At 71.0% G+C, this 42151-nt stretch carries 41 protein-coding genes, 1 pseudogene and 1 riboswitch; of the genes and pseudogenes, 23 read left to right on the top strand and 19 right to left on the bottom strand.

Translation table 11 applies throughout. The features are described 5' to 3' along the window. Window positions 1–88 precede the first annotated feature (88 nt). Both FXF51_RS57625 and FXF51_RS57620 read left to right on the top strand, forming a co-directional pair. Complete coding sequence (locus FXF51_RS57625) at window positions 89–1729, top strand: PucR family transcriptional regulator (protein ID WP_148443358.1); 1641 nt, start codon at window positions 89–91, stop codon at window positions 1727–1729. A gap of 136 nt (window positions 1730–1865) precedes the next feature. Beyond that, window positions 1866–3110: an NAD(P)/FAD-dependent oxidoreductase gene (locus FXF51_RS57620; RefSeq protein ID WP_148443357.1), complete on the top strand. Its 1245-nt coding sequence runs from the start codon at window positions 1866–1868 to the stop codon at window positions 3108–3110. Window positions 3111–3271: 161 nt separating this feature from the next. Here FXF51_RS57620 and FXF51_RS57615 read toward each other — a convergent pair whose 3' ends face one another. Next, on the bottom strand, window positions 3272–4207 hold the full coding sequence (locus tag FXF51_RS57615) for an endonuclease/exonuclease/phosphatase family protein (RefSeq protein WP_148443356.1): 936 nt from the start codon (window positions 4205–4207) through the stop codon (window positions 3272–3274). Between the two features lie 172 nt (window positions 4208–4379). Here FXF51_RS57615 and FXF51_RS57610 point away from each other — a divergent pair, with 172 nt between their 5' ends. Next, a complete protein-coding gene (locus FXF51_RS57610) occupies window positions 4380–5081 on the top strand; it encodes a helix-turn-helix domain-containing protein (protein ID WP_148443355.1) in 702 nt (233 codons plus the stop codon). Window positions 5082–5566: 485 nt separating this feature from the next. Here FXF51_RS57610 and FXF51_RS57605 read toward each other — a convergent pair whose 3' ends face one another. Then, window positions 5567–5983, bottom strand: a complete 417-nt coding sequence (locus FXF51_RS57605) for a hypothetical protein (protein WP_148443354.1) — start codon at window positions 5981–5983, stop codon at window positions 5567–5569. A 106-nt stretch (window positions 5984–6089) separates the two neighbouring features. Then, window positions 6090–6296 (bottom strand): hypothetical protein, encoded by a 207-nt coding sequence (locus tag FXF51_RS57600; protein ID WP_148443353.1) that lies wholly within the window; start codon window positions 6294–6296, stop codon window positions 6090–6092. Between the two features lie 89 nt (window positions 6297–6385). On the opposite strand from FXF51_RS57600, the gene FXF51_RS57595 reads away from it, so the two are divergent. Beyond that, window positions 6386–6877 (top strand): SRPBCC family protein, encoded by a 492-nt coding sequence (locus tag FXF51_RS57595; RefSeq protein WP_148443352.1) that lies wholly within the window; start codon window positions 6386–6388, stop codon window positions 6875–6877. Between the two features lie 83 nt (window positions 6878–6960). Here FXF51_RS57595 and FXF51_RS57590 read toward each other — a convergent pair whose 3' ends face one another. From FXF51_RS57590 to folE, 6 genes are all read right to left on the bottom strand, one after another. Beyond that, a complete protein-coding gene (locus FXF51_RS57590; RefSeq protein ID WP_222871958.1) occupies window positions 6961–7761 on the bottom strand; it encodes an ABC transporter ATP-binding protein in 801 nt (266 codons plus the stop codon). Beyond that, window positions 7758–8756: a FecCD family ABC transporter permease gene (locus FXF51_RS57585; protein WP_148443363.1), complete on the bottom strand. Its 999-nt coding sequence runs from the start codon at window positions 8754–8756 to the stop codon at window positions 7758–7760. The genes FXF51_RS57590 and FXF51_RS57585 overlap by 4 nt, the downstream gene beginning before the upstream one ends. 35 nt (window positions 8757–8791) lie before the next feature. Continuing rightward, a complete protein-coding gene (locus tag FXF51_RS57580) occupies window positions 8792–9832 on the bottom strand; it encodes a FecCD family ABC transporter permease (protein WP_262380582.1) in 1041 nt (346 codons plus the stop codon). Window positions 9833–9834: 2 nt separating this feature from the next. Further along, window positions 9835–10890 carry an iron-siderophore ABC transporter substrate-binding protein gene (locus FXF51_RS57575; RefSeq protein ID WP_148443350.1) on the bottom strand — a complete coding sequence of 352 codons (1056 nt, stop codon included), beginning with the start codon at window positions 10888–10890 and terminating at the stop codon, window positions 9835–9837. A 193-nt stretch (window positions 10891–11083) separates the two neighbouring features. Then, window positions 11084–12325 carry an NAD(P)/FAD-dependent oxidoreductase gene (locus tag FXF51_RS57570; protein ID WP_262380581.1) on the bottom strand — a complete coding sequence of 414 codons (1242 nt, stop codon included), beginning with the start codon at window positions 12323–12325 and terminating at the stop codon, window positions 11084–11086. Window positions 12326–12388: 63 nt separating this feature from the next. Further along, a complete protein-coding gene (gene folE / locus FXF51_RS57565) occupies window positions 12389–13015 on the bottom strand; it encodes a GTP cyclohydrolase I FolE (protein WP_148443349.1) in 627 nt (208 codons plus the stop codon). A 117-nt stretch (window positions 13016–13132) separates the two neighbouring features. On the opposite strand from folE, the gene FXF51_RS57560 reads away from it, so the two are divergent. Both FXF51_RS57560 and FXF51_RS57555 read left to right on the top strand, forming a co-directional pair. Then, on the top strand, window positions 13133–13819 hold the full coding sequence (locus FXF51_RS57560) for a helix-turn-helix transcriptional regulator (RefSeq protein ID WP_148443348.1): 687 nt from the start codon (window positions 13133–13135) through the stop codon (window positions 13817–13819). Between the two features lie 168 nt (window positions 13820–13987). After that, window positions 13988–14494: a DinB family protein gene (locus tag FXF51_RS57555; protein ID WP_148443347.1), complete on the top strand. Its 507-nt coding sequence runs from the start codon at window positions 13988–13990 to the stop codon at window positions 14492–14494. A gap of 54 nt (window positions 14495–14548) precedes the next feature. Here the strand turns inward: FXF51_RS57555 and FXF51_RS57550 are convergent, their stop codons facing one another. Continuing rightward, window positions 14549–15121 carry a TetR/AcrR family transcriptional regulator gene (locus tag FXF51_RS57550; RefSeq protein ID WP_148443346.1) on the bottom strand — a complete coding sequence of 191 codons (573 nt, stop codon included), beginning with the start codon at window positions 15119–15121 and terminating at the stop codon, window positions 14549–14551. Window positions 15122–15192: 71 nt separating this feature from the next. Here FXF51_RS57550 and FXF51_RS57545 point away from each other — a divergent pair, with 71 nt between their 5' ends. The 4 genes from FXF51_RS57545 to FXF51_RS57535 all read left to right on the top strand — a co-directional run bounded on the left by FXF51_RS57545 (window position 15193) and on the right by FXF51_RS57535 (window position 18857). Further along, complete coding sequence (locus FXF51_RS57545; RefSeq protein WP_148443345.1) at window positions 15193–15762, top strand: dihydrofolate reductase family protein; 570 nt, start codon at window positions 15193–15195, stop codon at window positions 15760–15762. A 20-nt stretch (window positions 15763–15782) separates the two neighbouring features. Continuing rightward, window positions 15783–15941, top strand: a complete 159-nt coding sequence (locus tag FXF51_RS61615) for a hypothetical protein (protein WP_187415154.1) — start codon at window positions 15783–15785, stop codon at window positions 15939–15941. Between the two features lie 262 nt (window positions 15942–16203). Continuing rightward, window positions 16204–16962 (top strand): ABC transporter ATP-binding protein, encoded by a 759-nt coding sequence (locus FXF51_RS57540; protein ID WP_148443344.1) that lies wholly within the window; start codon window positions 16204–16206, stop codon window positions 16960–16962. Further along, complete coding sequence (locus FXF51_RS57535) at window positions 16947–18857, top strand: hypothetical protein (protein ID WP_148443343.1); 1911 nt, start codon at window positions 16947–16949, stop codon at window positions 18855–18857. Before FXF51_RS57540 ends, FXF51_RS57535 begins: the two co-directional genes overlap by 16 nt. 1132 nt (window positions 18858–19989) lie before the next feature. On the opposite strand, the gene FXF51_RS57525 is transcribed toward FXF51_RS57535, so the two are convergent. From FXF51_RS57525 to FXF51_RS63615, 3 genes and pseudogenes are all read right to left on the bottom strand, one after another. Continuing rightward, on the bottom strand, window positions 19990–21192 hold the full coding sequence (locus tag FXF51_RS57525; RefSeq protein WP_222871957.1) for an ABC transporter substrate-binding protein: 1203 nt from the start codon (window positions 21190–21192) through the stop codon (window positions 19990–19992). Between the two features lie 402 nt (window positions 21193–21594). Further along, window positions 21595–21864 carry an MOSC domain-containing protein gene (locus tag FXF51_RS63620; RefSeq protein WP_316247683.1) on the bottom strand — a complete coding sequence of 90 codons (270 nt, stop codon included), beginning with the start codon at window positions 21862–21864 and terminating at the stop codon, window positions 21595–21597. 154 nt (window positions 21865–22018) lie between these two features. Beyond that, window positions 22019–22333: pseudogene (locus FXF51_RS63615) on the bottom strand (MOSC N-terminal beta barrel domain-containing protein); the annotation flags it as partial. Window positions 22334–23152: 819 nt separating this feature from the next. Then, window positions 23153–23249, top strand: a riboswitch (SAM riboswitch). 6 nt (window positions 23250–23255) lie between these two features. Between FXF51_RS63615 and FXF51_RS57505 the strand changes: the two are divergent. Further along, entirely contained in the window at window positions 23256–23873 is a 618-nt protein-coding gene (locus FXF51_RS57505) for a GNAT family N-acetyltransferase (RefSeq protein WP_148443341.1), read from the top strand. A gap of 6 nt (window positions 23874–23879) precedes the next feature. Then, a complete protein-coding gene (locus FXF51_RS57500; protein ID WP_148443340.1) occupies window positions 23880–24548 on the top strand; it encodes a 50S ribosomal protein L11 methyltransferase in 669 nt (222 codons plus the stop codon). Between the two features lie 117 nt (window positions 24549–24665). Here FXF51_RS57500 and FXF51_RS57495 read toward each other — a convergent pair whose 3' ends face one another. From FXF51_RS57495 to FXF51_RS57485, 3 genes are all read right to left on the bottom strand, one after another. Then, window positions 24666–25199 carry a nucleotide triphosphate diphosphatase NUDT15 gene (locus tag FXF51_RS57495; protein ID WP_187415153.1) on the bottom strand — a complete coding sequence of 178 codons (534 nt, stop codon included), beginning with the start codon at window positions 25197–25199 and terminating at the stop codon, window positions 24666–24668. 214 nt (window positions 25200–25413) lie between these two features. After that, a complete protein-coding gene (locus FXF51_RS57490) occupies window positions 25414–26355 on the bottom strand; it encodes an aminoglycoside phosphotransferase family protein (protein WP_148443338.1) in 942 nt (313 codons plus the stop codon). A gap of 33 nt (window positions 26356–26388) precedes the next feature. Beyond that, window positions 26389–27612, bottom strand: a complete 1224-nt coding sequence (locus FXF51_RS57485; protein WP_148443337.1) for a GNAT family N-acetyltransferase — start codon at window positions 27610–27612, stop codon at window positions 26389–26391. A 67-nt stretch (window positions 27613–27679) separates the two neighbouring features. Here FXF51_RS57485 and FXF51_RS57480 point away from each other — a divergent pair, with 67 nt between their 5' ends. The 8 genes from FXF51_RS57480 to FXF51_RS57445 all read left to right on the top strand — a co-directional run bounded on the left by FXF51_RS57480 (window position 27680) and on the right by FXF51_RS57445 (window position 37656). Then, complete coding sequence (locus tag FXF51_RS57480; protein ID WP_148443336.1) at window positions 27680–30433, top strand: ATP-binding protein; 2754 nt, start codon at window positions 27680–27682, stop codon at window positions 30431–30433. A 96-nt stretch (window positions 30434–30529) separates the two neighbouring features. Beyond that, window positions 30530–31039 carry a recombinase family protein gene (locus tag FXF51_RS57475; RefSeq protein ID WP_222871956.1) on the top strand — a complete coding sequence of 170 codons (510 nt, stop codon included), beginning with the start codon at window positions 30530–30532 and terminating at the stop codon, window positions 31037–31039. Window positions 31040–31220: 181 nt separating this feature from the next. Beyond that, window positions 31221–32486: an extracellular solute-binding protein gene (locus FXF51_RS57470; RefSeq protein ID WP_148443335.1), complete on the top strand. Its 1266-nt coding sequence runs from the start codon at window positions 31221–31223 to the stop codon at window positions 32484–32486. Next, entirely contained in the window at window positions 32483–33358 is an 876-nt protein-coding gene (locus FXF51_RS57465; protein ID WP_222871955.1) for a carbohydrate ABC transporter permease, read from the top strand. The genes FXF51_RS57470 and FXF51_RS57465 overlap by 4 nt, the downstream gene beginning before the upstream one ends. Further along, the gene (locus tag FXF51_RS57460; protein WP_148443334.1) at window positions 33355–34173 is read left to right on the top strand and encodes a carbohydrate ABC transporter permease; all 819 of its coding nucleotides are present in this window, start codon (window positions 33355–33357) and stop codon (window positions 34171–34173) included. Before FXF51_RS57465 ends, FXF51_RS57460 begins: the two co-directional genes overlap by 4 nt. 48 nt (window positions 34174–34221) lie before the next feature. Beyond that, window positions 34222–35406: an ROK family transcriptional regulator gene (locus FXF51_RS57455; RefSeq protein WP_148443333.1), complete on the top strand. Its 1185-nt coding sequence runs from the start codon at window positions 34222–34224 to the stop codon at window positions 35404–35406. 10 nt (window positions 35407–35416) lie between these two features. Beyond that, the gene (locus FXF51_RS57450) at window positions 35417–36658 is read left to right on the top strand and encodes a Gfo/Idh/MocA family protein (RefSeq protein ID WP_148443332.1); all 1242 of its coding nucleotides are present in this window, start codon (window positions 35417–35419) and stop codon (window positions 36656–36658) included. Window positions 36659–36684: 26 nt separating this feature from the next. Then, window positions 36685–37656 carry an endonuclease/exonuclease/phosphatase family protein gene (locus FXF51_RS57445; protein WP_148443331.1) on the top strand — a complete coding sequence of 324 codons (972 nt, stop codon included), beginning with the start codon at window positions 36685–36687 and terminating at the stop codon, window positions 37654–37656. Between the two features lie 82 nt (window positions 37657–37738). Here the strand turns inward: FXF51_RS57445 and FXF51_RS57440 are convergent, their stop codons facing one another. Continuing rightward, window positions 37739–38437 (bottom strand): SDR family oxidoreductase, encoded by a 699-nt coding sequence (locus FXF51_RS57440; protein WP_262380580.1) that lies wholly within the window; start codon window positions 38435–38437, stop codon window positions 37739–37741. A gap of 150 nt (window positions 38438–38587) precedes the next feature. On the opposite strand from FXF51_RS57440, the gene FXF51_RS57435 reads away from it, so the two are divergent. Next, window positions 38588–39475 (top strand): helix-turn-helix domain-containing protein, encoded by an 888-nt coding sequence (locus tag FXF51_RS57435; protein WP_148443329.1) that lies wholly within the window; start codon window positions 38588–38590, stop codon window positions 39473–39475. 187 nt (window positions 39476–39662) lie between these two features. On the opposite strand, the gene FXF51_RS57430 is transcribed toward FXF51_RS57435, so the two are convergent. After that, window positions 39663–40295 (bottom strand): CGNR zinc finger domain-containing protein, encoded by a 633-nt coding sequence (locus tag FXF51_RS57430; RefSeq protein ID WP_262380583.1) that lies wholly within the window; start codon window positions 40293–40295, stop codon window positions 39663–39665. Between the two features lie 88 nt (window positions 40296–40383). Between FXF51_RS57430 and FXF51_RS57425 the strand changes: the two genes are divergently transcribed. Next, complete coding sequence (locus FXF51_RS57425) at window positions 40384–40719, top strand: VOC family protein (protein WP_148443328.1); 336 nt, start codon at window positions 40384–40386, stop codon at window positions 40717–40719. 52 nt (window positions 40720–40771) lie between these two features. Next, window positions 40772–41191 carry an SRPBCC family protein gene (locus tag FXF51_RS57420; protein ID WP_148443327.1) on the top strand — a complete coding sequence of 140 codons (420 nt, stop codon included), beginning with the start codon at window positions 40772–40774 and terminating at the stop codon, window positions 41189–41191. A gap of 119 nt (window positions 41192–41310) precedes the next feature. Here the strand turns inward: FXF51_RS57420 and FXF51_RS57415 are convergent. Beyond that, the coding region (locus tag FXF51_RS57415; RefSeq protein ID WP_148443326.1) for a helix-turn-helix transcriptional regulator at window positions 41311–42151 on the bottom strand (841 nt) is incomplete at its 5' end.

Here is a 42151-nt window from a genome sequence, read left to right as displayed (position 1 = left end):
TCACCCCTGCGGGCAAGGCCATGCTCGCCCATCTGCAGCAGCAGGCACAACGGCTCGACGCGACCGGTTCGCCGGACAGGGGCTGACCGTGATCACACTGGACCGTCTGGTGAACGTGCTCGGCGGGTACGGCGTGCGGCTGTGCAACCGGCCCCAGGCACGCACCGCGTGGCTGCGCAGCGTGGCCGTCGCCGATGCCGCCGACCGCCACGTCTCCGGCGACCTGCTCCTGGCCGTCGGGGCCTCATCGCTCGCCGAGGCGATGGAGTGGGCGACCGCCGCCAAGGCCACAGCCGTCCTGGTCAAGGCACCCACGACCGGCCCCGGCGACCAGGGCGGCGCCGACGCGACCGGTCCCGGCGGCGGCGCGGACGCGGACGTGGAGGCCGCCGCCCTGAGCGACCGGGGCGGCGCGGGCGTGGAGCGGCAGGCCGCCGCCTTGGGCGACCGGCACCACCTGGCGGTGCTGCTGGCCGAGCCCGCCGTGTCGTGGAGCCAGCTGGCCGGCGTGGTGTACGGGCTGGTGCTGGAGAGCCGCGAGACCGCCTCCGGGCGCGGCCCGACCGACCTGTTCGCGCTGGCCGACAGCCTGGCCGACGTCATCGGCGGCGCGGTGACCATCGAGGACCGGCACTGGCGGGTGCTGGCCTACTCCCGTTCGCAGGAGGCGGGCGATCCGGCCCGGCTGGAGACCATCCTGGCCCGCCGCGTCCCCGACCGGCTGCGTGAGCTGTTCCAGCAGCAGGGCGTGCTCACCCGGCTGGCGGCGGACGAGCCGGTGTTCGTCCCGGCCGACCCCGGCAACGGGCTGACCGGGCGGATGGCGGTCGCGGTGCGGGCCGGCCGCGAGCTGCTCGGCTCGGTGTGGGTGACCTGCGAACGTCCGCTGACGGGCGCACACCGGCACGCGCTGGCCGACGGCGCCCGTACGGTGGCGCTGCACCTGCTGCGCTCGCGGGCCAGCGCCGACCTGGAGCGGCAGGTGGAGTCGGACCTGGTCATCCGGCTGCTGGACGGCAGCGCCGACGCGGTCACGGCGATCAGCCGGCTGGGCCTGGCGGCGCGGCCGTGGCGGGTGGTCGCGGTGCGCGCCCATACCGGCGGCGAGCGCCAAGCCGCGCTGCTGCTGGCCTTCGAGCAGGCCACCACCGGTTTCGGCTGGTCACGCCCCGGGCGCAGCGCGCTGCTCGGCGACACGCTCTACACGATCCTGCCCGCGGAGCAGGCGGAGTCGGCCCGCCGATGGATCACCGCGCTGCGCGCCGAGCTGCCCGGCCAGGTCCACGTCGCGGCCGGGATCGGCGCCCCCGCCGAGGTGGCGGAGCTGCCCGCGAGCCGCCAGGAGGCCGACGAGTGCCTGGCGCTGCACGAGGACGGCCCGCCCGGCGCGGTCCCGCCCGCCTACGACGAGTCGTGGGGCGACATCCTGCTGCGACGGTTGCGCGCGGCCGCGCGCACCGGCCGGGTCCCGGCCCGCGGACCGGTCTCCACGCTGCTGCGGCACGACAGCCGCCACGGCACCCACTTCGCCGCCACGCTGCGCGCCTGGCTGGAGAGCCAGGGCGACCTCGCCTCGGCCGCCGAGCGGCTCGGCGTCCACCCCAACACCGTCCGCAACCGGCTGCGCAAGATGGGCGAGCTGGCCCCGCTGGACCTGGACGACGCCCGCCAGCGCCTCGCCATGACCATCATGCTGGCGGCCTCCTCGGACGAGGTGGAACAGCTCTAGCAGCGACCCCGGGCTGGAGCGTTGTGCATGATCCACAACCGCGCCGCCTCGATTGTCGCCCGCCCACAACGCCCCATGTGACCGCCCGGGCCATGCTGGCTGCGACATCGGCATTCGTACCTCTGGGAGGTTGCACATGGCAGGCAACTGGCCGCGCTCGGTGGTCGTGGTGGGCGCGGGCGTCGTGGGCCTGTCGACCGCGTGGTACCTGCAGGAACGCGGCGTCCAGGTGGACGTGGTCGACCGTGGCGGCGTGGCGGCGGGCGCGTCCTGGGGCAACGCCGGCTGGGTCGCGCCGGGCCTGGCCATCCCGCTGAACGAGCCCTCCGTGCTGCGCCACGGCCTGCGCTCGCTGCTGGACCCGGCCGCGCCGCTGCACGTGCCCGCCAGTCTCGACCCCGGGCTGTGGGGGTTCCTGCTGCGCTTCGCCGCCAACAGCCGCTGGCGGTCCTGGGCCCGCGCCGCGCGCGCCAACCTGCCGCTCAACGACGAGTGCGTCGAGGCGTACGAGGTGCTGGCGGCCAACGGCGTGTCCGCCCCGGTCGTCGCCGCGCCGATCACCGCCGCGTTCCGCACCCGCCGCCAGGCCGAAGGCCTGCTGCGCGAGCTGCGCAGACTCCAGGCGGTCGGGCAGCACATCGAGCACACCGTGCTGGATCGCGAGCGGCTCGCCGAGCAGGTCCCGCTCGCCGGCGGTGAGCTGGGCGCGGGGGTACGCATCGACGGGCAGCGCTACGTCGACCCGGGCGGCTTCGTGCACGCCCTCGGCAGGGCCGTCATGAGCCGGGGCGCGACCGTCTACGCCTTCGACGTCGACAGCGTGCGCACCGACGGCCGGAAGGCGATCGTGTCCTCGGCCAAGGGCACCGTCCTGTCGGCCGACGCGGTGGTGCTGGCCACCGGCGCCTGGCTGCCCCGGCTGGCCCGGCAGTGGGGCGTGCGCGTCCCGGTACGCGCGGGCCGCGGCTACTCCTTCACCGTGCCGGTCGAGCATCCCGTGCCCGGCCCCGTCTACCTGCCGGACGTGCGGGTCGCCTGCACCCCCTACCAGGGCGGGCTGCGGGTGGCGGGCACCATGGAGTTCCGCGACCCGGACGCCCCGCAGGCGCCCGCCCGGGTGAAGGCCATCATCGACTCCGCCCGTCCCCTGCTACGGGGGGTGCGGTGGGACGAGCGCACCGACGTCTGGGTGGGGCCGCGCCCGGTCACCTCGGACGGACGGCCGCTCATCGGCGCGACCACGTCGCCGACCGTCTACGTGGCGGGCGGCCACGGCATGTGGGGCCTGGCCCACGGCCCGATCACCGGGCGGCTGCTGGCCGAGTGGGTCACCACCGGCAAGCGGCCCGAGGCCCTGGCCGACTTCGACCCCCTGCGCTGAACGCCGGCAGGCTCTGCGCGCGGTTCGTGTCAGGGTGGCGGCATGTCGTCGAAGGGCAGCGGCCGTGCCGGAAGGCTCATGACCGAGCGCGTCGAGGCTCGGATCGAGCGCAGGGGTTCGCCCCACCCCTGCAGGGATGGGGCGAACGTTTCCGGCGAGAGCTAGATGTACCCGCCGAGGAGTGCGTGGTCGCTCCAGTCGAGAACCCAGCCGACGGTAGCATCGCGGCCGCACTCGACGGGTTTCGTCCTGAAGACGTAGTCGACCTTCCGTTCGAGACCGTCATCGCGCCTGTGTGTCGCTCGGTGCGCGCCGAAACAGATATCCCCCTCAGGGTTGTCGGCGAAGAAGCCGGCGCCGAAGTTGTTGGTGATGCCCGATGGCGTCAAGTAGAAGTCGCCGCCCCAGTAGACCGAATCTCCGGTTGCGGCATGTATCCACGCGACAACGTCCCGCATCTCTTGGAACTGCTTCTTCTGGTACACCCCTCCCCTGCCGTCCAGTTGCTGCCACGGCGTCATGTGCGCGGAACATGCCTGGTATTTGTAGACGGATCGAATGCAGGCGAATCCGCGCTGCTCGTCCCCGGGAAACTGATTCGCCTTGGCGAAGGCCCCGTGGGCCTCGCTGAGCTTTCCGATCGCGAAGACGGCCACGCCGAAGTCCTGCCCGTTGGCGCATCCACCCGGGTTCTGATTGTGGAAGGAGACCTGGTAGTTCGGGTTCTTGGCCTCTCTGAGCCAGGCGGTCATGAGCAGAACCTGGCCGAGGCAGGCTTCCTGCATCCCGATGGAGAGCGGGAGGTTGGGCTGTGAGGCGATCGCCCACTTGAGCGGATCCAGGGCCTTCGCATCCCCTCCGTGTTTGATGCTGCCGGAGATGTTGTGGGTCCATGTGGTGGGTCCAGGCGCGGCTGAGACCCATAAATTCGCCCGTTCGAGGGGTACGCCCGCCGAGAATTGGCGGAAGTTGTGCGCCATGGCCTGCTGCCACGAGACGCCGTGCTGCGCCTGAGGCCGCACCGCCCCCGCGGGCGTGGCGCCGACCGCGCACAGCAGCATCACTACGGTCACCAGAATCACCGATCTTGTGGTCAACTCCCTCTCCTTTCGTGGGGGGTGATCCGCACTGCAAGCTGGCCACATTCGGTGGGCCTTGTCACCGCTTCTGGACTGCGAATCAATAGCAGCAACAAAGGCAACAACCGGGAGCGGGGCCATGGCGCGAGGCGGACGCAAGGACCAGCCCATCGACCGGGGGTCGGGGCCTGTGGCGGAGTTCGTCGACGATCTACGGCAGTTGCGGGGTGAACTGTCGTTACAGGAGATCGGGCGGCGAATGCGCTATCACCCCAGCACGCTCTCCCGTCGCCTCAATCCTGGAGAGATGCCACCGCTGGACTTCGTGCGATCGTACGTTGCGGCTTGTGGCGGGAACCCCGCCGGCTGGGAGATACGGTGGCGCCAGATTGCGGGCGAACCGCCTGTCGAGGAGCCGACGCGGCGTACGCCCTGGAGGCTTCTGGTGGCCATCGGGCTCGCCGTCGTGGTCGTCGTCGGGGGCGCCGGTTATCTCTGGCTCTCAGGCGGGCGACCGGGCCCCGCGACCGCGGCGCGCGCCTCGGCTTCGCCCCCGGTCTCCCCCGACAGCGGCTTCGCCTGGCATGTCAAGAACATGTACAAGCAGGTGACCTCCCGCGAGTGGACTCAGCAGACCGATGGAGACCTTGAGGTCTGGGCGAAGTTGTCGTGTCCCAGCGGGATGACCGAGTACTGGATCGCGTTACGTCCGGGCGGCACGTCCGCCCGGTTCGAGTGCAACGCCTGGCAGGTCCATACCTGGTCCGGACTGGCCGCTGGCCGCTACAACTTCGAGCTTTGGAAGGAGAACGATGGGCGGGCCGTGTCCGGCGTCGGCGTCGTCCGGTCCACCTCCCCCATCGTCCAGCACACCAAAGCCCCGCCCCTTTGAGCCTCGCGCTCCCGCGCGACGCGCGCTGACGCGTTCTCTCGCGCGCGCAGTCCCGGGATGGCTCACCCCCCGCCACTGCTTCGCGATGCGGTTCAGGACGATCACGCCGATCGCCGGCAGGGTGGGCGGCAGAGCCAGCCCGGTGACCACGGTCGCGGCGAGGCCCACGCGCGGGTCGACGAACTCGATCAGCGCCATGCGGACAGCCAGGGTCACGCCGACTGGATGACGGCGGCGGCGGCGGGCGCACGATCCTCAACGCGGGCCTGCCTCAGCAGGAGACGGACCGGCACACTGACGATTCCGGGCATCGACGCGCAGACGCGAGCTGATGCAGACCGTCGGCACCCGCCTGGTGCTTACTCCCCTTCGGCGCCGCAGGGGTTCTCCAGGGACGCCGAGCGGCCAGCACGAGCAGACGGCCTCGCTGCCGCCATCTCGCACAAGCCGCCCGCCCTCACAGGCGTGTGGATGGCCTCAACGAGTCAGTAGACCCACGCGAGCTCGGGGCCCGTGCACAGCTGCGCGTCGATCTTGGCGATGCACACCTTGTACCTCACGCCGTCCTTGGCCTCGAACGCCGTGGTGTAGCTGGTGCCGCTGATGTTCTTGTGGAGGTACGTCCCCTGGGCGGCGACTGTGATCTCGTACTTGTCGTTGGCCAGCTTCGTCGGGTTCTCGATGCGGGCCCAGATCCACGTCTTGTTCTTGTACTTGCCGTAGCGCATCTGCAGCGTTCCCAGACCGCTCCTGTTGCTGTGCGCCTTGGTCTTGACGTTGCTGGCGTTGGTCGGCGCACTCGACGAGGTGGCCAGCGCTGCGGCTGCGGTAGCCGGGGCTGCCCCGGTGGCGACGATCGCAGCGGTGGCAGCGATCCCGGCCAAGGTCCAGATCTTGCGCATTTCAGGTCCTCTCCATGGGTGTCGAACGAGGAGCAACGCTAGAACGAACCCGGTATAGGGGCGGTATGTCGGCCCGTGCCGATCCAGCACCACCTCGACCCCCGTCTCACAGCCCGACCATCCGGCTGGCCGGGCGATGATTCGCGGGCCGTGCGGCGCTGATGCCGTACCTCGACCTGGACACCGCGACGGCCGCCCCCGCCGCCCAGGCTCGGCGCGACCGCCAGGCGCCCCGTGCCCTGCGATACCAGTGCGGGTGGGTGCGGACGAAGGTCACGATGAGCAGGAGCCGGAGGCCGGCGTCCAGCGCCATGAGGAAGCACCGCCCGCGCCCGCGGAACGAGGCTGGGATGAGGCGAGGCTGTTAGCGTAGACCCGTTCAGGAACCTGGAGCGCTTCGCCATGAAGTACACCGTTTCAATGGAAATCGCCCTGCCGCGGGAGAAGGCGGTCCAGTTGCTCGCCGACCCGGCACACATGCCGAAGTGGCTGCGGGGTCTGGTCCGGCACGAGCCGCTGAACGGGGTGCATGGGCAGGTCGGCACCAAGTCGCGGGTCGTGTTGCGGATGGGGCAGCAGGAGTTCGAGGCCATCGAGACCATCACGCGCCGGGAACCGGCAGACCTGCACGGCATCCCGAAGGAGAGCGTCGTTCACTTCGACCGCGAGATCGTCGGCGGGGGCATGTGGAACGCCGTGCGTGAGCGACTGACCGAAGCCGGTCCTGAGACGACGCTCTGGGTGAGCGAGAGCGAATACCGGTTCAGCGGCTTGCTGATGCGGCTGGTGGGGCTGTTGATGCCCGGCACCTTCCGCAAGCAGTCGCGACAGCACATGCTGGACTTCAAGGCGTTCGCCGAGGAGGGAAAGGACGTCCGCGAGGCGAAGGACTGATGCGCTCGCGGGAACGTCACGACCGGCAGCAGCGCGAGGAGGCCGAGACCGCGGCCGAGGTGGCGCCGGCCGCTGACGTCGCCTCAACGAGCTCCGTGCGTGAGCGAGGCGTGCGGGATGACCATGGGCGTGGCCGTACGCGGGTCCGGCATGACGTCGCAGGCCAGGCCGAACACCTCGCCGACCAGCTCGGGCGTCAGCACCTGCGGCGGTGGCCCCTGGTCGACCACCCGGCCGTCCTTCATCACGATCAGGTGCGAGGCGAAGCGGGCGGCCTGGTTGAGGTCGTGCAGCACGGCGACGATCGTCTTGCCCTCGCGGTGCAGCTCGCGGCAGAGCTCCAGCAGGTCGTACTGGTGGGCGATGTCGAGGAAGGTCGTCGGCTCGTCCAGCAGCAGCAGGTCGGTCTGCTGGGCGAGCACCATCGCGATCCAGGCGCGCTGGCGCTGGCCGCCGGACAGCTCGCCCGCCTGCGCCTCGGCCAGGTCGTGCAGCCCGGTGCGCTCCAGGGCGAAGCCGATCGCGGTGTCGTCGTCCGGCGACCACTGGCGCAGCAGCGTGTGATGCGGGAAGCGGCCGCGCCGCACCAGGCCGCGTACGGTGATGCCGTCCGGCGCGACCGGGTTCTGCGGCAGCAGGGCGACGTGCCTGGCGGCCTGCCTGCCCCGGTAGGACCAGATGTCGCGGCCGTGCAGCAGCACCTGGCCCCGCTCCGGTTTCATGATCCGGGCCAGCGTCTTGATCAGCGTGGACTTGCCGCACCCGTTCGGGCCGATGATCATGGTCAGTTCGCCCTGCGGGATGTCGAGGCTGACGTCGCGCACGACCGGGTCGCCGCCGTAGGAAACGGTCACGTCCCGTACTGCCAGGCCGGTCATGCTCATAGCGTGCCCTTCTTCCATTCGCGGATCAGCAGGTAGCCGAGGTAGAGGCCGCCCAGGCCCAGCGTGTAGATGCCGACGGGCAGGCTGACCGGCAGCGGGAGCTGCTGGGCGGCCAGGTCGGCCAGCACCAGCAGCAGCGCGCCCGTCAGCGCCGAGAGCAGCAGGTGCGGGCCGGTCCCGCGGGTCAGGCGGCGGGCGATCTGCGGCGCGGTCAGGGCGATGAACGCGATCGGCCCGGCGACCGCGACGGCCCCCGCCGACAGCAGGATCGACAGCGCCACGGCCGCCGTCCTGGTGCGGCCGGGCTCGGCGCCGAGCATGCCGGCCGTCTCGTCGCCCATCTCGGCCAGGCCGAGCCGGCCGGCGATCGCCGCCGCGAACGGGGCCACGACCAGCAGGACGATCCAGATGGTGGCGGCGTGCTCCCAGGAGCGGGCCGACAGGCTGCCGTTGACGTACGCGGTCAGCACGGTGGCCTTGTCGCGCTCGACGGCGTACACGACGTACTGGATGAAGGCCACCGCGATCGCCGAGACGCCGATGCCCGCCACGATGAGACGGCCGGGGTTGCGGAAGCCGGTGCCGGTGGAGAGGTAGACCAGCGCGATGGCCAGCACCGCGCCGGCCAGCGCGCCGAGCGGGACCGGCACCACGCCGGGCAGCAGCAGCGCGACGGCCGCCGCGCCCGCGCCCGCCCCAGCGGCCAGGCCGATCACGTCGGGGCTGCCCAGCGGGTTGCGGGTGACGGTCTGGAACAGCGCCCCCGACAGGCCCAGCGCCGTGCCGGCACCGAGGCCGACGACCAGGCGGGGGCCGCGCAGGCGTCCCAGCACGAAGGCGGCCTTGCCGCCCGCGCCCCCGGTCAGGGCGTCCGGAAGGTCGGCGAGCGGGATGCCGAGGCGGCCGAGTGAGAGCGTGGCCGCGCAGGCGGCGAGCACGAGCGTGAGCAGGACGAGGCCGGTGACGACGGAGACGCGCGAGACGGGCACGGCCATCGCCCGTCCCAGCACCAGGAACCCCTTGGGCCTGCTCACGTCCCGCTCCTCATTCTGCGTACGGCGACCAGCAGCGCCGGCGCGCCGATGAACGCCGTCACGATCCCGACCATCAGCTCCTGCGGGCGCAGCACCAGTCGGCCCGCCACGTCGGCGAGCAGCAGCAGCGCCGGCCCCAGGACGGCCGACAGGACGATCTGGGCCCGGACGTCCGCGCCCACGACGGCTTTGACGATGTGCGGCACGGCCAGGCCGATGAAGGCGATGGGGCCGACGGCCGCGGTCGCCGCCGCGCTGAGCAGGGTGGCCGCGACCAGCCCGAGCGCGCGGGTGAGGCCGGGGCTGGCGCCGAGCGCGGAGGCGGACTCGTCGCCGAGCGCGAGCGTGTTGAGCGCGGGCGCCAGCAGCAGCGCCATGACCAGGCCGAGCCCGGCCGCCGGCAGCACCGACAGCAGCACGTCGAAGTCCCGCCCGCCGAGCGCGCCGACCACCCAGTAGCGGTAGCTGTCGAAGACCTTCGGCATGCCCAGGGTCACGGCCTGCACGTACGCGGTCAGCACCGCGGACACGACCGCGCCCGCCAGCACGAGCCTGACCAGCCCGGCGCCGGACCCGGCCGAGCCGATCACGTGCACGAGGACGCCGGCCAGCAGCGCGCCGGGCAGCGCCCACCACACGGTGTTCCACTGGCCGGACACGCCCAGGAAGGCCGTGGCGCTGACGACCCCGGCCGAGGCTCCTGAGGTGATGCCGAGCAGGCCGGGGTCGGCCAGCGGGTTGCGGGTGACGCCCTGCATGATGGTGCCCGCGACGGCCAGGCCGAGCCCGGCCAGCAGGCCGAGCGCGGTACGCGGGTAGCGGCTCTCCACCACCGCCGCGATGTCGGCGTCAGCGGTGCCGCGCAGCACGTCCACCGCGTCGCCCACGGAGGTCGGCAGGCTGCCGAAGGTGATGCTGGCCAGCATCGCCAGCGCCAGCACGGCCAGCGCGGCGATCAGGAACCACACCAGCCGGGAGGCGCGGGCGCGAGGGGCGCCCGCGCCTCCCGGCGCGGTGCGTACGACGGTGGGGGTCACGGTCAGCGGTCGAGCTTCGCGACCGCCTCGTCGATGAGCGGCAGGTAGCGCTCGATCACCCACGGCACGGTCAGCGGGTTGATGATCGAGGACGCGGTGACGAAAGGCTGGTCGTCGCTCGCCACCACCGAGCCGCGCTTGATCGCGGGGATGCCCGCGTACAGCTTCTGGGCCTCGACCTCCTTGCGGGTCTTCGCGTCGCTGTAGAACGTGAAGATCAGGTCGCTCTTGGCCAGCTTCTGCCCGTTCTCCAGGCCGATCACGGCGGAGTCGGTGCCCTCGGTCTCCTTGAACGTGTCGACGACCGGGTCCACGGTCAGGCCGAGCGAGGAGACCATCTTGACCCGCTGCTCCTCCGGCTTGAACACGCCGAGGGTGCCGGGGCCGGTGGTGTAGATGTAGGAGAAGGTCACGTCCTTGTACTGCGGCCGGGTCGCGGCGGCGTCGGCGAGCTGCTTCTCGATGCCGGTGATCAGCGTCGCGGCCTGCTCGGGCTTGCCCAGCGCCTTGGCGATGATCTCGATCTGCTGGTCCCAGTTCGTGCTCCACGCCAGGTCCGGGTAGGCGACAGTGGGCGCGATGTCGGACAGGATCTTGAACTGGTCGGCCGTGATGCCCGACCACGGGGCCAGGATCACGTCGGGCTCGAGTTCGACGATGGCCTCGATGTCGATCTCCTCGCCGCCGGTGAACTGCTTGGGCAGCGTGCCGCCGGCCTTGGTGACCGCCTCGTGGATCCACGGCAGGTAGCCGGTCTTGTCGCTGCCCCACGCGTAGCTCTCGATGCCGACGGGCGTCTGGCCGAGCGCGATCGCGGTCTCCGCGGAGCCCTGGCCCAGGGTGACGATCCGCTCCGGCTGCTTGGTGATCGTCGCCTTGCCGAGGGCGCTGTCGATCGTCACCGGAAAGGCGCCGGCCGGGCTGCCGCTCGCCGTGGGGGCGGCGGAGGCCGCGGGCTCGGCGGGCTTGGGGTCGGACGTGCCGCAACCGGTGAGGACCAGCAAGGCGGAGGCGGCGACGGCCGAGAGGGCGCGGCGGCGGGTGAACCTGAACGGCATGGATGTTCCCTGTACGTTGTCACACTTGGGGGCCCGCGCGGGCGTACCACTACCGTCAGGTTGCGGGTGCCGCACAGGCCACAACCTGAACTCGAAGCACTTAGGCAAGGCTAACCTACAGTACTTTCGGATCAAGTCCAGCTTGAGTGGGACAAATAGCCCTCGGGTCGGGAGCCCCGCCGTGTGAAAAGACTCACCCGCCGGAACGGACCAGCCCGTCCAGCGGGACCGCGGGATCGGCCAGCGCGCCCCGGTCCACCCGGGAGCCGACGAGGGCCTTGAGCTGGTCGCCCTGGTCCCAGATGTTGACGTTCATCGCCGCGGCCACCGTGTCGTCGTCCCGCAGCCAGAAGGCGAGAAACTCACGCCCAGCCACATCGCCACGGATGACGACATCATGGGAAACGCCGGGCGGGACGTGGCCGAGGTACTCCATGCCCAGGTCGTACTGGTCGGTGTAGAAGTAGGGCAGCTCGTCGTAGACGGCTTCCCGGCCGAGCATGACGCGGGCGGCGACGGCGGGCTGGTTGAGCGCGTTGGCCCAGTGCTCGACGCGGACGTGCCTGCCCAGGCGGGGGTGGTAGGCGTTGGCGACGTCGCCGGCGGCGAAGATGTCGGGGTCGCTGGTGCGCAGGTCGGCGGTGGTCTTGACGCCGTTGTCGATCGTCAGGCCCGCGGAGGCGGCCAGCTCGGTGTCGGGGACGGCGCCGATGCCGGCCACCACGGCGTCCGCGTCGATGTGGGTGCCGTCGGCCAGGCGTACGCCGGTCTCGGTGATCTCGGCGAGGCGGGCGCCGAGTCGCAGGTCGACCCCGTGGTCGCGGTGCAGGGCCGCGAAGACGGCGCCGATCTCGGGGCCGAGGGCGCCGAGCAGCGGCTGCCGCTCCTGCTCGATCACGGTGACTTCGACGCCGGCGGCGCGGGCCGCGGCGGCGGTCTCCAGGCCGATCCAGCCCGCGCCGATGACGGCGATGCGGCCGGCGGCGGACAGTGCGGCGGATCGGGGAGCGGACAGCGTGGTGCGCAAGCGGTCGCAGTCGTCCACGGTACGCAGGTACAGCACGTTGCCGCGGTCGTGGCCGGGGACGGTCAGGCGGCGCGGGGTGGCGCCGGTGGCCAGCAGCAGCTTGTCGTAGCGGAGGTACCCGCCGTCGGAGAGCGTCACCTGGTGCGCGGCGGGGTCGAGGCCGGTGACCGTCACTCCGGTGCGCAGGTCCACGGCGTGGTCGCGGTACCAGTCCGCGTCGTGCACGAAGATTTTCTGCCGTTCGTCGCCGCCCTGTAGATAGCCCTTCGACAGCGGAGGCCGCTCGTAGGGCAGGTGCGGCTCGCGTCCCACGAGGACGATCGCGCCGTCGAACCCCTCCGCGCGCAGGCCCTCGGCGGTCTTGGCCGCGGCCAATCCGCCTCCAGCGATCACAAAAGTGGCCGGCATCATCGATCTCCTGTCTGTTCGTTCGGCCAACGCGTCAAGGTGAGAAGGCTGGACGTACCCGCCTCAGTGGACCCCGGACAGCGCGAAGAACTCCTGCCGGGAGCGGGCGTCCTCGCGCAGCCGCCCCTGCATGGCGGAGGTGACCGTGCGGGACCCGCGCACGCGTACGCCGCGCATCGACATGCACAGGTGCTCGGCCTCGATCACCACACCGACCCCCTTGGGCGCCAGATGCTGCTGCAACCAGTCGGCCACCTGCTTGGTCAGCCGCTCCTGCACCTGAAGGTCGCGGGCGAACAGCTCGACGACACGGGCCAGCTTCGACAGCCCCAGGATGCGGTCGCCGGGCAGGTAGCCCACGTGCGCCACGCCCTGGAACGGCAACAGGTGGTGCTCGCACAGCGACTGCACCGGGATGTCGCGGGCGAGCACGAGCTCGTCGTACCCCTCCTCGTTGGGGAAGCTCGTCAGGTTGAACTCGCGCGGCGCGAGCAGCTCGGCGTACGCGTGCGCGACCCGCCTGGGCGTGTCGGCCAGGTGCTCGGACTCCGCGTCCCGGCCCAGCGCGGTCAGCAGGTCGGCCACCGCCCGCTGCGCGGCCTCGACGTCCACGCCGCCGCCGCGAACCACCCGCAGGCGCCGCTGCTGCTGGTCGGGAGCGGCGGACGGAGCCGCGACGGTCTCGCTCATGCCGCCCGCCCGCGATCGTCGGATGCGTCCCGCATCACGTCACCCCTTCTTCTATCAACGAGTTTCGTTAACATTAGAAGGTGACCGGCAATTTAGTCAACAGGAGTGGGTTTTAGAATGGGCGAAGTCAACGGCGCATGGCCGGCCCGCATCTCCGCCATCGCGGCGCTCGACGAGCCGACCCGGCGCCGCCTGTACGAGTTCGTGGTGCGGCAACCCGCCCCGGTGAGCCGCGACCAGGCCGCGGACGCCGTGCAGACGCCGCGCAACACCGTCTCCTTCCACCTCGACAAACTGGTGGCCGAGGGGCTGCTCGAAGCCGTCTACCAGCGCCGCACCGGCCGCACCGGCCCCGGCGCCGGCCGTCCCGCCAAGCTCTACCGCCGCGCGCCCGGGCAGATCGCGGTCTCCCTGCCGGACCGGCACTACGAGATGGCCGCCCACCTGCTCGCCGACGCCCTCCAGGAGGCCCAGACCTCGGGCGAACCGCCGCGCGACGTGCTCGAGCGCCGCGCCCGCGAGCTGGGCCGCGACCTCGGCCGCGACGCTTCCGAACGCGGCACCCCTGCCGCGGTCGTGCAGGCCCTGGAGTCCCTCGGCTTCGAGCCGCGCGCGAACGGCGACACCATCGCCCTGGTCAACTGCCCCTTCCACGACCTGGCCCGGCGGCACACCGCGATGGTCTGCGGCATGAACCTGTGCCTCCTGACCGGCCTGCTCGAAGGGCTGGCCGCGACGGACGTCACCGCACGCCTGGAACCCGCCCCCGGGCACTGCTGCGTCCGCCTCCACCCGAGCGGCTGAACCCGCTCACCGCACGCGACGTTCAACCGGCGGCGGGGGCCGGCGGGTGGAGATCATGGCGGAAATCCCCACTAAGCTCACCAACGCCCGTGTCATTGCAGCCCATCCCCAGCCGGCTTTACCGCAGCGGCGCGCGCAGCACTGTTCGATGCAAGACGGAGGCGTGACGTGTCGACACCGTTGTGGCCGGAAGAACTTGTCAGTACCGGCACCGAACGCGAGGTTCTGGAGGCGTTCCTCGACTGCCAGCGCCGGCAGATCAAGGCAAAGATCGCCGGGGTCTCCGAAGCGGACGCGCGACGACGGATCGTGCCGTCCATGACGACCCTGGCAGGGCTGATCAAGCATCTGACCGCAGTGGAAAGGAACTGGTTCCAACGTCAGCTTGCGCAGCGCGACCCGGCCGACATCCCCGGCAACTCCCGCGGAGATGATCAGAGCTGGGAATTGAGCCCCGACGACACCCTCGCCGGCCTCATCGCGGAGTACGACACGGTGTGTGAGGAGAATCGGCGTATCGCAGCCGGCTTCACACCCGACGACGCGGTGCCGTCAGAGAGGCTCGGTGAGGTGTCGCTGAGGTGGATCTACGCCCACATGATTGAGGAGACCGCCCAGCACGCCGGACATGCTGACATTCTGCGTGAACTCATCGACGGTGCCACCGGCCTGTGAACGCGGCCTGTCCGCGCATTCGCTCAGCTCACTCAACTCAAGAACTCTCACACGTCAGGCATTCAGCGATCTTCGCACTGCGGCCTCCACCAGCTCACGGATCTCCCGCTCGGTGAAGAGGTCGGGCAGTGGTAGCCGTTCCACGATGAGCCGGTTCAGCGCGAGGTAGAGGAGCGCCACCGAGGTCGAGTCGCCAGGCAGCCCCGAGGCGGCGTGGTAGCCGATGTTGGCGTCGATGTCCTCCCGGATGCGCCTGGTCAGCACCGCCCGCAGCTCAGGGCGGCGAGTGGACTCCAGCCGAAGCTCGAGCAGGGCCAGGTAGCCGGAGTTGAAGGCGCAGACCCGATCTACCAGTTCGTGCATGAGCTCGGCGTAGCGAGTCCGGTCCTGCACGCCTTCCTGGTTGCGGGCGATCGCGGCCTCGTCGGGCGGCAGCCGCTCATAGATGCGTCCACCGACTTGGGTGAACAGGTCGTCGCGGTTGGCGAAGTAGTTGGAGGCCGTGCCCGAGGGCACGGCCGCCTCCGCATCCACGGCCCGGAAGGTCAGCCCGCGCGCTCCTTCCCTGGCCAGCACCTCGATGGCCGCGTCGATCAGCGCCTGCCGTCGTTCGGGATTTCTCCGCAACTTGACACCACTCCGTTTGTAGTACTACGTTTTGACCACTCCAAACAGAGTACTACGTCAGGAGTTATCAGATGCGAAAGCTTGTCTACTACATCGGCGTCTCGCTCGACGGCTACATCGCCGGCCCCAACGCCGAGGTCGACTTCTACCCCGTGTCGAACCAGATGGCCGCCTGGGTCAACCAGCGCTTCCCCGAGACCGTCCCCACCCACATCCAGAAGCTCGTCGGCCTTGAGGGCGTGCCCAACCAGGTCTTCGACACCCTGGTGATGGGCCGCGGCACCTACGAGGCCGCGGGCGCCTCCATCACCAGCCCGTACTCCCATCTGCGCCAGTACGTCGTCTCCAGCAAGCTGACGGCCGACGACCCCACGGTCACGGTGGAGACGGGCGATCCGATCGAGCTCGCCCGGCGGCTGAAGGCCGAGGACACCGGCATGGACATCTACCTCTGCGGCGGCGGCAAGCTCGCCGCTGCCCTGCTCCCGGAGATCGACGAGATCATCCTCAAGAGCTATCCCGTGGTGGCGGGAACGGGCGTCCCCGTGTTCTCCGGACACTTCCGCCCCACCCTGTTCACCCCCACCCGGCGCGAGTCCTTCGACAACGGCGCCCAGATCACCTGGCTCACCAAGGCCTAGAAACCCCCGAGGGAACACGCATGCACATCAAACTCCCCACCGCGATCACCCAGGCCAAGGCCGAGCACCAAACCCGCTTGCCGCACCGGCACGACCATCCGGCGCGCGACCTCAAGCCCACCGGACAGGCCAACCTCTCCCGTCGCCCGACCGCCGCCCCTCGCCGCGGCGGGTACTGAGCGAGGCGGCGCTCCATCCGCCGTGGCGATCCGCTGGAGGAACTCAGCCTCCGAGGGCCGAAACGGCGATGGACCCGGCGCATGGCCCCCGGCTGCGCCGCGACTGCTGGACCACCCTCTACCAGGCATCGACTGACACCGGGCGGCTCGGCAGTCCAGCTTCTCCACCCGATGCCTGGTCTCGATCTTGATCGCCCGGCCGTGACTTCGACCTGCGAACTGTCCGGCCTCTTCACCCCCTTCGACACAGCAGAAAGACACCATGACCCCTGCCCTCAAGATCGCCGGCCTCGCGAAGACGTTCGGCGAGAAGATCGCCGTCGACCACGTCGATCTCACCGTCCCCCAGGGATCGTTCTACGGCCTGGTCGGGCCGAACGGAGCGGGCAAGACGACCGCTCTGTCCATGGCCGTCGGGCTGCTCAGACCGGACGCGGGACGCGCGCTGGTCCACGGCATCGACGTGTGGAAGGAGCCGCTGCTGGCGCGCCGCCTGATGGGAGTCCTGCCGGACGGGCTGGCCATGCCGGAGCGGCTCACCGGCCGCGAGCTCCTCACCTACCTCGGACAGCTGCACGACCTGAGCGCCGGGGAGGCCGCCCGGCGGGCGGAGGAACTGCTCGCCGTCATGGAGCTCGACGGCTCAGCCGAACGCACGCTGGTGGTGGACTACTCCACCGGGATGCGCAAGAAGATCGGCCTGGCGACCGCGCTGCTGCACGCCCCCAGAGTCCTGGTGCTCGACGAACCCCTGGAGGCCGTCGACCCGGTCTCCGCCGCCACCATCAAGAGGATTCTCAAGAGGTTCGTGGGCCATGGCGGCTCGGTGCTGCTGTCCAGCCATGTCATGGCGCTCGTCGAGGAGCTCTGCGACACCGTCGCCGTGATGGCCCGGGGACGCGTGGTCGCAGAGGGCCCCCTGGATGAGATTCGCGGCGGCCGTACGTTGGAGGAGACCTTCGTCGACCTGGTCGGCGTCACGGTCGGCGGCGGGGAGGGGCTGTCGTGGTTGGCGTCCTGATCCGGATGAAGCTGGCCGTGCTGCGGCACAGCACGACCGACGCCCAGAGGGCACTCAACGGCCTGGGCTACAGCGCCGGCATCTGCCTCGCCGTCGTCACCCTGGTGCTGGCCTTCCTTGACTTCTCCCACCCGCGGCTGCTGATGGACCTGCTCGCGGTGACGTTCGCGCTGTGGGCGCTGGGCTGGATGGCCGGCCCGATCTTCGCCGGCGAACCGCCGCTCAACGGGGAGCACTTCCACCGCCAGCCCGTGGCGCGTCGCACGCTGGCCATGGGCCTGCTCGCCGCCGCCCTGGTCGCCGGCACCACCGCCATCACGCTGCTGGCGTTCTGCGCGCTGATCGTCTTCGCCGCCCGGCTGAGCTGGGTGGCCGTCGTGGTGGCGGTCCCCGGGGCAGTGCTGCTACTGCTCCTGGTGGTGCTGCTGTCCCGGGTGGTCACGCTGCTGTTCCGCCTGCTGGCCAAGTCCCGGCTCGGCGGGGTCGTCACCGCGACCGTCACCGCCGCGATGGTCTCGCTGTCCTCCTTCTCCTGGATCCTCGTCATCGGGGTCTCTCTGCTGCTGGAGTACGGTTTCCCGCCCGCCTTCTCCACGGTGGTGCGCTCGCTGCCGTCCAGTTGGAGCCTGATCGCCGTCGAGGCGGCCGGCCGCGGCGACTGGCTGTGGACGGTGGGACCGCTGCTGGCCCTGGCCGTGGTCGTGGCCGCGTTGTTCCTGGCCTGGAGCGCCCTGCTCGGGCCGAAGCGGATCGCCCGCCCGGTGGTCCGCGGCTCCTCCGCGCGGCGGGGCCCCTTGATCCGAGCCCTGTTCCGGGGCGACCTGGGGGCCATCTACCTCAAGGAACTGCGTACCTGGTGGCGCGACCCGATACGCACCCAGAACATCGTGATGGGCCCCGCCTTCTCGATCATCACCGCGCTGTTCCCGCTGATCTTCGGCTTCACCGCCGCCTTCCCGTTCGTCGGCGCGGCCGCCGCCTTGATGGCCGCCGCGACCTGCGCCAACTCCTACGGCCAGGACGGCACGGCGCTCTGGCTGACCCTGACGGTGCCGGGCAAGGAGAAGGCCGACGTCCGTGCCCGGCAGCTGGCGTGGCTGACCGTCTTCGGGCCGCTGACGCTGGCGCTGACGCTCGCCGGCTGCCTGCTGCACGGCGATGCCGCCCTGGTGCCGTGGGCGCTGGCCGCCACCCTCGCCGCGCTCGGCGGCGGCTCGGGCCTGCTGGCCTGGGTCTCCGTCGTCGCCCTGGTGCCCGGTCCGGACCCGCACAAGAGCAAGAACTCGCCGATGGACCACGGTGACGTCACCGGCCAGTCCTTCCTGATGGTCTTCCTGGTCGCCCTCGCGTTGTGCCCCGCGCTCGGGGCCGCCTGGGCGGGCCACGCCCTGGACCTGCCCGCCTTGCTGTGGGCGAGCGTCCCGGTCGGGCTGCTCACCGGGGTGCTCTGTCATGTACTGTTCGGCTCGGCGGCGGCCAGGGCACTGCGGGACAAGGGACCCGAACTGCTGCACCTGATGCGATCGGGCAAACCGGACGCCCCCGCCGGGAAGACTGAAGAGTCCCCGTTCGCGACGATGCCGGGCAGACGTCAGACCCTCATGTGGTCCGCCATGGCCGTGGGCGTCCTCGGACTGTTCCCGCAGGGCCTGGCCCCCTTGGGCATCAAGCTCAGCGGCTCGCAGAGCAAGGTCTGGTTCCTCGCCCTGCACGTACCAGAGCCGTGGCAGTGGCCGGTGATCGCCGTCATGGTCGCGATCGGACTCGCCGGCTTCTGGGCCGCCTACCAGGTGTACCAGGCCGAGAAGAGGCGACTCCAGGCCGGATCCGTACCTTCGCCTTCGCAGAACACCGCAGGCGCCTCAGGACGAACAGGCAGCCCCGAACATCCATGACGAGGACCATGTCGTGCTCCGCCAGCAGGACGGCGAGCGTTCCGGGCCGAACTCACGCCCCAGAGATCGGCCGCTTGTCGTTGACCTGTGGGGAGGCTGACCGCCCAAGACAACCATCGCAGCTCTTGCCGGCGGGGTGGTGGAAGGACGTGCCGGTCGCCGGGATCAACGCGGCACGCGCGTACACCACCGACCGGCCCACGCCGGTCCTGCTCCGGCGAACCGATCCGAGCCGACACCCACGCCGCTCATGGTGACCAACCAACACCGCAGGTTCGACGAGTTCGCCGTGGCCGTCCGCCGCAAGCGCGCATGGGCGTCCTTCGTTCACGGGCATGCCGGATGGGGGCTGCCGGATCGGGGTGTGAGATATGGAACGGGATCCGGCGTTAGCGGGGTTCTCCCAGGTCAGCGAACCCCTGCCGTGGCGTGCTTCCAACCGTCGTTAACGCCGGAGTCCGTTCGATCTCACAGCGCAACTTTGATCTACGTCGTGTCACGGTAGGTGACGTTCGGTAACAGATGTGTCGCTTTGATGACGCTGCAAGCCTCGCCGGAAACCTACCAGCATCATGATCGCGGTGGAACTGCAGCTCTAAGTCGACCTACAGTTGAGTGCAGGAATGGGCGGGGTACGGCTTGGACCCTTGGCCTCGTCTGGTCAGCGTCGGTGTCGCTGGGCAGCGGGGTCGTGCTCGGCGGTGACGCGGGCACTTGTTTCCTCGCCCAGGCGGACGTAGCGGCCGAGGCTGCCCAGGTCCTGGTGGCGACTTTTGCCTGGAGTTCGGGGGCGGTGCGGCCGGGGGCGGCCAGGTGGGTCAGAGCGCTGTGCCGGAGCTGGTGCAAGGTCCAGCCGTCGCCGTGCGGGTCGAGCTCGGCGGAGGTGTTCTTGAACAGGTACTCGGCGCGCGGGTAGGACAGGCGGCCTCGCCCGGTGACCGGGCATGTGTCACGCGTGGGAACGTAGGCAGGCGCCCGGCGGTCGGTGAGGAACACGGGCCCGCGCGTGCGGCCTTGGAGCAGCCGGGGCAGGAGCTGGGCGGTGCCCGATTGCCAGTGCACCCATTCGATGGTGCCGCCCTACGCCGACAGCCGCCACCGGCGGGACCGGAGCCGACAGGCGCACGCAAGGTCAGCGCGCGGCTATGAGGTCGGCCTCGACGGCCACCTCGGGCACGCCGGTGTTGGTGACGATCATCAGCTCGCTGTGATCTCGCCGTTCCCGCTGCCACTGGCCGCCGGCCAGCGGCATCGGCGCCACGTTGGGGGTCGGTCCCGTGGTCCAGTCGAGCGTGCCGGCGATGGTGTCCAGCCGGGTACGGCCGATGGTCGTGGCCACCGAGCGGCGGCAGGTGGGATCGTCGGCGGTGGCCAGGGCGTGGGCGGCCACCTCCACCAGCGCGTGGGCCAGGCCCAGCGGCTGCAGCCATCGGTTGCCGGTGCGCTGTTCGTAGGCGTCGGCGAGTTGCGCGGGCGTCGTGCCGTCCAGGCTGGAGCGGTAGGGGTGGCGCGGAGACCAGTAGACCAAGGTGGCCACGCCCGCGTGGGCGAGCACGCTGTCCTCGGCCGTGCAGGGGTAGGCCAGCCAGCGTGAGGAGGTGATCAGGCCAGGCCGTAGCCTCTGCTCGATGGCCTGCCGGCAGAAGAGGGTGAGGTCGGCCTCTGTGGCGGCGCTGGTGACGACCTCGATGTCCTGGTCCAGGAAAGGGCGGATGTGTCCGGTGAAACTGTCGGCGGGCTCGTGATAGCCGCCGGGGTCGGTGACGATGTGGCCTCGTGCTCGCGCGCGGGGCAGGAAGCCGTAGCTGGGATGACGCAGCAGGCGCCCCTGCAGGTCGTCGTTCCACAAGCAGCCCACGCGCGGTTGCGGCCTGTAGCGCTGCCACAGCTCGGTGAAGACGTCGGCGATGTCGTCCAGGCCCCAGGCGAAGTGGTGGGTCCAGAGGAAGGGCCGCGAGGGGTCGCCGCCGCGCCCGTACACGAAGCCCTGCCAGGGGAACGTCGTGGACAGGCACGGCAGGCCGAGCTCCTCACACGCGTCGGCCACCGCGGGCAGCACCTGGCTGCCCGCCATGGTCACCACGATCTGAGCCTTGTCCAGCTGGGCGAGATCCCGCACCGCCTGGCGGGCGGTGACCGGATCGGAGCGGCTGTCGCGCCAGGCGAGCCGGAGGGGATGGCGGCGCCCGGCGTTGACCACGTGACGCAGGGAGGGCCGCACGAACTCCATGGCGAAGGAGAGCGGATCCCCCAGCCGCGCCAGCCTGCCGGTACGCGGAACGACCGCTCCCACGCACAGCTCCCCGTTCTGCCCGGCTGCCAACCCGCCCATCATGCACTCAGAGTATCTAGGTCATTCCACTGTGTATTCAATGGGGTGGGGTGATAGCGGATGCGGGGCGCGCTGCGCGCGGGGCCCATTAAGAGCTATTTGTGGATAACCCGCGACCGCATCAGCGGTCAGTGCTCCGGCCGGCAACGCGGCGGCGAGTCCGGCGACGACGTGCTCGCCGTCCATGTGCCGGTGCAGCAGCAGGACCTCCAGCAGGGTGCGGGCGCAGCCCTTGGGCGCGGAGGAACTGCGCGGTGATGTCCTGGAAGCTGAGCAGGTCGCCGAGGGATTCCTCGCGGGCGAGGTCGTCGCCGCCGGTGTCGCGGATGACCAGGGCCGGCCGGATGACGTGCCGGAGTCGCGCAGGGGCCTGGCGCTGGTGAATCCGTTCTTGTGCGCCACAGGTCAGAGCTCCGGGTCGCCCCAAGAGCGAATCACCACTTCATCGCCAATGGTGACCTTTCCCGGGCAGATGACGGAGAACTTGGCACCGAACGCGACGCCGTCTTGTGCTGCTCTCCGATAGCCGGCCAGGGTGCGTAGTGGTTCAGGGCCTGCCTTGGTGCCGCTGAGTTGATCGACCATCGTGACGGCGCACCGGATGGCGAGTTTGGTGTAACCCAATTCGGCGCTGCCCAGTGTGAGATGGCGCATCCGATCCTCCAGGTGGGGCATCTCCCACCCGTCGATCACGATGTTCGGCCGGAACCTGGACATGGGCAGGGGCGGCCCGGGGGTGCTCCGGTGGCACTCGCACCAGCCTGCTGGGCACGCCCAGCACATCTGACAACCAATCGGCAGCGTTCTCTCCTTGATCGATTCCCATGTAACGCGTGCCGAACAGGTTCACCTCCCGGCGGGTCGAGCGCTGATCGACATCCAGGCGCAAGATGTCGGCGCCGGGAGCGCGCAGGATGAGCCAGTCGCCGTCACCGTCGATGGCGGGATGGATGACCGCCAGCCGGGGATCCCGTCTTTGACTACGGAACACCCCGTCCGTGTCGATCACCATGAAGCTGCGGTCATGCGCAAGACCCGCCCTGGTCACCATCGCCTCATCCAGTGAGACTCCAGCACAACCCTTGACCGGATAGGTGATCAGCCTGCTGATATTTGTTGTTGCCGGTCTCGATGGTGTTCCCATGCGGGAAAACTTTAGGATCATCGATCTGCCGTCAACCACACAAATCGGTTCAATATGACAATAATCGGTCATATTCCGCCGACCGCCCCGTCCTGTCCCCTGACCACGACCATGAGTGAAATGGTGCCACCCTGGAGGTGGTGGTCATGAGCCGGAGACCATCGTCCGGGAATACGAAGCGTCGCGGCGGCATCGAGGGACAGCGGAAACGCGCGGCGACCAGCAGAACCCCCTTGGCGGGGCTGTGTGCGACTCCCGCACGTTATCCGGTACATCGAGCCGCTCGATGGCCGAGGCACGATGGGTATTGGGGTTGGTGGTGCGCGAGGTGGCCAGGAAGGCGTCGGCGGCCGCGGCGAGCGTGACGTGCCCGCCGCGAAGAGCGGTGATCTTCGGCGTGGCACCCATGTCGGCCCGCCGCACGACGTCTGCGGTAGCAGCTCATCACGGGCAAGACTCGGCACAAGAACCCCCGCACCGCCCTGCGCTACGTCAAACCCGGCGCTGAGGCCATCGCCAAGATCCCCGAGTCCTGGCGCTCCGCCGCCGTACCCACTGACCCTTGTTAGAAAGGTCGGATGCCGCTGGTGACGGCTCAACATCGCCAAGACCACGACTGCGCCTGTGCGCTGCGATCCCTCGGCAGTGGCGTCAGCCTGCCGCTGGGGAAGTACACCCGGACGGGGCAACCGGCTGACGCTCCCCGCGATTCAAGCTCCGGCCACACCTCGCCTTGACCGGCACCTCAAGACGAACGATCGACCGACACCGGGTGCCGGTTGACGGAATACGTCCCGACCTGGCAAGATCCCGATCCGTTAATCATCCAGAGGACTTGAGGGACCTGGCCCTGCGACGGTCCGGCAACCTCCCCGGCGAAAGCCGGGAAAGGTGCCAATGCCAGGAACGATGAGGAGTCTCGATGAGCACGCGGTTTGATGTTCCTTCGTTGACCGGTGATCTGGTGCGGCTGGAGCCGCTGGCGATGCGGCACGTGACGGACCTGGCGGAGGCCGCCGAGGAGGATCGCTCGTCCTACGGCTTCACCCTGGTGCCCAGCGCGTACGGGATGAAGGACTATGTGGCGGCGCAGCTCACGCGCGAGGGAGCTACCCCGTTCGGGCAGGTCCGGGTCGCCGACGGCAGGACGGTGGGTTGTACCGCGCTGTGGGATCCCCGCACCTGGCCGGACCGCCCGGGTGTACGGGCGATCGAGATCGGTTTCACCTGGCTCGCCGCCTCGGCGCAGGGCACCGGGATCAACGCCGAGGCCAAGCTGCTGCTGATGACGTATGCGTTCGAGACGCTCGGCGTCGCCCGCGTCGACCTGAAGACCGACGCCCGCAACCTGCGGTGCCGTCACGCGCTCCAGCGGCTCGGCATCCCGTTCGAGGGCGTCCTGCGCTCCTGGTCCATGTCTTGGGCGCCCGGCGAGGAAGGGCGGCTCCGCGATTCGGCCATGTTCGCCGTGACCACCGCCGAATGGCCGACGGTGCGAGCGGTGTTGCGCGCCCGTCTCAGCGCCGCCGGCTGCCGGTAAGCGATCATGCGGTCCTCCCTTGAACACTGGGGCAACGTGGGGCGCGAGCTGCGAGCGAGCCCGGGCGTGCACCGGCCGTCGACCTTCTCCGCCTTCCTCGCCTCCACCATGGACGACACCCGGGACCAGGTCGTCGTGGACGCGGGATGCGGGGCCGGCCTGGTTACTCTCGCCGCCCTGACCGCCGGAGCCCGGCACGTGATCGCTCAGGACCAGGATGGGGCCGCACTCGCCGACACCGCCCGCAACGTCGTCAAGCTCCTCGGTCACGAGGCTCGCGAGCGGCTCACCCTCTGGGAGGCCGACTGGCGTCTGCTCGCCCCGATGAACGCGCAGCTGCTGGCCGTCAATCCGCCGCAACGTCCCGCCGCGCTGCTGCCCGACGTCCCGCCGGATCAGCGTCATCTACACAACGGCGGCGGCCTGGACGGCCTGGACGCCATTCGGCTGATCCTCGCTCACTCCAGCGCCGGAAGGGTACGGACCACCGCGGCGGCCGTTCTCGATTCAACCGCGTTGCGCGACCCGAGCTGGACCGAGCCCCACCTCCTCGCCCACCTCGACTTGCTCTTCGACCCGGCCTGGCGCAGCGTCCTGCCCAGCCTGCGTGGACGCGTCAACATATGGGAGTTCACCCGGACGCGTCTGCCCTCCGGGCATCTGGTGGCCCCCTGACCTTCCGGACGGCTTTCTGACGATCGCTTCACAAGCGGCCACCAGGACATCGACGCGGTCAAGCGGTGTGGCCGGAGTGGTCATCTTGGGTTTTTGAGAGTTCAGGCTGCTCAGCGGCTAATGCTGCGTCAATGGCGAACAGGCTTCGCAGCGTTCGACGTCCCCGCCGGACGCCTCCGCCCAGCCCTCCAACGCACCCGCGAGGACCGATGACGCCCCTTGCCACCGTCGGCCGGCCAGGGCGTAGTGCTCGGCGTAGGAGCCGTTCAGGAGGTGGGCCGTCGCCGGGAACAGCGGCGACGGCAGGTCGTTTGTGGCGAACCACCGCCACGACCGGAACACGTGCGGCTCCGTCACCGAGGGCTGTGCCGCTCCGCGCCGCATGGTCACGGCCGCCGTCACTCGCACCACGCCGACGTGGTGGTCCAGGGCGACGGCGGTGACGCGGGGCGGGCTCGCGTCGCCGATGCCGGTCTCCTCGCGCAGTTCCCGCGTGGCGGCCGCCTCGAAGCTCTCATCCGGCTCCACCGCTCCGCCGGGCAGGCACCACGACGGCGGCTCGCCGGCCTTCACTCGTTCACCCAGCAGGATCCGCCCATCCCACCCGGTGAGGATCACTCCCACACCGATCATCCGTCCACTGATCGCCATGAAGCTCATGGTAGGCGTGGGGATGTCAGGGCCGAGCCTGACCACCCCTCCGGCCGCCCATTTGGCCGAGGACGCCCCCGAAGCGCCGAACGATGTTCACGCTCGGCGGTGCGGCCGCCCTTCGTCCGGTCATTCGTTCACCGGCTTGCCTGCTGAGGCGCACATGTGACCTACGATTCCGGCTGTCCCGGCTTCCGGCCGGACATCGTGGTGTTCATGCCAGCCGACGGTGGTCGGACAGGAGGTCGGTGATGATGCGCCGGCACTCGGCAGCCGTCTTCTGATCGGATACGGATGCGGAGCCGAGGGTCCAGGTCAGCACGAGCAGGGACTTCCACAACAGCCATCCCCGGGCCCGCGCCCACATGCCGCGGTCGCCCCCGAACGCCGCGCGGAAGGCATCCCGGGCCTCGCCGGTGAACATCCCCCAGGCGATCACCAGGTCACAGGCCGGGTCCCCGACCCCGCAGGTGCCGAAGTCGATCACGGCGGTGAGCCTGCCATCGGCGACCAGCATGTTTCCCTCGGCCAGGTCGCCGTGGAACCACACCGGGGTCCCCGTCCAGTCCGAGTCGAGGGCCGCCTGCCACACCTCGGCGGCCGCCCCGGTGTCGAGGTGGTCCTCCAGCGCGATCAGGCACCGGCGGGTCTCCGCGTCGTAGTGGGCCAGCGGGGCGCCGCGGTGGAAGCTGTGCGCGCCCCCCGGTGGTCCGCCGGTCGCCTCGCATCGCTGCAACGCCAGGAGGAACTCCGCCACCTGTACGGCGAACGCCGGCATGTCGTCGATGCGCGACGGATGGGCGGTCTCGCCCTCCAGCCAGCCGCGCACCGACCAGGGGTAGGGGTAGCCCTCGCCGGGCTCGCCGGTGGCCAGGATCGGCGGGACGGCGACCGGCAGGTGCGGCGCCAGCCGCGGTAACCACCGGCTCTCCTTCTCCACCGCGGGCACGTAGCCCTCGGCCGTCGGCAGGCGGACCGTCATGCTCGTCCCCAGCCGGTAGGTCCGGTTGTCGTGGCCGTCCACGGGTACCGGGGCGATCGGCAGGTCCTCCCATTGGGGAAACTGGGCCGCGATCAGCTGGCGTACCAGGTCCGCGGTGATACCTGCGCGCCCATCGGGAGGAGCGGAGACGACAGGCGCATTCGCTTGCTGCATGGAGATTCCGTTCTTGGTTCCGAAACGCGTCCGTCAGAAGGCAGGGAAGGCCCAGCCCGAGGGGTGGAAGGGCTCGCGCTCGCCGCGGAAGGCGAGCGAGGCGGCGCGGACGGCCCCGGGGCGCAGTTCCTCGACCCGGCCCACGGCCGCCAGGGACGCCAGGGTGGTGCCGCCCAGGTAGGCCGCGCCCAGTTCGGTGGAGGTCAGCCGCAGGTCGGGCCGGGCCTGGGTGCGTTCGCAGGTGACGGAGTCGCCGTCGGCCCGCAGGCGGTGGCGTCCGGCGTTCCACGGGCAGAAGGTGTCCTGCACCTCCAGGACCAGATCCAGGGGAGCTGAGTAGCGGCGGGCCGCCAGCGCTCGGCCGAGGTCGACCAGGCGTACCCAGAGGTTGTCGAGCACGGTGGTGCGGGCCGCGCGCGGGTCGGTCAGCAGGTGCTTGAGCGGTTCGTCGACGGCGCCGTCGTAGGCGAGTTCGGCGTGGGCGTCGAGGTCGATGAGGTAGCGCCACAGGGCGGCGTACGACTGCCTGGTGGTGGCCGCGACCTCGATGACCTGCACCAGCCGCGGCATGGAGCGGTAGAGGGCGTAGCCGGTGACCTCGCCGCCGGGCTCTGTGTGGACGGCGAAGCGCAGTGCCGTCCCGCCGTCGCGCACGCGCTCACCGTCGGCCAGCCTGGCCTCCCAGAACTTGTCGGTACGGTCGACCCAGCCGACCCCGCTGCGTCGGGCGGTGTCGTAGACCTTCTCCAGCAGCGGCCGGGCCTCCTCGCGGCCGAGCAGGCGGATCGTGCCGTCGCCGAGATCGGTGCCGGGCCGCAGGACCATGAACCTCTTGTCCGCCTGGATCTCGGCGACGTGGCTGGCGACGCCGTACCCGAAGCGGCTGTAGATCGTGGCCTCGGCGGCGTTGAGCGCGGCGATCGGCTCGCCGCCTGACTCGTACAGGTCGGTGAGCTGCTTGCGCATCATCGCGGTGAGGATGCCGCGGCGCCGGTGGGTGGGCAGGACCGCGACGAGTGTGATGCCGGCGACGGGGACGGCCGCGCCGGGGATCGTCATGACGCGGCCGTAGATCGAGGCGCCGCCGACGATGCCGGCGCCGTCGTAGGCGGCGAGCGTGCGTCCGGGCTCGATGGAGACGGCGGCGTTTCTCAGACCGCCCTCATGCCACTCCTGTCCGTAGGTCGTGGTGATCATGTGAACCCACGCGTCGAGTTCGTCGGCGCGGATGGTCCGCAGGGGGTGGGTCGCTGTCATGCTTCGAGACTGGCCGGGTAAACAGGGCGCGCACATCGGGTGATCTGTGTATTTATATGCTGGCGCGGTGGTGGCGGAGCGCGTGGTGAGCCCGGTGTTCATCGGCCGGGACGAGGAGTTGGCGGCGCTGGCGGCGGCGATGGACGCGGCTGTCGAGCAGGGGCCCGCGGTGGTGCTGGTGGCCGGGGAGGCCGGGATCGGCAAGTCGCGGCTGCTGGCCGAGTTCGCGCGGTCTCTTGGTCCTGGTGTGCGGGTGGTGGAGGGCGGCTGCGCGGAGCTGGGCGGTGACGGCCTGCCGTACGCGCCGTTCGTGGCGGTGCTGCGCAGGCTGATTCGTGTCGAAGGAGTGCTGCCTGGGCCCTACCGCCAGCTGGGCCGCTGGTTTCCCGAGCTGGGCGAGGCGAGTGACGCGGAGGGCGGCAAGCACCGGCTGTATGAGGAGGTCCTGACGCTGGTCGAGCGGGTGGCCGCGGACCGGCCGCTGGTCGTCTCGATAGAGGATCTGCACTGGGCCGATGCCGCCACCCGTGAGCTGCTCGGCTTCCTGGCCAGGAACTTGACCCAGCCCGGCGTGCTCCTGGCGATCACCTATCGGCCGCAGGAGACGAGCGACGGGCCGCTGCTGTCCGAGCTCGCCCGCCGCTCGCGTACCATCACGCTGCGGCTGGAGCGCCTGGATCGGCAGGGCGTGGGCCGTCAGCTGGCCGCGATCCTCGGCGCCGAGCCGGACGTGGCCGCCGTACGCCGTGTTCATGAGCGCAGCGACGGCAACCCGCTGTTCGTCGAGGCGCTGGCCCGCGCAGGCGAGCGGACCCCGGACAGCTTGCGCGACCTGCTGCTGTACGGCCCACGGTCGCTTACGGGCCCGGCCGCTCGCGAGCTGCTGAATCTCACGTCGGTGGCAGGCGGCCGGGTCGGCCACCGGCTGCTGGCGCAGGTGGCCGGGCAGGACGGACCCGCGCTGGACGCCCTGCTGCGCGAGCTCGTCGACCGCAGCCTGCTCGTCACGGCAGGAGACGGCTACGACTTTCGCCATGCGCTGATCCGGCAGGCGGTGTATGAGGATTTGCTGCCCGGAGAGCGGTCGCGTCTGCACGCGCGTTACGCGGAGGCCTTGCGCGATCGCGGCTCGCCTGCGGAGCTGGCCGCGCACGCCTACGCCGCGGGGAATCGCGGCCTGGCCCTGCCGGCCGCGTACCTGGCCGCGGGCCAGGCGCGCAGGTCCTATGCCTACGGGGAGCAGGTACGCCTGCTCGACCAGGTCCTGGAGCTGTGGGATCCGCGCGCGGAGCTGGGCGCCGACAGGATCGACGTCCTGACCGACGCGGCCGAGGCCTGCATGCTCAGCGGCGAGTACGCTCGCGGGATCGAGTACGCCAGTGCGGGGCTGGCTGAGGTGGACGAGCGGCGCGAGCCCGAGCGGGCCGCCCAACTGCTGGAGCACCGGGGCCGGTTGCAGCACCGGCTGAACGGGACCGGCGTCTGTGACTGGGAGCGGGCGCTGGACCTGCTGCCCGCCGGCCTCGACGGCAACCGGCGGGGGCGGCTGCTCGGCGTGCTGGCCATGGGCCTGCTGCCCGAGGTGGACAGGGCTCGTGAGTCGTTCGAGGAGGCGCTGGCCATCGGCAGGCGCACCGGCGATGCCACGGTCACCGTCCGTGGGCTGCTGGGCGTCGGGTCCCTGACGCGTGACCTCGGCATGCTGGCGCAGGCCCGCGCGCTGGCCGAGCGGCTCGACGGCCACGACCTGCTGATGACCGTGCCCATGTACGAGGCCACCCTGCACACCAAGGCCGGTGACCATCACCGCGCCGTCGAGGCGGCCATGAGCGGCATTCGCCATGCCCGCCGGTACGGGCTGGGCCGCAGCCGGGGCGCTGACCTCGCGCGTTTCGCCGGGCACAGCCTGATCCTGGCGGGGCGGTGGGACGAGGCGTCCGCCGTCCTGCGCGAGAGCCTGCAGGAGGACCCGCCGCCCCTGCCGCGCCAGGCGCTGCGCGCGCTCGCCGGATACCTGGCGTTGCTGCGCGGGGATCTGGCCGGGGCGGCAGAGGCCGCGGCGGAGGTGGAGCACCCCGCCCATGGAGTCATGTTCTTCCGTTATCGGCTGCTCTGCCTGCTCGCGGTCGCCCAGGGCGACCACGACAGGGCCGACCTGCTGGTGGAGCGGGCGCTGGCCGATCCGGCGCTCACCCGGATCTACAGCAGCGACGCCCGGCCTGTCCTGGTCGCCGGCGCGCTGGCGCAGCGGGCCAGGCTCGCGCACGGCGACGGCGAGGACCTGCGCGAACGGGTGGAGCAACGACAGGCAGAGCTGTCCGCGGCCGACGCCGCGCTCGGCGTGGACGGACCGCTCGACCGGGCCTGGCAGGTCATGCTGGGCGCGCTGATCAAGGATGACGGCTGGGAGGACGCCGCGGCGGCCTGGCGGGAGTTGCGACAGCCGTACGAGCTGGCGTTGACCCTGCTCCACGGCGCGCGGGCCGCGCTGGCCGCAGGCGACCGCCCCGCAGCGTCCGTACGCTTGAGGGAAGCCGCACGGCTGGCCGAAGAGCTGGGCGCCGCACCGCTGGCCCGCGAGATCGCCCTGCTCGGACGGCCCCGGCCGGGGCACGATGGGCTCACCGAGCGTGAGCGTGAAGTGCTCAGGTTGATCGCCGAGGGCCTGAGCAATCGGCAGATCGCCGCCCGGCTGCACATCTCACCGAGTACGGCGGGCGTGCACGTCTCCCACATCCTGACGAAACTGGGCGCGGCGACCCGCACCGAGGCGACGGCCATCGCCTTCCGCGAAGGGCTGGCCGGGGCCTCCCCCCTTTAGCTCGATGGTTAGCCCCCAGTTCGAGGCCGCGCTCGCGCTGGCCCGGCAGATCAGGCGCACGCCCCGCACTGCCGGGTCGTCCTGACCGTCTATGAGATGAAGCGGCTGGGCCGCGACGCCGCCGAACTCACCGCCCTGGCCGACCACCTGACCGCCCACGGCCTAGTGTTGGAGATGCTCGCCGGACCGCTGGCCGGCATCTACGACCCGGCCGGGCCGGGCCGGATGCTGTTCGCGTTCTTCGCCGCCATGGCCGAAACCGAACGCGAAGCCATCCGCGAAGCCACCCTGGAGGGCTTGGACGCCGCCGCCCGCAAGGGCAAGCACGGCGGCCGCCCGCCTGTGATCACCGACGACATGCTGCACACCGTGCTGCGACGTAAAGCCGCCGGAGAACGCGTCGAAGACATCCGCACGGACCTGATCATCCCCACCGGCAGGCGCAAGGGCGAGAACCCGTCCCTGACCTCCGTTATCCGTTGCCACGACCCGCTGGGCGATGGAACGGAATCCGGCGTTTGCCAACCTCGCTCGGCAGGCGAGTCGGTGCCCCTGCTGACCAGCGGGAACCCCGCTAACGCCGGATCCCGTTCCAAATCTCTCTGACCCCCGAGGCCACACTCCGAGCGATCATAGGTGTTCTCGCCTCAGCCGCAAGCCCCCGCAGGACCGGCCTGTGCCGTAGGTGAGCGCACACCCATGCCTTGACGTCGGCTTCCGCTCCTCCTATTGTTCCGACTCAATTAATAAATGACGCTGAAAAAACGTCGTCCCCCCAAGGACTCCCATGAAGAATCTGCTTCGGCTGGCCACGGCGGCGCTCACCGTCCTGCCCCTCGCCGCGTGCGCCGCCGAGAGCGACGGCCCTGCCACCCTCACCTGGTGGCAAGGCCCGAACGCCGAGACGCCCACGCAGGCCGCCGTCGCCGCCTGCACGGGCGACGGCAAGTACACGATCAAGGTCGAGACCCTGCCCGACGGCTCGGACAAGCAGCGCGAGCAGCTCGTCCGGCGGCTGTCGGCCAAGGACAGGTCGGTCAACCTCATCACCATGGACGTGGTCTGGACGGCCGAGTTCGCCGAGGCCGGCTGGATCCTGCCGCTTCCCGCCCCCACCGCGGCGACGGTCAAGGACGGCACGCTGAGCGGCGCGCTGAAGTCGGCGACATGGCAGGACAAGCTGTACGCCGCGCCCCTGCTGTCCGGCTCGCAACTGCTCTGGTACCGCAAGTCGCGTGCCGCCGAGGCGGGGATCGACCCGGCCAAGGGCGAGCTGACCTGGGAGCAGCTCCTGACCGCGGCCGGCGGCCTGCCCGAGGGCGAACGCGGGGTCGCCGCCCCCGGCAACCGGTACGAGGGCTACACGGTCTTCATCAACGCGCTCGTGGCCTCGGCCGGCGGCCAGATCGTCGACGCCACGGGCAAGCCGGGCCTCGACAGCGACGCCGGCCGGGCCGCGGCCACGGTGATCGGCTCGCTGGCGTCGGGACCGGCGGCGCTGAAGGCCATGAGCACGCTCGACGAGGAGACCATGCGCGCGGCCTTCGAGCAGGGCGAGGCCTCGTTCATGACGAACTGGGGCTACGTCTACGCCGCGGCAGCCGAACGCGCCGGGAAGGAGCCCGCGTTCAAGAAGGTCTTCGACGACTACGGCTGGGCCCGTTACCCGAGGGTGACGGCCGATCTGCCCAGCGCCCCTCCGCTCGGCGGCTCCAACGTCGCCGTGGGCGCCGGCACCCCCGAGGCTCAGCGCGAGGCCGCCTTCGCCGCGGTCGCCTGCCTGACCTCGGCGAAGGCGCAGAAGGGCTTCATGATGGGGGCCGGCATCCCGGCCGCCCGCGCCGCCGTCTACGACGACGCCGAGGTGCGCGCGAAGTTCCCGTTCGCCGACGTCATGCGGGACTCGATCGCCGAGGCGGCGCCGCGGCCGATGGTGCGCAAGTACAACGCCCTGTCCACCGCGATCCAGACGGCCTTCCACCCGCCCGCGTCCGTGTCGCCCGGCACCGCGGCCAAGGCGCAGGCCGCGGTCGCCGAGGCAGTGGGGCAGTGAAGCGAGCGGTCGGGGCGGTGAGCCGGGCCCGCGCGGAGCAGCGGCTGGGCTGGCTCATGGCCGGCCCGGCCCTGCTGCTCATGATGGCGGTGACCCTGGTGCCGGTCCTGCGGACCGCGGGGCTGTCACTGGAGCGGTACTCGCTCAGCGCGCCGGACGAGCGCGCGTTCGCGGGGCTGGACAACTACGGTGCGGTCCTGTCCGGCCAGGACTGGTGGCGGGATCTCGCCGCGACGGCCGTCCTGACCGTGACCAGCGTGGGCCTGGAGTTCACGCTGGGGTTCGCGCTCGCGCTGGCCATGCACAAGGTCATGTGGGGGCGGCACCTGCTGCGCACGGTCGTGCTCGTGCCGTACGCGGTGCTGACGGTGGTCTCGGCGTTCGCCTTCCGCTTCGCCTTCCAGCCGTCGGTGGGGTTCGTCGGCGGCGACTTCAACTGGCTGGGTGAGACCTGGTCGGCGTACACGGTGATCGTGCTGACCGAGGTCTGGAAGACGACCCCGTTCATGGCGCTGATGCTGCTGGCCGGGCTGGTCACCGTCCCCGGCGAGGTGTACGAGGCGGCCAAGGTGGACGGCGCCGGCGCCTGGCAGCGCTTCTGGCGGATCACGGTCCCGTGCGTGCGCCCGGCCATCATGGTCGCCCTGCTCTTCCGCACCCTGGACGCCTTCCGCATCTTCGACACCGTCTACATCCAGACGCAGGGCGCGGTCGGGACGGAGACGCTGTCGTTCCTGAGTTACCGCTTCCTGATCCGGGACCTGGAGGTCGGTCTCGGCTCGGCCGTCTCGGTGCTGCTGTTCGGCTGCGTCGCGCTGATCGCGTCCTGCTTCGTCAGGGCGTTCAGGTCCGAGCTGGGAGGCCCCCGATGAGGCGCAGGATCTTCGACGTCCTGGTCACCGCCCTGGTCGCGGTCTGGACGCTGGTGCCGCTCGTGTGGGTGGTGAGCCTGTCGCTGAAGCCGGCGACGCTCCAGAACGACGGCCGGTTCCTGCCCGACTCCCCCACGCTGGACAACTACACCGGGCTGTTCACCAAGCCGATGTTCACCAGCGCGCTGGCCAACTCGGTGGGCATCTCCCTCATCGCCACGACCGCCTCGGTCGCCGTCGGCGCCGTCGCGGCGTACGCGATCGCCCGCCTGCGCTTCCGCGGCAGCCGGGCGGTGCTCGCGGTGGCGCTGAGCCTGACCATGTTCCCCGCGATCGCGCTGGTGGGCCCGCTGTTCACGCTGTGGACGGAGCTCGGCCTGTTCGACACCTGGCTCGGCCTCATCATCCCGTACGTCTCCTTCTCGCTGCCGCTGGCGATCTGGTTGCTGACCGCCTTCTTCCGTACGATCCCGGCGGATCTGGAGGAGTCCGCGCAGGTGGACGGGGCGACCCGGCTCCAGGCGCTGCTCCGGGTGATCCTGCCCGTCGCGGCGCCCGGGGTGGTCACCACGTTCCTGCTCACGTTCATCGCCTGCTGGGGCGAGTTCCTGTTCGCGATCTCGCTCACCTCGACCGAATCCTCCCGCACGGTGCCCGCAGCGCTGGCCTTCTTCACCGGCGACTCGGAGTTCCAGCAGCCGTACGGCGCCATCGCCGCGGCCGCCCTCCTGGTCACCGTGCCCGTCGTGGTCCTGGTCCTGCTCGCCCAACGCCGCATCGTCGCCGGGCTCACCTCCGGCGCCGTGAAGGGGTGACACCATGCGACACGCCGGTTCCTTCGTCATCTTAGCGAGGACAGCCCCATGACCTCTTCCGCCACCGCTCCCCTGCTTCGCCGCCTGAACGCCGAGACGGTGCTCAACGTGCTGCGGGACGTCGACGCGATCCGGCTCGGCGAACTGGCCGAGGCGGCACGCCTGTCCCGTCCGACGGTGGACGCGGTGATCGAGGACCTGCGGCGGATCGGGCTCATCGCCGAGACGGAGGACGACACGCCCGGACGGCGGGGCCGGCCGGCCAGGCTCGTCCGGTTCAGGGCGGAACGGGGCCACGTCGTCGGCATCGACATCGGGGTGCACAAGTGCAATGTCGCGGTGGCCGACCTGCGGGGCACCGTGCTGAGCACCGAGGTGCGGCCGCTCGGCCAGGAGCTCGGCCGCAAGGCGCGGCTGGACGGAGTGCGGCGGACCGTCACGGCCGCGCTGAGGAAGGCCGGCGTCGAGCGGGCCGCCGTGCTGGCCGCGAGCGCGGCCACGCCCGGCGTCGTGGACCCCCGCACAGGGGTGGTGCTGGTCTGCGACGTGCTGCCCGAGTGGACGGGACTCAACCTCAGGACCGAGCTGGGACGCTCCTTCGACGCGCCCGTCCTGGCCGACAACGACGCCAACCTCGCCGTGGTCGGCGAGCGGTGGCGCGGCATCGCCACCGCGAGCGCGGACGTGATCTACGTGCTGGCCGGCGAACGGCTCGGCGCCGGGATCGTCTCGGGCGGCCAGGTCTTCCGCGGGCACGACGGTGGCGCCGGCGAAATGGCGTTCCTCAGCCTGCTGGAGCACACCCCGGGCGCGGAGGGCATCGGCGCGCTGGCCGGCAGCGTCGGCAAGGAGGTCGTGGCCAGGCTCCGCGAGCACACCGGCCAGCCCGGCTTCTCCGGCGACCTGACCGGCGACGCCGCGCTCCTGATGGCCGCCGCCCGCGACGGCGACGCGGAGGCTCAGCAGGTCCTCGAACAGATCCTCGGCCGCATCGCCAGGGCCGTCGGCACGCTGGCCCTGCTGCTGAACCCCGAACTGATCGTCATCGGCGGCGGCGTGGCCGCGGCGGGCGAGCAGATCGCCGAGCCGATCCGGCGCAGGCTGCCGCAGATGACCTCGCTGCCGCCGCAACTGAAGGTGTCGGCGCTGGGCGACCGCGCCGTCACCGTGGGAGCGCTCAGAACCGCGCTGGACAGCGTCGAGAGCTCCCTGCTGAACAACCTCAACACCTGAGCGGAGAAGCATGACACCCGTGTCGTTGGCCATCGTCGGGGCCGGAGACCGCGGCACCGCGTACGCCCGGTGGGCGCTGGCGCATCCCGGACAGGTGCGGATCGTGGCCGTCGCCGACCCGTCGCGGGAGCGGGCGCTGCCGCTGGCCCGCCAGAGCGGCGCCCGGATCTTCCCCGGCTGGAGGCAGCTCGCGGACGCGGGGAGGATCGCCGACGCCGTCGTGATCGCGACCCAGGACGCCGAGCACGCCGAGCCCGCCACGGCCTTCGCGGACCTCGGCTGCCACCTGCTGGTGGAGAAGCCGCTGGCGCCGACCGAGGCCGAGTGCCGGGACATCGTGGCCGCCGTGGAGAAGGCCGGAGTGATCTTCGCCGTCTGTCACGTCCTGCGGTACGCGCCCTACACCGATGCCGTCAGAGCCGTCGTCGAATCCGGGCAGATCGGGGAGATCGTCTCCGTCCAGCACCTCGAACCCGTCGGCTTCTGGCATCAGGCGCACTCCTACGTGCGGGGCAACTGGCGCCGCACCGACCAGTCCACGTTCATGCTGCTGGCCAAGTCCAGCCACGACCTCGACTGGCTGCAGTACGTCGTGGGCCGGCCCATCCGCAAGGTCACCGGCTTCGGCGGGCTCAAGCACTTCCGGCCGGAGAACCGGCCCGAGGGGGCGGCCACGCGCTGCCTCGACTGCGCCGTCGAGCCGCGGTGCCCGTACTCCGCCAGAAGGCTCTACTTCGACCGGCTCCACCAGGGCCGGCACGGCTGGCCGCTGAGCGTGGTCACCTCCACGTTCACCGAAGAGGCGCTCACCGGCGCGCTGCGGCACGGCCCGTACGGCAGGTGCGTCTACGACTGCGACAACGACGTCGTCGATCACCAGGTCGTCGCCATGGAGTTCGAAGGAGGAGCCACCGGCACGTTCACGATGACCGCCTTCACCACCGGCGGGCACCGCACCACCCGGATCTTCGGCACCCATGGCGAGCTGAGCTGCGACGGCGAGCACGTCGAGGTCAAGGACTTCCGCACGGGCGAGTCCTCGACCATCGCGGTGGCCGCGGGCGGCGACCCCACGGCGGGCGGCGGCCACGCGGGCGGCGACGAGCGGCTCATGGCCGCCTTCGTCCGCGCGGTCGCCACCGGCGACCGCTCCCAGGTCCGCTCAGGGCCGGCCGAATCCCTCTCCTCACACCTCGCGGTCTTCGCCGCCGAACGGGCCAGGCTCACCGGCCAGGTCATCACCGTGGAATAGACACCCCTCATGAAAGGACCCCGCCGATGCGAGCGACCCTCAGGGCGCTGCTCTCGACGCTCTTCGCCTTACCCCTGCTCCTCGGGCCGGTGCCCGCGCACGCGGACACCGCCGACCCCGCCGGCTGGCCGCGGCCCAGGTTCCTCAGCTACAACGTGTGCGGCGCCGCGAGCCACTGCCCGCCGATCTACGGCAAGTCACCGGCGGCCTGGCGGGACATGGTCGTCAGAGCCATGGACTACTGGGACGCCGACCTCGTGATGCTGCAGGAGGTCTGCTACCTGCAGTGGACCACGCTGCGCAACCACCTGCAGAGCCGTACGAACGGGCCGAAGTACGACTCGATCTGGGCGGCGACCCGCACCGCGCCGGGGTGCGGCCGATGGGACCCCGACAACCCGGACGCCGACCTCCGCTTCGGCCTGGTGATCTTCGCCAAGGGAGCCGCGCAGACGATCAACAACGGCAGCCGCGTCGTCTACCCCCTCCCGGAGACCGACCCCTCCGGCACGATCGAGAACCGCATCATGTTGTGCGCGCGGGCTCCGATCACCGGCCGCCTGGTCCGCGCGTGCAACACCCACATCGCCCCGGGCGCTCTCGGCAGCCGCCAGATCGCCCACGTAGCGACCCTCACCAGGGAGTTCGCCGCCATGGGGGACCCGGTGGTGCTGGCCGGCGACTTCAACGTGCTGCCCCACGAGGCCGCCCTCGACCCGCTCTACAACCATTCGGGCGGCCGGGGGGTGTTCCAGGAGGTCGACGAGAACGACAAGAGCTTCTTCGTGAACGGCTGCGCCCCGAGCCAGGACCGGTGCCGGTCCGGCGAGGCGACGGCCAAGAAGCCGTGCTCGCCCAACGTCACCCACCCCGGGAAGATCGACTACATCTTCCTGAGCTACTACTGGTTCACGACCGTGCGTGGCGACGCGGCGGCCTGCGCGGGCGACCTGTCTGACCATCACCTCCTGCGGGGCGCCGCCGCCTGGGAACACTGAGCGGCACTTCCTGACAAGCAGGGGGACGAGACGCGGCCCGTCCCCCTGCGGCGGGAACTCGACCGGGATCGTGATGCGCGCCTCAGACGGGCTGGCCGATCGGCCGGATGGTCAGCGTGTTGAGGTCGGCACCGGCCGGCTGGCCGAGGGCGAAGCAGATGGCCTCGGCGACGGGCTCGGGGGACATGGCGAAGGGCGGGACGCCGCCTTGCCAGAAGGCGGTGTCGGTCATGCCGGGGTTGACGAGGGTGACGCCGACGCCGCGGCTGGTGGCGTACATCCGCAGGTTCTCGGCCATGCCGGTGACGGCCCACTTGGTGGCGGAGTACAGGTTGGCCGCGCTGTTCTTCAGCCCGGCGACACTGCCGATGAGCACCAGCCGCCCGCCCGTCGCCTCCAGGTGAGGCAGGACGGCGTTGGCCAGCAGGGCAGGGCCGAGAACGTTGGTCAGGACCATGGGCGCCCACAGTCGCGGGTCGCCGTCGGCGATGGTGCGCGGGTGGTCGGCGGGGACGAACCCGGCGTTGGCCACCGCGGCGTGCAGGGCGCCGAAGTGTTCCGCGGTGCGGGTCACGGCGGCCTGGGTGGCCGGCCAGTCGGCGGCGTCGGCGATGATGCCGAGCAGCCGGTCGGGGTGGCCGGTCTCGTCGAGGAAGGACTTGAGCCTGCTCTCGTCGCGGCCGGTGACGGCCACGCGGTGGCCGCGGCCGAGGAGCAGCCGCGCGGTGTGGGCGCCGATGCCGCTGGTCGCGCCGGTGATCAGTACGGTCTTGCCGGTCATGCTCATACTCCTGGATGTCGGAGGTGCTGCTGTTGGCGATCCCAGGAAACCCGCCCGGCCGCGCACGAGGCAGAGCGCGTTCATAGGGGGGACAAGCTCAACCCCTCTGCCACCGCCACCTGCGCGAACCTGGCCGCTACCGTGGAAGGCATGGACGACCGGCCCGACAACCGTGCCCAGATCCGGGACTTCCTCGCCACCCGGCGCGCCAAGCTCACCCCGGAGCAGGTCGGGCTGCCCGCCGGCGGCCGGCGCCGGGTCCCCGGGCTGCGCCGCGAGGAGGTCGCGGTGCTGGCCGGGGTGAGCACCGAGTGGTACACGCGGCTGGAGAAGGGCCACATCAGCGGCGTCTCACCAGAGGTGCTCGACGCGGTGGCCCAGGCCCTGCGCCTGGACCAGGACGAACGCACCTACCTGTTCGACCTGGCCCACGCCGCCCGCCGCGCGCCTTCGCGCCGCAGGGACGTCCAGGTCCCGCCGCGGGTGCAGTGGCTGCTGGACTCCATGACGATGTCGGCGGCGTGGGTGCGCAACGGCCGCACCGACATCGTCACCTGCAACGCGCTGGCCCGGGCCGTGCTCGCGCCGGTCTTCGACAGCCCGGTCACCGCTCGGCACGGCCGCGCCAACCTCGCCCGCTACGTCTTCCTCGACCCGGACTCCCAGCGGTTCTTCGTCGACTGGGACGAGGCCGCCGCCGTCAGCGCCGCGCTGCTGCGCGCCGAGGCCGGGCGCGAGCCCCACGACCGGGCCCTGCGCGACCTCGTCGGCGAGCTGTCCACGCTCAGCACCGAGTTCCGCACCCAGTGGGCCGCCCACGACGTGCGGATCCGCCATGACGGCGACAAGCGGCTGTGGCATCCGCAGGCCGGCGACCTGGAGCTGGCCTACCAGTCGCTCGACCTGCCCGTGTCCAGCCGGACGGTGTACGGCCTGACCATCTACACCGCAGAACCGGGCAGCACCTCAGAAGAGCGGCTCAAGCTCCTGGCCAGCCTGGCCGCCACCCAGCCGGCCGCGTCGCAGCGCCGCACCTGACGTCAGGCCTTCCTGCGGCGCACGGCCATCGCCTGATAGCGGCATACCCGCCCAAGGCGGGAGCGGGTGATAGCCCTCCAGCAGCGACGGGCCGACGTCCACATGCGAGAACGCGGGGACACTCTGCGTGATCGCGAACCCCGCGCCTGTCCCGACGGAGCGAGGCCGGCGGGCCGACGGCGCGGGGTCATCGGTTCGTCGGCTGGTCCGCGGTCAAGGGCGCGGCGGACTTGCGGTGGTGAGAGGCGCGAGCTTTGGCGCGGTTGCCGCAGATGTCCATGGAGCACCAGGTCCGGCGCCGGTTGCGGGAGTGGTCGTAGTAGGCCCATCGGCAGCTTGGCTCCCGGCAGGCCTTCAGCCGTGTCCACGTGCCTTCCGCCACGGCCTCGGCCACGACGACGAGGAGCCCGGCCAGCGCCGCCTCCACCGGCATCCGGGCGCGGGCGACCAGCCGGGGCGGGGAAACGGTCACGTCGAGCATCAGCGGGAAGTCGCGGGTGAGGTCGGCGAGTTCGGCGCGGGCGGCGGGGTTGAGGCCGTCCGGGCGCGGGCTGGAGACCGGCTCGGTGTTGTTCTCGGCGATCAGTGCGCGAAGTCCCTCGCGGATGCGTTCGGCACGGTCGCGCTGCTCGGCGTTCACCACCGTGCCGGCCGGCATGAGGCCGCGGGCGTGCAACCAGGTCGCAAGCTGCTGCGGGGTTGCGATCTCGTCGCCGTCGCGGCGGCGGGTGTTGACGAACTCCTCGATCACGCGCAGCGGCATCGGCGCTGTCCCGGCCTCGAGGTTGTCCGGCACGGGATCGGTGGCACGCTCATCCATCACGTCTCGCAGCCTATCCGGCTATCGGCGATGGTAGGTTACCTAACTGGCGTAACCGCTACGTCAGTTAGATCAGGAAGGGTCGCTGATGAGCATCAGCATCGGCAACATCTGCATCGACACGAACGACCTGGCCGGCAGCACCGCCTTCTGGCAGGCGGTCACCGGATACCAGGTCGCGTCCTCGGACGAAGGCGCCACCTACCTGGAGGACACGAACAAGAGCGGCGTGGGCCTGTCCCTGCAGGCCGTGCCCGAGGGCCGGGAGGGCAAGAACCGGCTGCACCTGGACCTGTCCACTGATGACCTGGCAGGCGAGGTCGGCCGGATCCGGGCCCTTGGCGCGAGTGAAGTGCGGCGCTTCGACGGCTGGGTCGTGCTGGCCGACCCCGAGGGCAACCACTTCTGCGTCGTCGCCGCCTAGACGCACTCGCCACCGCGCGACACCAATTCCCACCACTACAGAAGAGACAGACATGGCCTCCGTGCACAAAGAGATCATCATCGATGCCGACCCCGCGGCCGTGTGGGCGATCATCAGCGACTTCACCGACGGGCCCGTCCGGATGGCGCCGGGCTTCGTCACCGGCAGCCGGCTCGACGAACCAGACGTCAGGGTCGTCACATTCGCCGACGGCATGGTGCTGCGGGAGCGGCTCATCGCGCTCGACGACGAGCCGCGCCGGCTCGTCTTCTCGGTCATCGGCGGCACCATGCAGCCGGCACACGACAACGCCTCGATGCAGGTCTTCCCGCACGAGGACGGCCGCAGCCGGTTCGTCTGGATCCACGACGTGCGACCGGACGACCTCGCCATCCCGATGGGCGCCGGGATGGACCACGGCCTGAACATCTTCAAGCAGACGGTGGAGTCCTCCAGCGAGCACCTCGGCTAGGCCGGCCGCGTCATTGCTGGTCGCGGTCCTCCCCGTGACCGGGCAGGGCTGCCCCACCATTCGGCGGCAAGCGGCTCCTGCCTGCTCCGGCGGTGTTGCGGTCAGGCTGCGGCGGGCGCTCACCCGGTCCGATCACCTGGTGCAGACGAGGTGATCGTGCGGAGGTATCGGTGGGCGAGACGGTGCAGGTGCGTGAGGAGTTCCGGCGGCCCGGTGACGTCGAAGTCCGCATCGAGCAGACCCAAGTGGACGGCGAGGGTCTCGATCGTGTCGGCGCCGGTGTGCAGGACGCAGGTACGGTCGTCGAGGCGTTCGACCGTACCTGCCGCCGGGCCGATCCGATCGGCGATGACCTCGGCCGGCGCGTGCACGGTGACCTGTGTCCGGTAGCGCCAGGCGGCGGCGGACACCCGGCCTGACACGTACGCGGCGACGTCGTCGTCGGGCAGGTCCCGTGGGGTGAAGCGGGGGCCGGTCGGGGTGCGGGGCCGGATCCGGTCGACACGGAAGGTGCGCCAGTCGTCCCGCTCGACGTCCCAGGCCAGCAGGTACCAGCGGCGGCCCCAGATGACGAGCCGGTACGGCTCGACCGTGCGTACGGTGGCCGCGCCGGCGTGGTCGTGATAGTCGAAGCGGAGCCGCTCCCGGTCGCGGCAGACCGCGCTCAAGGCGGTCAGGACCGCCGGGTCGACGCTGGGGCCGGCGTCGCCGCGGGGCACCGGCACCGTGTAGGCCTGCAGGGTGTTGACCCGGCGCCGCAACCGGGACGGAAGCACCTGCTCCAGCTTCGCCAGCGCCCGCAACGACGCCTCCTCGATCCCCGCGATGGCGCCACCGGTCGCGGTCCGCAGGCCGACGGTGACGGCGACCGCCTCCTCGTCGTCGAGCAGCAACGGCGGCAGCACGGCACCGGCGCCGAGCCGATAGCCGCCGGCGGAACCGCGGGTGGCCAGCACCGGG

The sequence above is a fragment of the Nonomuraea sp. PA05 genome, from assembly GCF_008086045.1.
Classification (GTDB): domain Bacteria; phylum Actinomycetota; class Actinomycetes; order Streptosporangiales; family Streptosporangiaceae; genus Nonomuraea; species Nonomuraea monospora.
The sequence above is the reverse complement of the archived record's forward strand: the minus strand, read 5'-3'. Positions and strand labels throughout refer to the sequence as shown.

Coding starts and splice junctions, on each gene's coding strand:
- FXF51_RS57470 (WP_148443335.1), top strand. CDS start 31,221: ATGAAGAATCTGCTTCGGCTGGCCACGGCGGCGCTCACCGTCCTGCCC.
- FXF51_RS57430 (WP_262380583.1), bottom strand. CDS start 40,295: ATGGATGAGCGTGCCACCGATCCCGTGCCGGACAACCTCGAGGCCGGG.
- FXF51_RS57620 (WP_148443357.1), top strand. CDS start 1,866: ATGGCAGGCAACTGGCCGCGCTCGGTGGTCGTGGTGGGCGCGGGCGTC.
- folE (WP_148443349.1), bottom strand. CDS start 13,015: ATGAGCGAGACCGTCGCGGCTCCGTCCGCCGCTCCCGACCAGCAGCAG.
- FXF51_RS57440 (WP_262380580.1), bottom strand. CDS start 38,437: ATGACCGGCAAGACCGTACTGATCACCGGCGCGACCAGCGGCATCGGC.
- FXF51_RS57445 (WP_148443331.1), top strand. CDS start 36,685: ATGCGAGCGACCCTCAGGGCGCTGCTCTCGACGCTCTTCGCCTTACCC.
- FXF51_RS63620 (WP_316247683.1), bottom strand. CDS start 21,864: ATGCCCCACCTGGAGGATCGGATGCGCCATCTCACACTGGGCAGCGCC.
- FXF51_RS57420 (WP_148443327.1), top strand. CDS start 40,772: ATGGCCTCCGTGCACAAAGAGATCATCATCGATGCCGACCCCGCGGCC.
- FXF51_RS57460 (WP_148443334.1), top strand. CDS start 33,355: ATGAGGCGCAGGATCTTCGACGTCCTGGTCACCGCCCTGGTCGCGGTC.
- FXF51_RS57505 (WP_148443341.1), top strand. CDS start 23,256: ATGAGCACGCGGTTTGATGTTCCTTCGTTGACCGGTGATCTGGTGCGG.
- FXF51_RS57490 (WP_148443338.1), bottom strand. CDS start 26,355: ATGCAGCAAGCGAATGCGCCTGTCGTCTCCGCTCCTCCCGATGGGCGC.
- FXF51_RS57560 (WP_148443348.1), top strand. CDS start 13,133: ATGGGCGAAGTCAACGGCGCATGGCCGGCCCGCATCTCCGCCATCGCG.
- FXF51_RS57540 (WP_148443344.1), top strand. CDS start 16,204: ATGACCCCTGCCCTCAAGATCGCCGGCCTCGCGAAGACGTTCGGCGAG.
- FXF51_RS57500 (WP_148443340.1), top strand. CDS start 23,880: ATGCGGTCCTCCCTTGAACACTGGGGCAACGTGGGGCGCGAGCTGCGA.
- FXF51_RS57590 (WP_222871958.1), bottom strand. CDS start 7,761: ATGAGCATGACCGGCCTGGCAGTACGGGACGTGACCGTTTCCTACGGC.
- FXF51_RS57435 (WP_148443329.1), top strand. CDS start 38,588: ATGGACGACCGGCCCGACAACCGTGCCCAGATCCGGGACTTCCTCGCC.
- FXF51_RS57600 (WP_148443353.1), bottom strand. CDS start 6,296: ATGGCGCTGGACGCCGGCCTCCGGCTCCTGCTCATCGTGACCTTCGTC.
- FXF51_RS57605 (WP_148443354.1), bottom strand. CDS start 5,983: ATGCGCAAGATCTGGACCTTGGCCGGGATCGCTGCCACCGCTGCGATC.
- FXF51_RS57495 (WP_187415153.1), bottom strand. CDS start 25,199: ATGGCGATCAGTGGACGGATGATCGGTGTGGGAGTGATCCTCACCGGG.
- FXF51_RS57595 (WP_148443352.1), top strand. CDS start 6,386: ATGAAGTACACCGTTTCAATGGAAATCGCCCTGCCGCGGGAGAAGGCG.
- FXF51_RS57485 (WP_148443337.1), bottom strand. CDS start 27,612: ATGACAGCGACCCACCCCCTGCGGACCATCCGCGCCGACGAACTCGAC.
- FXF51_RS57475 (WP_222871956.1), top strand. CDS start 30,530: ATGAAGCGGCTGGGCCGCGACGCCGCCGAACTCACCGCCCTGGCCGAC.
- FXF51_RS61615 (WP_187415154.1), top strand. CDS start 15,783: ATGCACATCAAACTCCCCACCGCGATCACCCAGGCCAAGGCCGAGCAC.
- FXF51_RS57575 (WP_148443350.1), bottom strand. CDS start 10,890: ATGCCGTTCAGGTTCACCCGCCGCCGCGCCCTCTCGGCCGTCGCCGCC.
- FXF51_RS57455 (WP_148443333.1), top strand. CDS start 34,222: ATGACCTCTTCCGCCACCGCTCCCCTGCTTCGCCGCCTGAACGCCGAG.
- FXF51_RS57545 (WP_148443345.1), top strand. CDS start 15,193: ATGCGAAAGCTTGTCTACTACATCGGCGTCTCGCTCGACGGCTACATC.
- FXF51_RS57525 (WP_222871957.1), bottom strand. CDS start 21,192: ATGATGGGCGGGTTGGCAGCCGGGCAGAACGGGGAGCTGTGCGTGGGA.
- FXF51_RS57425 (WP_148443328.1), top strand. CDS start 40,384: ATGAGCATCAGCATCGGCAACATCTGCATCGACACGAACGACCTGGCC.
- FXF51_RS57585 (WP_148443363.1), bottom strand. CDS start 8,756: ATGGCCGTGCCCGTCTCGCGCGTCTCCGTCGTCACCGGCCTCGTCCTG.
- FXF51_RS57570 (WP_262380581.1), bottom strand. CDS start 12,325: ATGCCGGCCACTTTTGTGATCGCTGGAGGCGGATTGGCCGCGGCCAAG.
- FXF51_RS57450 (WP_148443332.1), top strand. CDS start 35,417: ATGACACCCGTGTCGTTGGCCATCGTCGGGGCCGGAGACCGCGGCACC.